Origin of the sequence: Marinomonas phycocola, assembly GCF_047525455.1 — a bacterium.
In the GTDB taxonomy this organism is placed as follows: domain Bacteria; phylum Pseudomonadota; class Gammaproteobacteria; order Pseudomonadales; family Marinomonadaceae; genus Marinomonas.
Genome location: NZ_JBLIXL010000008.1, coordinates 1 through 57671, shown reverse-complemented (window position 1 = coordinate 57671; position 57671 = coordinate 1). Strand labels below are relative to the sequence as shown.

The 57671-nt window shown below is 40.0% G+C and carries 54 protein-coding genes and 1 pseudogene (1 of these 55 running past the window's edge); 39 read left to right on the top strand and 16 right to left on the bottom strand.

Annotation, left to right across the window (positions count from 1 at the left end):
- The 7 genes from ACMUMJ_RS08015 to acpS form a co-directional block, all read left to right on the top strand.
- Positions 1-321: the 3' portion of a riboflavin synthase subunit alpha gene (locus ACMUMJ_RS08015; protein WP_414678298.1), read on the top strand. The gene continues 318 nt to the left of window position 1, outside the view; the window shows 321 of its 639 coding nt (coding positions 319-639); the start codon falls outside the window, past its left edge; it ends in the stop codon at positions 319-321.
- 267 nt (positions 322-588) lie between these two features.
- The gene (lepA, locus tag ACMUMJ_RS08010) at positions 589-2394 is read left to right on the top strand and encodes a translation elongation factor 4 (protein ID WP_414678297.1); all 1806 of its coding nucleotides are present in this window, start codon (positions 589-591) and stop codon (positions 2392-2394) included.
- A gap of 73 nt (positions 2395-2467) precedes the next feature.
- Positions 2468-3292 carry a signal peptidase I gene (lepB, locus tag ACMUMJ_RS08005; RefSeq protein ID WP_414678296.1) on the top strand — a complete coding sequence of 275 codons (825 nt, stop codon included), beginning with the start codon at positions 2468-2470 and terminating at the stop codon, positions 3290-3292.
- A 15-nt stretch (positions 3293-3307) separates the two neighbouring features.
- Entirely contained in the window at positions 3308-3994 is a 687-nt protein-coding gene (gene rnc, locus ACMUMJ_RS08000; RefSeq protein WP_414678295.1) for a ribonuclease III, read from the top strand.
- 55 nt (positions 3995-4049) lie between these two features.
- Positions 4050-4958 carry a GTPase Era gene (era, locus tag ACMUMJ_RS07995; RefSeq protein ID WP_414678387.1) on the top strand — a complete coding sequence of 303 codons (909 nt, stop codon included), beginning with the start codon at positions 4050-4052 and terminating at the stop codon, positions 4956-4958.
- Between the two features lie 9 nt (positions 4959-4967).
- Positions 4968-5717: a DNA repair protein RecO gene (gene recO / locus ACMUMJ_RS07990; RefSeq protein WP_414678294.1), complete on the top strand. Its 750-nt coding sequence runs from the start codon at positions 4968-4970 to the stop codon at positions 5715-5717.
- Positions 5714-6097 (top strand): holo-ACP synthase, encoded by a 384-nt coding sequence (gene acpS / locus ACMUMJ_RS07985; RefSeq protein WP_414678293.1) that lies wholly within the window; start codon positions 5714-5716, stop codon positions 6095-6097. The genes recO and acpS overlap by 4 nt, the downstream gene beginning before the upstream one ends.
- On the opposite strand, the gene ACMUMJ_RS07980 is transcribed toward acpS, so the two are convergent.
- A complete protein-coding gene (locus ACMUMJ_RS07980) occupies positions 6045-8834 on the bottom strand; it encodes a response regulator (RefSeq protein WP_414678292.1) in 2790 nt (929 codons plus the stop codon). The two genes, acpS and ACMUMJ_RS07980, sit on opposite strands and share 53 nt — an antisense overlap.
- A gap of 13 nt (positions 8835-8847) precedes the next feature.
- On the bottom strand, positions 8848-9072 hold the full coding sequence (locus ACMUMJ_RS07975) for a hypothetical protein (RefSeq protein ID WP_414678291.1): 225 nt from the start codon (positions 9070-9072) through the stop codon (positions 8848-8850).
- Positions 9073-9211: 139 nt separating this feature from the next.
- Here ACMUMJ_RS07975 and cysM point away from each other — a divergent pair, with 139 nt between their 5' ends.
- The 10 genes from cysM to ACMUMJ_RS07925 all read left to right on the top strand — a co-directional run bounded on the left by cysM (position 9212) and on the right by ACMUMJ_RS07925 (position 20863).
- A complete protein-coding gene (gene cysM, locus ACMUMJ_RS07970; protein ID WP_527195817.1) occupies positions 9212-10105 on the top strand; it encodes a cysteine synthase CysM in 894 nt (297 codons plus the stop codon).
- 92 nt (positions 10106-10197) lie between these two features.
- A complete protein-coding gene (rlmD, locus tag ACMUMJ_RS07965) occupies positions 10198-11526 on the top strand; it encodes a 23S rRNA (uracil(1939)-C(5))-methyltransferase RlmD (protein ID WP_414678290.1) in 1329 nt (442 codons plus the stop codon).
- A gap of 4 nt (positions 11527-11530) precedes the next feature.
- Positions 11531-13777: a GTP diphosphokinase gene (relA, locus tag ACMUMJ_RS07960; protein ID WP_414678289.1), complete on the top strand. Its 2247-nt coding sequence runs from the start codon at positions 11531-11533 to the stop codon at positions 13775-13777.
- On the top strand, positions 13774-14595 hold the full coding sequence (mazG, locus tag ACMUMJ_RS07955; protein ID WP_414678288.1) for a nucleoside triphosphate pyrophosphohydrolase: 822 nt from the start codon (positions 13774-13776) through the stop codon (positions 14593-14595). Before relA ends, mazG begins: the two co-directional genes overlap by 4 nt.
- 125 nt (positions 14596-14720) lie before the next feature.
- Complete coding sequence (gene ppc, locus ACMUMJ_RS07950; RefSeq protein ID WP_414678287.1) at positions 14721-17378, top strand: phosphoenolpyruvate carboxylase; 2658 nt, start codon at positions 14721-14723, stop codon at positions 17376-17378.
- Positions 17379-17609: 231 nt separating this feature from the next.
- Positions 17610-18269, top strand: coding sequence for an adenylate kinase (gene adk, locus ACMUMJ_RS07945; protein ID WP_414678286.1), 660 nt, complete (start codon positions 17610-17612; stop codon positions 18267-18269).
- A 4-nt stretch (positions 18270-18273) separates the two neighbouring features.
- Positions 18274-18981 carry a tRNA (adenosine(37)-N6)-threonylcarbamoyltransferase complex dimerization subunit type 1 TsaB gene (gene tsaB, locus ACMUMJ_RS07940; protein ID WP_414678285.1) on the top strand — a complete coding sequence of 236 codons (708 nt, stop codon included), beginning with the start codon at positions 18274-18276 and terminating at the stop codon, positions 18979-18981.
- 3 nt (positions 18982-18984) lie between these two features.
- Positions 18985-19791, top strand: coding sequence for an undecaprenyl-diphosphate phosphatase (locus ACMUMJ_RS07935; RefSeq protein WP_414678284.1), 807 nt, complete (start codon positions 18985-18987; stop codon positions 19789-19791).
- A gap of 9 nt (positions 19792-19800) precedes the next feature.
- A complete protein-coding gene (locus tag ACMUMJ_RS07930) occupies positions 19801-20088 on the top strand; it encodes a hypothetical protein (protein ID WP_414678283.1) in 288 nt (95 codons plus the stop codon).
- Positions 20081-20863, top strand: a complete 783-nt coding sequence (locus ACMUMJ_RS07925) for a class I SAM-dependent methyltransferase (protein ID WP_414678282.1) — start codon at positions 20081-20083, stop codon at positions 20861-20863. Before ACMUMJ_RS07930 ends, ACMUMJ_RS07925 begins: the two co-directional genes overlap by 8 nt.
- 18 nt (positions 20864-20881) lie before the next feature.
- Here ACMUMJ_RS07925 and ACMUMJ_RS07920 read toward each other — a convergent pair whose 3' ends face one another.
- Positions 20882-21094, bottom strand: coding sequence for a SlyX family protein (locus tag ACMUMJ_RS07920; RefSeq protein ID WP_414678281.1), 213 nt, complete (start codon positions 21092-21094; stop codon positions 20882-20884).
- A 249-nt stretch (positions 21095-21343) separates the two neighbouring features.
- On the opposite strand from ACMUMJ_RS07920, the gene ACMUMJ_RS07915 reads away from it, so the two are divergent.
- The 3 genes from ACMUMJ_RS07915 (at position 21344) to ACMUMJ_RS07905 (ending at position 24940) form a co-directional block, all read left to right on the top strand.
- Positions 21344-21820, top strand: a complete 477-nt coding sequence (locus ACMUMJ_RS07915) for a cold-shock protein (protein ID WP_414678280.1) — start codon at positions 21344-21346, stop codon at positions 21818-21820.
- Positions 21821-21849: 29 nt separating this feature from the next.
- Complete coding sequence (gene tpx / locus ACMUMJ_RS07910) at positions 21850-22350, top strand: thiol peroxidase (protein ID WP_414678279.1); 501 nt, start codon at positions 21850-21852, stop codon at positions 22348-22350.
- Positions 22351-22573: 223 nt separating this feature from the next.
- Positions 22574-24940 carry a putative bifunctional diguanylate cyclase/phosphodiesterase gene (locus ACMUMJ_RS07905; RefSeq protein ID WP_414678278.1) on the top strand — a complete coding sequence of 789 codons (2367 nt, stop codon included), beginning with the start codon at positions 22574-22576 and terminating at the stop codon, positions 24938-24940.
- Positions 24941-25092: 152 nt separating this feature from the next.
- Here ACMUMJ_RS07905 and ACMUMJ_RS07900 read toward each other — a convergent pair whose 3' ends face one another.
- The 3 genes from ACMUMJ_RS07900 to dapE are packed head-to-tail and all read right to left on the bottom strand — an operon-like array spanning position 25093 to position 26896.
- On the bottom strand, positions 25093-25467 hold the full coding sequence (locus ACMUMJ_RS07900; RefSeq protein WP_414678277.1) for a hypothetical protein: 375 nt from the start codon (positions 25465-25467) through the stop codon (positions 25093-25095).
- Between the two features lie 3 nt (positions 25468-25470).
- Positions 25471-25749 (bottom strand): hypothetical protein, encoded by a 279-nt coding sequence (locus ACMUMJ_RS07895; protein WP_414678276.1) that lies wholly within the window; start codon positions 25747-25749, stop codon positions 25471-25473.
- A 4-nt stretch (positions 25750-25753) separates the two neighbouring features.
- Positions 25754-26896, bottom strand: a complete 1143-nt coding sequence (gene dapE / locus ACMUMJ_RS07890; RefSeq protein WP_414678275.1) for a succinyl-diaminopimelate desuccinylase — start codon at positions 26894-26896, stop codon at positions 25754-25756.
- A gap of 62 nt (positions 26897-26958) precedes the next feature.
- Between dapE and ACMUMJ_RS07885 the strand changes: the two genes are divergently transcribed.
- A complete protein-coding gene (locus ACMUMJ_RS07885) occupies positions 26959-27195 on the top strand; it encodes a hypothetical protein (RefSeq protein ID WP_414678274.1) in 237 nt (78 codons plus the stop codon).
- A gap of 1 nt (position 27196) precedes the next feature.
- Here ACMUMJ_RS07885 and ACMUMJ_RS07880 read toward each other — a convergent pair whose 3' ends face one another.
- From ACMUMJ_RS07880 to map, 5 genes are all read right to left on the bottom strand, one after another.
- The gene (locus tag ACMUMJ_RS07880; protein ID WP_414678273.1) at positions 27197-27541 is read right to left on the bottom strand and encodes an ArsC family reductase; all 345 of its coding nucleotides are present in this window, start codon (positions 27539-27541) and stop codon (positions 27197-27199) included.
- Between the two features lie 91 nt (positions 27542-27632).
- Positions 27633-28667, bottom strand: coding sequence for a 2,3,4,5-tetrahydropyridine-2,6-dicarboxylate N-succinyltransferase (dapD, locus tag ACMUMJ_RS07875; protein ID WP_414678272.1), 1035 nt, complete (start codon positions 28665-28667; stop codon positions 27633-27635).
- A 35-nt stretch (positions 28668-28702) separates the two neighbouring features.
- Positions 28703-29899 carry a succinyldiaminopimelate transaminase gene (gene dapC / locus ACMUMJ_RS07870; protein ID WP_414678271.1) on the bottom strand — a complete coding sequence of 399 codons (1197 nt, stop codon included), beginning with the start codon at positions 29897-29899 and terminating at the stop codon, positions 28703-28705.
- Between the two features lie 7 nt (positions 29900-29906).
- A complete protein-coding gene (gene glnD, locus ACMUMJ_RS07865) occupies positions 29907-32600 on the bottom strand; it encodes a [protein-PII] uridylyltransferase (protein WP_414678270.1) in 2694 nt (897 codons plus the stop codon).
- 94 nt (positions 32601-32694) lie between these two features.
- Complete coding sequence (gene map / locus ACMUMJ_RS07860; RefSeq protein ID WP_414678269.1) at positions 32695-33546, bottom strand: type I methionyl aminopeptidase; 852 nt, start codon at positions 33544-33546, stop codon at positions 32695-32697.
- A gap of 323 nt (positions 33547-33869) precedes the next feature.
- On the opposite strand from map, the gene rpsB reads away from it, so the two are divergent.
- From rpsB to tilS, 18 genes are all read left to right on the top strand, one after another.
- Positions 33870-34613, top strand: a complete 744-nt coding sequence (gene rpsB / locus ACMUMJ_RS07855) for a 30S ribosomal protein S2 (RefSeq protein ID WP_414678268.1) — start codon at positions 33870-33872, stop codon at positions 34611-34613.
- A gap of 82 nt (positions 34614-34695) precedes the next feature.
- Entirely contained in the window at positions 34696-35556 is an 861-nt protein-coding gene (gene tsf / locus ACMUMJ_RS07850) for a translation elongation factor Ts (RefSeq protein WP_414678267.1), read from the top strand.
- Positions 35557-35679: 123 nt separating this feature from the next.
- The gene (gene pyrH, locus ACMUMJ_RS07845) at positions 35680-36402 is read left to right on the top strand and encodes a UMP kinase (RefSeq protein ID WP_414678266.1); all 723 of its coding nucleotides are present in this window, start codon (positions 35680-35682) and stop codon (positions 36400-36402) included.
- 7 nt (positions 36403-36409) lie between these two features.
- Positions 36410-36967 (top strand): ribosome recycling factor, encoded by a 558-nt coding sequence (gene frr, locus ACMUMJ_RS07840; protein ID WP_414678265.1) that lies wholly within the window; start codon positions 36410-36412, stop codon positions 36965-36967.
- 55 nt (positions 36968-37022) lie between these two features.
- Entirely contained in the window at positions 37023-37754 is a 732-nt protein-coding gene (gene uppS / locus ACMUMJ_RS07835; RefSeq protein ID WP_414678264.1) for a polyprenyl diphosphate synthase, read from the top strand.
- Between the two features lie 2 nt (positions 37755-37756).
- Positions 37757-38560 carry a phosphatidate cytidylyltransferase gene (locus ACMUMJ_RS07830; RefSeq protein WP_414678263.1) on the top strand — a complete coding sequence of 268 codons (804 nt, stop codon included), beginning with the start codon at positions 37757-37759 and terminating at the stop codon, positions 38558-38560.
- On the top strand, positions 38551-39735 hold the full coding sequence (gene ispC / locus ACMUMJ_RS07825; RefSeq protein ID WP_414678262.1) for a 1-deoxy-D-xylulose-5-phosphate reductoisomerase: 1185 nt from the start codon (positions 38551-38553) through the stop codon (positions 39733-39735). The genes ACMUMJ_RS07830 and ispC overlap by 10 nt, the downstream gene beginning before the upstream one ends.
- Positions 39732-41078: an RIP metalloprotease RseP gene (rseP, locus tag ACMUMJ_RS07820; RefSeq protein ID WP_414678261.1), complete on the top strand. Its 1347-nt coding sequence runs from the start codon at positions 39732-39734 to the stop codon at positions 41076-41078. Before ispC ends, rseP begins: the two co-directional genes overlap by 4 nt.
- Positions 41079-41089: 11 nt before the next feature.
- Positions 41090-43405 (top strand): outer membrane protein assembly factor BamA, encoded by a 2316-nt coding sequence (gene bamA, locus ACMUMJ_RS07815; protein ID WP_414678260.1) that lies wholly within the window; start codon positions 41090-41092, stop codon positions 43403-43405.
- A gap of 9 nt (positions 43406-43414) precedes the next feature.
- Entirely contained in the window at positions 43415-43909 is a 495-nt protein-coding gene (locus ACMUMJ_RS07810) for an OmpH/Skp family outer membrane protein (protein WP_414678259.1), read from the top strand.
- A gap of 2 nt (positions 43910-43911) precedes the next feature.
- Entirely contained in the window at positions 43912-44934 is a 1023-nt protein-coding gene (gene lpxD, locus ACMUMJ_RS07805) for a UDP-3-O-(3-hydroxymyristoyl)glucosamine N-acyltransferase (protein ID WP_414678258.1), read from the top strand.
- A 14-nt stretch (positions 44935-44948) separates the two neighbouring features.
- A complete protein-coding gene (gene fabZ / locus ACMUMJ_RS07800; protein WP_414678257.1) occupies positions 44949-45386 on the top strand; it encodes a 3-hydroxyacyl-ACP dehydratase FabZ in 438 nt (145 codons plus the stop codon).
- Positions 45386-46174, top strand: coding sequence for an acyl-ACP--UDP-N-acetylglucosamine O-acyltransferase (gene lpxA, locus ACMUMJ_RS07795; protein WP_414678256.1), 789 nt, complete (start codon positions 45386-45388; stop codon positions 46172-46174). The genes fabZ and lpxA overlap by 1 nt, the downstream gene beginning before the upstream one ends.
- An 81-nt stretch (positions 46175-46255) precedes the next feature.
- On the top strand, positions 46256-47428 hold the full coding sequence (gene lpxB / locus ACMUMJ_RS07790; protein ID WP_414678255.1) for a lipid-A-disaccharide synthase: 1173 nt from the start codon (positions 46256-46258) through the stop codon (positions 47426-47428).
- Positions 47428-48027, top strand: coding sequence for a ribonuclease HII (gene rnhB, locus ACMUMJ_RS07785; RefSeq protein WP_414678254.1), 600 nt, complete (start codon positions 47428-47430; stop codon positions 48025-48027). The genes lpxB and rnhB overlap by 1 nt, the downstream gene beginning before the upstream one ends.
- Positions 48028-48031: 4 nt before the next feature.
- Positions 48032-51505: a DNA polymerase III subunit alpha gene (gene dnaE / locus ACMUMJ_RS07780; protein ID WP_414678253.1), complete on the top strand. Its 3474-nt coding sequence runs from the start codon at positions 48032-48034 to the stop codon at positions 51503-51505.
- 116 nt (positions 51506-51621) lie between these two features.
- A complete protein-coding gene (gene accA, locus ACMUMJ_RS07775; RefSeq protein WP_414678252.1) occupies positions 51622-52569 on the top strand; it encodes an acetyl-CoA carboxylase carboxyl transferase subunit alpha in 948 nt (315 codons plus the stop codon).
- A gap of 95 nt (positions 52570-52664) precedes the next feature.
- Complete coding sequence (tilS, locus tag ACMUMJ_RS07770; RefSeq protein WP_414678251.1) at positions 52665-53966, top strand: tRNA lysidine(34) synthetase TilS; 1302 nt, start codon at positions 52665-52667, stop codon at positions 53964-53966.
- Positions 53967-54025: 59 nt separating this feature from the next.
- On the opposite strand, the gene ACMUMJ_RS07765 is transcribed toward tilS, so the two are convergent.
- The 5 genes and pseudogenes from ACMUMJ_RS07765 to ACMUMJ_RS07745 all read right to left on the bottom strand — a co-directional run.
- Positions 54026-54211: a hypothetical protein gene (locus tag ACMUMJ_RS07765; RefSeq protein ID WP_414678249.1), complete on the bottom strand. Its 186-nt coding sequence runs from the start codon at positions 54209-54211 to the stop codon at positions 54026-54028.
- Positions 54212-54251: 40 nt separating this feature from the next.
- On the bottom strand, positions 54252-55427 hold the full coding sequence (locus ACMUMJ_RS07760; protein ID WP_414678248.1) for an MFS transporter: 1176 nt from the start codon (positions 55425-55427) through the stop codon (positions 54252-54254).
- 196 nt (positions 55428-55623) lie between these two features.
- Positions 55624-56496, bottom strand: a complete 873-nt coding sequence (gene dapA, locus ACMUMJ_RS07755) for a 4-hydroxy-tetrahydrodipicolinate synthase (RefSeq protein ID WP_414678247.1) — start codon at positions 56494-56496, stop codon at positions 55624-55626.
- Positions 56497-57094: 598 nt separating this feature from the next.
- Entirely contained in the window at positions 57095-57214 is a 120-nt protein-coding gene (locus tag ACMUMJ_RS07750; RefSeq protein WP_414678246.1) for a hypothetical protein, read from the bottom strand.
- A 317-nt stretch (positions 57215-57531) separates the two neighbouring features.
- Positions 57532-57671: pseudogene (locus tag ACMUMJ_RS07745) on the bottom strand (IS110 family transposase); the annotation flags it as partial.

The following is a 57671-nucleotide window of genomic DNA, read 5'->3' as shown; positions in this document are numbered from 1 at the left end:
GTCGATGTGTGTGATATTCAGCAACAAGGAGAAAGCTTTCACATACGTTTTTCTGTAGATGTAAGTGGGCTTACGAATGTGGATGCTCGAAGGTATTTGTTTGATAAAGGCTATGTTGGCTTAAATGGTGCGAGTTTGACTATTTGTGATATCGGTGATGACTGGATCGAAGTATCATTGATTCCTGAAACACTAAAAGCAACAACGTTTGGTCGGCTTCGTTTAGGTGATAAAGTAAATTTAGAAATTGACAGCCATACTCAGGCCACGGTTGATACAGTCGAAAGGGTGTTGAAGCAACGAGCGGTCATCTTGTCTTAATTAGACTTTATACATGTTGAATGCAAGTAGATTGATCATGGTGCCTATAATCGTTGAAAAGAGCATATAAATAGCGAATTATTTGCTCTTTGCTTGCATTTATAGTGTGAATAAAAATGGAGTCCTTACTGCATTTTCTGTAGAATGCACGTCAAAATTTCATCCTGAGAACCTGTGAGTAAATTCCTTAATTTAGTTAAGTGAATAGATAGTGGATTTATCAACAGGTGCTTGAAAATAACGATTTTTATCTATTGTGAGTAAGAAGTGTCGGAAAATAATTTAAAGCACATACGCAATTTTTCAATTATTGCCCATATTGACCATGGAAAATCGACATTAGCTGATCGATTTATTCAACATTGTGAAGGGTTAACAGCGCGTGAAATGAATAACCAAGTGCTTGATTCAATGGACATTGAGCGAGAACGTGGTATCACGATAAAAGCACAAAGTGTTACTTTGAATTATACCGCGAAAGATGGCGAAACCTACTTGTTGAACTTTATTGATACGCCTGGACATGTGGATTTTTCTTACGAAGTCTCTCGTTCCCTTGCTGCATGTGAAGGCGCTTTGTTGGTTGTCGATGCCGCACAAGGTGTTGAAGCTCAATCGGTAGCAAACTGTTATACCGCGCTTGAGCAAGGTCTAGAGGTTATGCCCGTATTAAATAAAATCGATTTACCACAAGCTGAACCAGAGCGTGTGTCAAAAGAAATTGAAGACATTATTGGTATTGATGCGGAAGATGCGGTTACCTGTTCTGCAAAAACAGGCTTAGGTGTTGAAGACGTCTTAGAGCGTATGGTGAAAGAAATTCCACCGCCAGAAGGGGATATTGAAGCGCCTCTACAAGCATTGATCATTGACTCTTGGTTTGATAACTATTTAGGTGTGGTTTCTCTTGTTCGTATTACACAAGGGACATTACGTAAAAAAGATAAAATCTTCATCAAGTCTACCAAGCAAGCCCATCCTGTTGATATGGTTGGCATCTTTACTCCAAAGCGCACCGAAACTGGTGTCTTGCGTGCGGGAGAGGTAGGTTATGTTGTTGCTGGTATTAAAGATATTCATGGTGCACCTGTGGGTGATACGATCACGCATCTATCAACAAAAGATGTTGATCAGCTTGAAGGTTTTAAGAAGGTTAAGCCTCAGGTATATGCTGGATTATTTCCGGTGAGTTCTGATGATTATGAGGATTTCCGAGATGCTTTGAGCAAACTTACGCTTAACGATGCATCTTTATTTTTTGAACCTGAAAGCTCGGATGCCTTAGGCTTTGGCTTCCGTTGTGGCTTCCTTGGCATGTTGCACATGGAAATCATCCAAGAGCGTTTAGAGCGTGAATATGGCATGGACCTTATTACTACGGCTCCAACTGTGGTGTATGAAGTTGAATTGATGGATGGTTCTATTATCAATGTAGATAGCCCTTCAAAAATGCCTGATCCTGGTCGAATTCGTGAAATGCGTGAACCTCTTGTTGTTGCGAATATCCTTGTCCCTCAAGAATACCTTGGCAATGTCATTACTCTGTGTGTTGAAAAACGTGGCATTCAGCAAGATATGCAATTCATCGGTAATCAAGTATCTATCCGTTATGAATTGCCTATGAATGAAGTTGTATTAGACTTTTTTGATAAGCTGAAATCATGCAGTCGTGGCTTTGCATCATTGGATTACAGTTTCAGCCGTTTTGAAGCTGCACCGCTAGTGCGTTTGGATATTTTGATTAATGGTGAAAGAGTCGATGCTCTTGCTTTGATAATGCATAAGGACAATGTGTTGTATAAAGGCCGTCTGCTGTGCGAAAAAATGAAAGAGGTGATTCCTCGACAAATGTTTGATGTCGCGATTCAAGCGGCAATGGGTGCGAAAGTGATTGCTCGTACAACAGTGAAAGCATTACGGAAAAATGTTATCGCCAAGTGTTATGGCGGTGATGTAAGCCGTAAGAAAAAGCTTTTGCAGAAGCAAAAAGAAGGTAAAAAACGTATGAAGCAGGTGGGTAATGTTGAAGTTCCTCAGTCTGCTTTTCTTGCGATTCTGAAAGTAGATAGCTAAAGCCTAAATACGATACCCTTTTAACCCTTTGAGTACCTATTATGGGTGTCTTTTGGAGATTTTTGGAGAAAAAATGAACCTTGATTTTGAGTTGATTCTCGCTATTGCTTTTTTTGTCACTGGTGCTGTTTGGGTTTACGACAGGGTGGTGTTTTTACCTAAGCGTAAGCAGTTGTTGAGTGATTTAACACCAGAAGCATGCAGCGCTTTGCCACAGACAGTTAAAGACGGTTTTGGTGATACACCAAAATGGGTGGTCGAGGTGAAATCCTACTTTGTTATTATTGCTGTAATTTTTGGCTTCAGGTCTTTTATTGTTGAACCATTTCAAATTCCATCAAGTTCCATGTTGCCAACTCTTGAGGTTGGTGATTTTATTTTGGTTAATAAATTTGATTATGGTGTGCGTTTACCTGTTTTAAATACGGTGCTTATTCCGACCTCAGAGCCTGAACGTGGTGATGCTATTGTATTTAAATACCCTCAGCAGCCCAATTTAAGCTATATTAAGCGTTTAATTGGTCTGCCAGGAGACGTGGTGAGTTACCGCAATAAGCGTTTGATGATAAACGGAAAGCCTGTTGATGAAACGTTACTTGCGGAGCTGAGCGTTTCTTTGAATCCGAGTAAAGAGCCTGTAAGTGTGCATGAAGTGAAAATGGGCGGAGCAAGTTATCAGGTTTATAAAAGTTATCAAAATAACCCATTGGAAGGGGATTGGATCGTCCCTAAAGGTCAATATTTTGTGATGGGCGACAATAGAGACAACAGTTCCGATAGTCGAGTGTGGGGTTTTGTTCCTGAAGAAAACTTAAAGGGACGTGCATTTTTTGTTTGGTTACACTGGAATGATTTCTTCAGTCTGCCTAATTTTAAAAATAATGGTTTGATTGAATAAAAAATTGGAGATATTTTGAGTGCACTGTATTTAAAACTTTGTCAGAAAATTGGGTATTTTTTTGCTGACTTAGGTTTGCTGGAACTGGCGTTAACCCATCGAAGTTATGGTGGTAAAAATAATGAGCGCCTTGAGTTTTTAGGTGATTCAATTTTGAATTACGTTATTGCGGAGGATTTGTTTCACCGATTTCCTAAAGCGAAAGAAGGTGAATTGAGCCGTTTACGGGCGTCTTTGGTTAAGGGTGATACGTTGGCTGAATTAGCAAGAGAATTTAAGCTTGGCGAGTATCTGAAGTTGGGTGCGGGAGAGCTTAAAAGTGGAGGGTTTCGAAGAGACTCGATACTGGCTGATGCTGTAGAAGGTATTATTGGTGGCATGTATTTGGACGCTGGGATGGATGTCTGTCGTGAGCACATTCTTAATTGGTATAAAGAACGTTTAGATGCAACGTCTTTGAAGGTGGTTACTAAAGATTCAAAAACACGCTTGCAAGAATACTTACAAGCAAAAAAGCATGCCTTACCACAATACGATGTTGTACAAATTGTAGGTGAGCCTCATGATCAAACGTTCTTTGTTCATTGTAGGATTGAAATTCTTCCTGAAGCAATTGAAGGAAAAGGCAACAGCCGACGTATTGCAGAACAAAAAGCGGCCACGAAAGCCTTAAATATTTTGGAGCAAGTTAAGAGTGAATGATTCAAAACAAGACAATTCTGCTGATGACTTTGATCTTGAGGCTTCATTAGCTGATTTGCGCTCAGATGAGTCGGCAGACATAACGCATTGCGGTTATGTCGCGATCGTAGGTAGGCCAAATGTCGGTAAATCTACTTTAATGAATCATATATTGGGTCAGAAACTGAGTATTACTTCTCGTAAACCTCAGACTACGCGGCAGCAGATCTTAGGAGTAAAAACCGAAGGTCATGTGCAGGCTATTTATGTCGATACTCCTGGGTTGCATTTAGGTTCTACAAAAGCGATGAACCGTTTTATGAACAAAACGGCTTCTGATGCAATGGTGGATGTGGATGCCGTTTTATTTTTAATTGATGCTGAGCGTTGGACAGATGAAGATCAATCGGTTTTAGAAAAAGTTAAGCATGTACGTTGTCCAGTTTTTTTGATCGTTAATAAGGTTGATAAAATGGATGAAAAAGATGCTTTGCTGCCAAAACTCTCTCGCTATGCTGATATGATGGATTTTGCTCAAATTGTTCCGATCTCTGCGCTGAAGGGTAAAAACCTTGATCGTCTTGAGCGATTGGTTGAAGGTGTTTTACCAGAAGGTAATCAATTTTATCCTGAAGACCAGATTACTGACAGAAGCTCTCGCTTTTTGGCGTCTGAAATTGTACGAGAGAAAATTACTCGTCAATTAGGGCAAGAGGTTCCTTATGAAGTCGCCGTTCAAATCGAAGAGTTTGCATATGAGGGTGAAACACTTCATATCAGTGCGCTTATTTTGGTTGAACGCAATGGGCAAAAGCGCATTATTATTGGTGATCGAGGGGAGAAAATTAAGTTGATTGGGAAAGAGGCTCGTATTGATATGGAAAACATGTTTGAGTCTAAAGTGATGCTTAATTTATGGATTAAAATTCGATCCGGCTGGTCAGATGATGAACGTGCTCTAGCAAGTTTAGGGTATCAGGAATAGTTCTAGAGAATGCGAGTTATCGCGTATGTTATTCACACCCGTCCTTTTCAGGAGAATAAAGTTCTATTGGATTTATTCTCATTCGAGTTTGGTTTGCTTCGTGGTGTTTATCGCTTATCTAAAAAGGGGGGTCGGGTTATGCCGAGCCCCTTTGTTCGTTATGAAGTTGAGTTAAAAGGGCAATCAGAACTCAAAACGATTTTAGCAATCGAGTCGTTTCAATCTCCAATACGTCTTGATGGGGTTCAGCTCTATGCTGGTTTATATGTTCATGAGCTACTGAGTCGGCTTGTTACTAGCTCAGTACCGGTTCCTGATTTATTCATACTGTATGAATGGCTGCTCCAAAGTGTTCACTTAGGCGCACCAATAGCACCTCTACTGCGTCGCTTTGAAGTTGGGTTGTTTCAAGAGCTTGGTATGGCAATAAACATGTCATATACAGGATCAGGTGAGGAACTACAGACATCACAGCTGTATTCGTTTGATTTTAAATTTGGTTTAAGACCTTTTCTAGGAAACAAGCCAAAACAACTCCCTGTTATGTTTATTGATGGTTTGCTGGCAAAAAAATACATGTCTGGTGAGTGGGCTGATAAAGATGTGTTGGTCATGTCAAAAGAGTTGCATCGCAATTGGCTAGATTATCTATTGAGTGGCAAAGCGGTAGAGGCTCGACGCTTACTTCCAAATCAAGTGTACGGTGGAGAAAGGCTTTACGGTATTCCTAAATTTTCTATTAAAGAGGTGATCGAATGATAGTAGGTATCGGGACGGATTTAGTTGAAATAGAAAGGGTTAAATTAACAATTGAGCGCCTTGGAGATCGTTTTTTGAAAAGAGTGTTGACAGAAAATGAAATAGAGCACTATGCGCGCATTCGTCACATTGAAAAGTCTTGTGCTTTTGTTGCAAAGCGTTTTGCGGCTAAGGAAGCGGCATCTAAAGCGATAGGCACTGGAATCGGCCGAGGAATCAGCTTTCAGCATTTTGAGGTAGTGAATTTAGAAAGTGGGCAGCCGACATTAAAGGTTGATTCTGTTGTCCAGGCTCGATTGCCTGATGGTACTACGTGGCACTTAAGTCTCACTGATGAGAAGAGCTATGCTCAAGCGTTTGTAATTGTTGAGGCCATTTAATATATACTTTGGCATCTAATAAGTTGTCAATGGCATGGATGAAGTCGGTTAATACGTCTTCAACGTCCTCCAGTCCTAACTCTTTTAAGTGTGTTTCAGTGTAATTAGCGTGCTTTGTAAGCTCTGGCGTTCCACAATATTTTGAAGCACCATGAATACGGTGAACGGTGTGAATGAGCTTCTGCAATTCCCGTTCATTGAAGTGATGCTGTACTAGCTTTTTTTCGGATTCTAAAGAGTCAATAAGCATCGTAAACATTTCATATGCAATTTCCACTTTGTTGTTCACAATAGAGAGTGATAAGTCCAAGTCGAAAATCTGATGGAAATCAAAAGGTACGTCTTCTTTTTTTGTGCCTTTACACCAATGATGAATGGTATCCAATAAGGTGCTTTCACTCACTGGTTTTGTTAAATAGGTGTTCATTCCTGCTTCTATAATTTGATGTTTTTCAGAATTGAGGGCGTGCGCAGTGAGGGCGATAATCGGCGTTTCTTTGTATTGGGCTCTTCGTCTTAATTCTTTGGTTGTTTCCATGCCATCAAGTCCTGGCATCTGGATGTCCATTAAGATGAGGTCGAAAGAATTCTTTGCTGACATTTCAAGAGCTTGCTGGCCACTGTAGGCAAGGATAACGTCTAAGCCATTTGGTTTTAGCCAGTGTTCCACCAATTGAAGGTTTGTTGAATTGTCATCAACGGCGAGTATTTTTAAACCTTGCAGGGTTCGTTTTTGAGAAGAAATAGGTTGATCAGCACAGGACAGTTGACTTAGCGCTTGATGAAGTCGCTTGTAACTGATGGGTTTTAAAAGAATGTCGCTAGCCAAGTTTTGTAGTTCTGGCAGTTGGGGGATTTTACTTGGCGGTTGAGCCATTAAAATACAAGGAATGCTATAGGTGTTACGTACAAAATACGTTAATTCATAAGCGTCAGATAATTCATTTATCTCTTGATCTGTGCTCAGCAAGAGCGCGTCAAACTTATCATGGTCTAATGAGGTCTTGAGTCGGGTAATAATTTGCTCAATTGAGGAGCAATAAACACACTCGACACCGATTTCAGATAAAGCGGCTTCTATATATTGTCTGTATGTATCAATGGGTTCAAATAAAATAATGCGTTTTTTGAGTTTGATTAGAGGCGATACTTCCTTTTGAGATAAGTGAAGATTGATTGAAAACCTAAAGTTTGAACCGTTTCCAAGCTCACTGGTGACTGAGATTTTGCCTTTCATTTGTTCCACAAGTTTTTTTGTTATGACCAGCCCTAGACCTGTGCCTCCAAACTGGCGCGTTGTGCTTGTGTCTGCTTGGGAGAATGGTTTGAAAAGCCGGTTTAGTTTATTCTCAGCGATGCCCATACCGCTGTCAATGATTTGAAAAACAAGTGTCATTTTGTTTTTTTCGAGAGCTGAAAGGGTGACTTTTGCTTGTACAAAACCGTTTTCAGTAAACTTGATAGCGTTGCCTATTAGATTGGTTAATATTTGTCTGATGCGTATAGGATCTCCTACAATCCATTCTGGTACGTTATTATTTATGTCTGGAATTAAGGCTATTTGTTTACGGCCTGCAAGCAGGTTTGCACTTAAAATCTGAAAAACGTCGTCTATTAAGTCTCTGATGTTTATGTCGGTCTGTTCTAAATTAAGTTTTCCTGCTTCAATTTTTGAAAAATCTAAAATGTCACCGATAATAGCTAATAGATTATTAGTAGATTGTTCTATTGTATTAACATAAGTACGTTGTTGATTGTCTAGAGTGTCTTTTTGGAGAATTTTGGTGTAGCCCAATATCGCGTTTAATGGTGTTCGAACCTCGTGACTAATATTGGCTAAAAATTGCGATTTTAGGCGATTGGATTCGGTTGCTTCTTTGTTGGCGATATGAAGTTGAGCACTTTTTTCTTCGATACTGTCCATGTTTCTTCTAATATCTTCAGTAGCTTGCTCAATGCTTAGTTGTATTTCTTCTCGATAGTTTTCCAGTTTTTCAGTGATGTTTATGATGTTGGTGCTGATTTTATTGAATGATGGAGGGACTTCTAATGACTTAGCTTGAAGGAAATTACCTACTGAAAGTTGTTGGATTGTATTTTCAATTTTATAAAATGGGGTGAGAAAATGTTGAATCAGTTTGAGGAGTAGTATGGTGTAAAGAACGTTAAAAATTAGAATGATAATAAGCAAAACCGAGACTATCTGCTGTTTTTTTAGTTTGTTCTTATGTTTGCTGGCTTTAATTTTTACCCATCCAGAGATCTGCTCTTGATTTGTAGGGGTAATATAATCCGTCATACTATTTGTAGAGGATATGAACTCAATGCTGTTTGAATAAATAGGTTGAATGATGATGAGTTGCTCATTCGTTTCAAGAAATTGAGTGTTTTTGGAGAATAGCTCGGTCTGTTGTGGTGCTGTTTTGCTTCCAAGTTCTGCGATAATTCTTTGTTTTGTATCGTAGACGTGAATAGAGGTTGTAATGGGTCTTTCTAAGACAGTTTTCATCAATCTAGATAGGACATCCTTGTCTGAAAATACAATAGCGTATTCACTGGTTGCTGAAAATGAGATACTAATTTGTTCGAGTTGGTCGCTGAGCAAGCTGTCTAAATCACTAAATCTTTGCTCAATATAAACAACAGCAAAGACTATAGATATTAGTGCTACAGGAAAAAATGCAGTAAAAAAAGCCCTTGTTTGATGAGAAGCAGAGCGCTTACTAAATGTATTCATCTTTCCTTTGTGCTTAATAGCATACTAAGTTACCTTTGCCTTTTCTACGATCGCATTCTCTTTCATAATTATCGCAAGCAAGTGCTTTTGTACGAGAGGGATTGCTAATTGATGTGCATTCCCTCCACTTAGAGCGTAGATCGGAGTTTGGAATTTGTTCTGAAGGATTGCTGAATATATCACATGCCGTCAGCCCAACAGCAAGAATTAAAATGCCTGTTACGTTGATGAATTTCATAAAAATTCCCTTGATTTAAGTTTATCAACTAAGTTTATAACAGATTTGTATTGTATTAATTATTGTAAGTGCTTTCTAATAGCAGTTAACAACTACGTTAAGTTTCAATCCATTATCATAAATTGTCAATGAAGTTATTATGAATCAATATCCTACTATCGAATCTTTAATTGGTTATACCCCATTAATTCGCCTGCAAAGGCTTAATGAAAACACAAGTAATACTATTCTATTAAAGCTCGAAGGGCAAAACCCAGCAGGATCAGTGAAAGATCGCCCTGCACTTAATATGATAGTACAAGCTGAACTAAGAGGAGAAATTTCTCCTGGTGATAGCTTGATAGAAGCAACGAGCGGTAACACTGGCATTGCTTTAGCCATGGCGGCGGCGATTAAAGGTTACAAAATGCACCTCATTATGCCTGATAACATGAGTCAAGAAAGAAAATCTGCGATGTCTGCTTACGGAGCCATTTTACATTTAGTTTCTAAAGACGAAGGGATGGAAGGTGCTCGTGATTTAGCGTTAAAAATGCAAGATGACGGTATTGGGCGTGTGTTGAATCAGTTTGCCAATGAAGATAACCCGAATGCTCATTACGTATCCACTGGGCCTGAGATTTGGGAACAAACTAAAGGGGAAATAACGCATTTTGTTAGTTCAATGGGGACGACAGGAACGATAATGGGAGTCTCCCATTATTTAAAAGAAAAGAATGCAGACATTGAAATTGTGGGGCTTCAACCGCAAGAAGGGTCGAGCATTCCAGGAATTCGTCGCTGGCCAAAAGAATACATGCCAACCATTTTTGATGCGTCCAGAGTGGACCGAGTAATGGATGTTGCTCAAACTGATGCGGAAGTTATTATGCGTCGTTTGGCTACCGAAGAAGGGATTTTTTGCGGCGTCTCTTCTGGTGGATCTGTGTCTGCGGCATTGAAATTATCTGAAACAATAAATAACGCAACGATTGTCGTTATTATTTGCGATAGAGGAGATCGCTATCTTTCGACAGGCGTATTTGAAGGGTAATGTAGAACAGTTTGTCTGGTTCTCTATGTGTCTAAGATTAGATAAGTTAAAATGCATTTTTTGATTATCAAATATAACACTGAGAGAGCCAATTGAAACGCAAACAAAACCGCCGTTCTACAGCAAAAATGGATCTATCTAGTCCCATTGAAGAGTATGTTATCGGTGGGCTAACTCACGATGCAAAAGGCGTCGCTCGTGTCAATGGCAAAGTCGTCTTTATCGAAGGCGCTTTACCAACAGAAGTTGTTTCTGCTCAGATTGTGAAATCTGGTAGGCGATTTGATGAGGCGAAATTGGTGTCCGTATTAACTGTCTCGGATGATAGAGTCACTCCAGAGTGTTCTCACTTTGGTCAGTGTGGTGGCTGTAGTTTCCAGCATTTATCTTATCAACAACAAGTTGTAGCGAAACACTCTTGGCTTAGTAATCAATTAAGACGCATTTACACTCAAGATGATATTTCAATTCTAAGTGGTAATGAGTTTGGTTATCGTAGGCGTGCTCGTTTGTCTGTAAAGGCAAAGGGCAGTTCTATTGAACTGGGGTTTCGTAAGTCCTCCTCCTCTGCGATTGTAGATATTAAACAATGCCCTGTACTGACGAACTCTTTAGAATGTTTAATCGCGCCTCTGAATCAGTTTGTTAAATCGTGCTCTGACGCTTCAAAAATAGGCCATATTGAATTACTTGAAGATGATTTAGGTGTTAGTGTTGTCGTTCGACTAACGGGTGCAATACACCTAATGGCAAAAGAAGGCTTGCAAGAGCTGGCTGAACATCATAAGTTTTCTTTATTCTGGCAAGAATCAAATGAAGATAGATTGACACTTCATCCTCTTTGTTTAAGGCAATACCAAGTTAGTGATACGGTTATAAATTTTCATCCCCAAGACTTTATTCAAGTAAATGCTGCGATGAATCAAAAGATGGTGGATCAAGCGGTTTCTTGGATTGATCTTTCAGGTAAAGACATTGTGCTTGATCTTTTTTGTGGTGCAGGGAATTTTTCTTTTGTTTTTGCAAAAATCGCTGAAAGAGTCATTGGTGTCGAATTGTTACCAAGCATGGTTGAAAATGCACAACGTAATCAGCGTTTAAATGAATTAGATAATGTGAATTTTATTGCTGCTGATTTAACGAAAATGGAATCTGCTGCATTAATTACTGCGGATATTACAAAAATATTTTTAGATCCGCCTAGGTCTGGAGCCATGGAGTTTTTGCCTAATATAATTAAATTGGCTCCAGAGAAAATTTTGTATGTTTCTTGCAGTGTTTCCACTTTAGTAAGAGACGCAGAATTTTTAGTCGCAAATGGATATCAGGTAGAGAAAGTGTCTTTGATGGAAATGTTCCCTCAAACGGCCCATGTTGAAACGATGATGTTATTGCAAAAAAGCAAAAAGAATAAAAGGTAAAGAGATGGTTACAGTTCGTAAAGACCACCCTATTTTAGATGATGGGTCTGTCGATATTGATCTTTGGATGGATCAATTCGGAGACGATATTGATACTGGCTCCCGTATTCCATTAAGAATGGCGTGTGAAATTGCTAGACAAGCAGAACAGAAATCAGATAAACCTTCCTATTGGGGTGCTCAAGCCAGTACTTTTCAAGCAGGCTTGGAGATGGTTGAAATTTTATCTGGCTTTAGAGCTGATCAAGATTCTTTAGTTGCTGCCGCTTTATATCGAGTAGTAAGAGAGGATCAGCTACCTATTCAAAAAGTGGTTGATACTTTTGGGCGTAAAGTAGCCTCTCTTATCGAGGGTGTTATCAGGATGGGAGAAGTCTCCAAAAACCTGACGGCGGACACCGCGGTTGAAGTTCTTGGCAGTCATGAAAACCAACTTGAGTCATTAAGGAAAATGCTGGTCTCAATTATTGATGATGTGCGAGTTGTATTAATCAAATTGGCAGAACGAGCTTGTGCGATTAAAGAAGCTAAGCACCAAGATGAGGCTCGAAAGGTGGCCGTTGCACTGGAAGTGCAAAGTGTGTATGCCCCGTTAGCTCATAGGTTGGGTATTGGTCATATCAAGTGGGAGCTTGAGGATTTATCATTTCGATATTTATTCCCTGAAGATTACAAACGTATAGCAACGTTGCTTGATGAAAAAAGATTGGATAGACAATACTTTATTGATGACGTTATTGATTTATTGAAAAAGAGACTTTCTGAAATCAATATAGATGCGGATTTGATGGGGCGAGCTAAGCATATCTACAGTATTTGGCGCAAAATGAAGCGCAAAAATATTAGCTTCGATGAAGTGTATGATGTGAGGGCAGTACGAATTCTTGTTGATGAAACAATGGAGTGCTATAGCGTTTTAGGTATTGTACATAACCTATGGAAGCCCATTCCTCATGAGTTTGATGATTATGTCAGCAACCCAAAATCTAATGGTTACCAATCACTTCATACAGCCGTAGTAGGCCCTCAAGGTCGTGTGTTAGAAATTCAGATTCGTACTCATACAATGCATGAAGATGCTGAATTAGGTGTTTGTGCGCATTGGAAGTATAAAGGGACGGACTTATCCTCTAACAGTTCAAGTTATGAAGAAAAATTGGCGTGGCTACGGACTATTTTAGATTTTCATGAGGTTCAAGGTGATCATGATACTTTGGCTGAGCAAATACGTAGCGATATTGAGCAGGATCGTATTTATGTGTTTACTCCAGAAGGTCACGTCGTTGATTTACCGATGAATGCAACGCCTGTTGATTTTGCTTATCGAGTTCATACTGAGATCGGTCATCGCTGTCGAGGAGCTAAAGTGAATGGCAAAATCATTTCTTTAGTCACGAGCCTGAAAACGGGTGATAAAGTTGAAATATTGACGGCGAAAGAAGGACAGCCTAGTCGAGATTGGTTGCACCCTTCTCTTGGGTACGTTCAAACGAGCCGTGCTCGCGCAAAAATTCAAAACTGGTTTCGTAAAGAAACGAAAGAGCAAAGTATTCCAGCTGGAAAGCAGATTTTAGAGAAGCAGTTAAAGCGTTTAGGCATTAACAATTCCGATATTGATTTTGATCGAGTTGCGCAAAAATGTAACTTTACTGTGTCTGATGATGTTTTTTCGGCTCTAGGCTCAGGTGACATTCGGTTAACGCGAGTTTTGCATGTAATTGAAGACATTTACGGGTTGGATGGTAAGGAAAAAGAGCGAAGCATTCGACTTAAAAAGAGTTCTGGTAGAAGTTTTCATAACGATGTAAAAATTCAAGGTGTAGGCCGATTGTTAACCAATATGGCACGCTGTTGTTCTCCTGTTCCTGGAGATCATATTGTTGGATACATTACTCTTGGGCGTGGCGTGTCTATACATCGACAAGATTGTTTGAATGCAATACAGCATACGTTGGATGAGCCGGAAAGAATTGTAGAGGTCAGTTGGGGGGAGGAAGTTGAAAACCTTTTTCCTGTTGGTATCCAAGTGGAAGCATACGATCGAACTGGGCTATTAAGTGATATAACAAGTTTGTTAGCGAATGAAAAAACAAATTTATTATCAATGAATACACTCTCCGCTAAAGAGAGTCATTCTGCATCCATTCGTTTTACTATTGAGATTGATCAACTAAGTGCGCTCAGTCGATTACTACATAGAATTAACCAACTTCCAAATGTAATTAATGTGTTTAGGGAGAGAGACTATTGAGTTCTTCTCTTGACCAAATGCTGCATTTAATGCGCTGTTTGAGAGACCCTGAATATGGTTGTCCTTGGGATCAGCGTCAGGTCTTTTCAAGCATTGTTCCTCATACAATTGAGGAAGCTTATGAGGTTGCTGATGCTATTTCACGTGATGACATGATTAATTTGAAGGAAGAGCTTGGTGATTTACTCTTTCAAATTGTTTTTTATAGTCAATTGGCAAATGAAAAAAACGAATTTGATTTTGTAGATGTTGTAGACGGTCTAAAGCAAAAAATGCTTCGTAGGCATCCACATGTTTTTCCGGATGGGAGTCTTAATAGTTTTGGCCAAACGCCATCATCCAGCATGAATGAAGAAGAATTAAAACGACAGTGGGGAGAAATTAAAGCCAAGGAAAAAGCGTTATCTGGTAAAATTTCTCCGTTCAGTCTTCTTGATAATGTTTCTAGTGGTCTGCCGCCTGTTTTACAAGCAACGAAAATTCAAGAAAAGGTTGCATCGGTTGGTTTTGATTGGAAGGATGTTGCTCCCGTTTTTGATAAAATTCGTGAAGAGATAAATGAACTTGAAGAAGCTGTGCAAGAGTTCGATCAAGAGCAGATGGCCGCTGAGTTTGGTGATGTCCTCTTTGCTATGATTAACTTAGGTCGCCACCTTGAGCTGAATCCTGACGCGTCTTTAAACATGACAAATTTGAAGTTCCGTCGTCGTTTTGCTTTTGTTGAATCGTGTGCTCGTAGCCAAGGTAAAGGCATTGAATCGTACTCATTGGATCAACTGAATGATTTCTGGAATCAGGCAAAGCAGCAGGGGCTATAAAGAGATAAGCTTGAAAAAGGAAATTGTCTAGATGTTTATCTCTGTAAATCATCCTGATATATTTCCTCGAAGTAAAGAAAGAAATAAAGAAGCTGTAGAGTGCGCTTTATCATTAAAAGCGTGTGATGGTATTTGGATTAGGAGAGGGTAAATTGAGCGATCGTCAGGCGTCCTTACGCGAAAATGTCAGATTGTTAGGTGACTGTCTCGGTGAGACAATGAGTAATCATCTCGGTGAGGCATTTTTAGAAAAAGTTGAAAACATTCGTATCTTATCCAAAGATGGTCGTCAATCTGGTGATCCAACGGCTCTTATTGAAGCGCTGGAAGCATTAGCTGATGAGGACATTGTTCCTGTAGCAAGAGCGTTCAATCAATTTCTTAATTTATCTAATATTGCAGAACAATATCATAGAGTCCACCGACGTCGAACGAACGAAAGTTTGGGGGTTTATCAAAATCCGATTGGCGATTTATTGAAACGCTTTAAGAATAAGTCGTATACCACGCAGCAAATAATGGATTCGCTTGGAAGTCAATCTATTGATCTGGTGTTAACAGCCCACCCTACGGAAGTTGTACGTCGTTCGCTTATTCGTAAGTACGATAATATCTCTACAGAGCTTGAGTCCCTTGATAAAGATAATATTTTGCCACTTGAAGAAACGGTCCACATTAGGCGATTAAACGAAATCATCACTCAGGCATGGCACACAGATGAAATACGTGAACAACGGCCAACGCCTGTTGATGAGGCGAAATGGGGGTTTGCAGTAATAGAGCAATCTCTGTGGCATGCTGTTCCGCGTTTTTTTAGACAACTCGAAGAACAGTTTGGAAAAGTGCTTGATGTTGACTCGATTCCTCTCGATATGGCTCCTATTCGGTTTGCTACTTGGATGGGAGGAGATCGGGATGGAAACCCAAATGTTACTCATAAAGTAACGGAAGAAGTAACATTGCTCGCTCGTTGGATGGCGGCAGATTTGTATATAAAAGATTTAAATGTATTGCGCTCTGAATTTTCAATGACTCAATGTAATGAAGCATTGAGGGCAAGGGTTGGAGAAAGTACTCAACCTTATCGAGAGATATTGCGTGATTTAGAAAATAAGATGATTGCGACTCGTGCTTGGGCAAAGGCAAAATTAGATGGAGAAAAATCGTCAACTGAAAATATTTTATTAGACAATAATCAGTTGCTTGATGATTTAATGCTTTGCTATCAGTCCCTTATGGATTGTGGGATGAAGGTGATTGCAAATGGTTCTTTATTGGATCTTATCCGCTGCGCTGCGACATTCGGTGTGACGTTAGTTAAATTAGATGTAAGGCAAGATGCTTCTTGCCATATTGAAGCCTTATCTGCTATTACTCGCTTTTATGGCGTAGGAGATTATGCAGAATGGGATGAAGCATCGAGACAAGCGTTTTTATTAACGGAGTTAAATTCGAAGCGGCCTTTACTTCCATTGGAATGGTCTCCTTCAGAAAGTGTCTGCGAAGTTATTGATACCTTTAAAATGATTGCAAAGGGAAGATCAAACTCATTCGGATCGTATGTGATTTCCATGGCAAGCGCTCCTTCTGATGTACTTGCTGTGGCATTGTTGTTGAAAGAAAGTGGCGTCAGCTTCCCAATGAAAATTGTTCCTTTATTTGAAACGCTTGCTGATTTGGATAATGCCGAGCCCATTATCGAACAGCTGTTTTCGATGCCGTGGTATAAAGCCTATATTAATGGTAAGCAAGAAGTAATGATTGGTTATTCGGACTCTGCCAAAGACGCGGGACAAATTGCTGCAACATGGGGTCAGTACCGAGCGCAAGAAGCTCTAACAAAGTTATGCAAAAAACATAATGTACACCTTACTCTTTTCCATGGCCGAGGTGGTACGGTTGGCCGTGGTGGTGGACCAGCTCATGTTGCGATATTATCTCAGCCTCCAGGTTCAGTGAATGGTAGTATCCGTGTTACTGAGCAAGGTGAGATGATACGTTTCAAATTCGGTATTCCAGATATTGCAGTTCGTTCATTAGAGTTGTATTGTTCGGCCGTAATGGAAGCCAGTTTAAGTCCCGCTGAATCGCCAAAAGAAGAATGGCGGGCCATTATGGATGAGATGGCTGAAATCGGTATGAATCAGTATCGAGGCATTGTTCGTGGGCATGAAGATTTTGTTCCATATTTTAGGGCTATTACGCCGGAGCAAGAGTTGGCCAAGCTGCCATTGGGCTCCAGACCTGCACGGCGAAAAATGGATGGTGGTGTTGAAAGTTTAAGAGCCATTCCTTGGATATTTGCTTGGATGCAAATTCGTTTGATGTTGCCAGCATGGTTAGGTGCTGAAAGTGCTTTGTCTCAAGCTATTGAGTCGGGGCATTTAGAAAACTTACAGGAAATGCATAGGGAGTGGCCTTTTTTTGGTTCGTACTTAGATATGCTTGATATGGTATTAGCAAAAGCAGAACCTGAAATATCGGAATACTATGAGAAGAGACTGGTATCAGAGGAGCTTACTAGTTTAGGGTTGTTGCTTCGTAGGAAGTTGAAGCAAGTGGGTGAGTGCGTTAAAGAGTTAAAACAGCAAGATCGTTTGATTGAAGACAACAAAACGATTCGACAATCAATTGATGTGCGTAATCCTTATATTGACCCCTTGCATTATTTGCAAGCGGAATTACTCTATCGAAGCCGTAGATCCCCAGAAAATAAAGCGGTGAATAAGGCGCTAATGATTACGATGGCTGGAATCGCTAGCGGAATGCAAAACACAGGATAACGTATTCTAGTTATCTTAACTGTACAAAAAACGTATTTAGTCCGTCGGAAATGATGAATATTTCCTTATAGATTTGCATATTTAATGGTTGCATGGGTATCCTACGCGACCATTATTTTTGTTATGAATTAATTTTTCTATTACAAGGCAGAATATTAAGTAACTTGTAGCCTATAAGATAAGAGAAAAATTTGAACCAATTTCGAATTAAACTATTGTTGGAGAAAGTACATGCGAGTAATTTTGCTAGGCGCACCAGGTGCAGGTAAAGGCACACAAGCTCAATTTATTACTGAAGAATTTGGTATTCCACAAATCTCTACCGGTGATATGTTAAGAGCCGCAGTTAAAGCGGGTACTGAATTGGGTTTAAAGGCAAAAGCTGTAATGGATGCAGGACAATTAGTTTCTGATGATCTTATTATTGGCTTGGTTAAAGAGCGCCTACTTGCTGATGACTGCCAAAATGGCGCTTTATTTGATGGTTTTCCAAGAACTATCCCTCAAGCTGATGCATTAAAAGACGCTGGGGTGTCTATTGATTATGTTGTCGAAATTGATGTTGCTGATGAGGAGATTGTTCAACGTTTAAGCGGTCGCCGCGTTCATGAAGCATCTGGACGTATTTACCATACAACGTATAATCCTCCAAAAGTGGAAGGTAAAGACGATTTAACAGGTGATGATTTGGTACAACGAGTTGATGATAAAGAAGAAACGGTGAGGCATCGTCTATCTGTCTATCATGATCAAACTGCGCCTCTAGTTGGCTACTACACTGATTGGGCTGCAGCATCTCCTGCTGAATCACCTAAATATGTGAAGATTAATGGTGTGGGAGATTTAAATGAAATTAAGCAAGGTCTTTTAAGTTCACTAAAGGCATCTTAATTCGATGAGTGTCATTTTATCTATAGATACATCAACGCCATCATGTTCTGTGGCGTTGAATATTAATGGGGTTCTATTGGAAGATTTTCGATTGGCCCCGAGAATGCATAACGATTTGATTTTACCTATGGTCGATCAGCTGCTAAGTCAGGCCGAATTGTCTTTAGGTGACATTGATGCGATTGCATTTGGACGTGGTCCTGGGTCGTTTACTGGGTTGCGTATTTCTGCTGGCGTTGTACAAGGGTTAGCATACGGTGCTGATCTTCCTGTTATACCTGTTTCGACACTTGAAGCAATGGCGTTAGAAGCGTATAGAAAATACAATCGCAACTTTTGGTTGTCGGCTTTAGATGCCCGAATGGGTGAAATCTATGTTGGCGGTTTTTCAATATCAGAACCTAATGGGTCTGTTGTCGTGGAAACGTTACTATCAGAAAGGGTCGCCAAGCCAGACAGTTTTGGGGTGATTGATGAGCCTTATAATGGTGTTGGATCTGGCTGGTGCTATCAAAATATTTTAACCCAACAAATGATATCTCCTTCTGAATTTGTAGATGAAGACGTTTCTCCTAGGGCTCTATACATTGGAGAATTGGCAAAAGAGTTGTTTGATAAAGGGGCAGTGGTATCATCCTACGATGCGATGCCAACTTACCTTAGAGATGAGATATCATGGGAAAAGCAGCCTCTTAAAATTGGTAAACGTTAGTCAATGCTCTGGTTTCATATTGTCTTCCTATCATTAATCCAAGGAGTTACTGAGTTTCTACCTATATCAAGCTCAGCTCACCTTCTTTTACCTTCCAAATTACTTGACTGGCCTGATCAAGGTCTGGCTTTTGATGTTGCAGTTCATGTTGGTTCTTTAGTCGCAGTGAGTTGGTATTTTAGAAAAGATATTATTCGACTTGTAATGGCATGGTTTGATGCAATTACAACATCGACCTCCTCAAAGGACAGTCAGCTAGCTTGGTGGGTTATTATTGCAACCATTCCAGCCGTATTAGTTGGCCTTGTTTTTAATGACTTTATTGAAGAAAACTTTCGCTCTATTAACGTGATTGCTTATACAACGATAATTTTTGGTATTCTATTGTGGTGTGCGGATGCGTTTTTCACAAATAAGAAAAAAGAATATGATTTAACCCTACCGAATGTTGTGTGGATTGGAATCGCTCAAGCTGTCGCACTGATTCCAGGAACGTCTAGGTCTGGTGTGACTATGACGGTGACAAGGGCGTTAGGTGTCAGTCGAGAGGCATCTGCGCGCTTTTCTTTTTTATTATCGATCCCTTTAATACTGGCTGCTGGCTCTTATAAATTTCTTGAATTGCTTTCGCTTAATGTCGAAATTGAATGGGGTATTATTGCATCAGGGGTGTTTCTGTCTTTCATTAGTGCCTATGCGTGTATTTATTTTTTCTTGAAATGGTTGAATACTATAGGGTTTACACCTTTTTTATTTTATAGACTGTTCCTTGGTGTTGCTTTACTCTGTATTAGTTATTTGAATGTGTAGGCTGAAAGGATGAATATAGGTTCTCAATTACCTGTCATTAGTAATAGTCCAAGCTCTAGGTCTTCTGTTTCACAGAAAACTCAAATGAGTGTTACAGAGAATAGAGGTCTAGTCGCCTCTCCAAGCAACCAATCTCATTTTGAATCGGTATTCTCTACGAGTGGACGTGCATCTTTTAGTCGAATTGATAATATCGATCGCTTAACTCAAGACGCTCTAAATATGTATTCTCAAAATCAATCTTTAGGGGTGGATAACCCTAGAGATTATTTAGTCGGTGTTGATGTTTATGTCTAACGCTTTGTCGGTTGCATACTTTGATTTTTATTATAAAAGTGAAGCAGAGAAATTAGCTCAAGAATTGAAGCTACCCTGTTTCCAAATAACGACTCCTTTAAAAAAGCATACAGAATACTCTTATTTGCTATTAATTACAGATGGAGGGCTTTCTATTGCAAAAACTGGAAAATCAGCACCTAACCCTATCTGTGTTGACTTTGTTAATGGTGCAGTAGCTCACCGTAGGGTATTTGGTGGTGGTAAGGGGCAAGATATTGCAAAAGCCATAGGTCTAAATAAACGCTCAGGTCTACGAGTACTTGATGGTACCGCTGGTTTGGGGAGAGATGCATTTGTTTTTGCTTCTCTTGGGTGTGATGTGACTTTGCTAGAACGAGTTCCATTCGTAAGGGCGTTGTTAAAAGATGGATTGTCTCGTGCTTCCTTATCAGAAGAAATTGCAAACATTATGCAAAGAATGACGTTTCTTGAAGGCGATATTCTGAAGCAAACGGAAGAGTCATATGATGTCGTGTACTTAGATCCTATGTACCCACACCTTGAAAAATCAGCCGCCGTAAAAAAAGAAATGGTTTTTTTTCGAGATTTAATTGGCTTTGATGAAGATGCGGATCACTTGTTACCTTATGCAAAAAAAGTGGCGATTTATCGAGTTGTTGTAAAACGGCCTAAAGGCGCCCCCTTTCTAAATAATGAATCTCCCACGTATCAGATAGAAGGAAAATCAGGCCGCTTTGATGTTTATGTCAATAAAACATTGGATGATTCGTAGTGGTGGAGCCAGAGGAAATTAATAATGAGGAGGTGCTTCATTCTCATTAACATTGGGTTGTGAACGGTAAGATTCGACAAGTTTGATCATTAGGGCAAATTTTTCTTCCAACAACATGATCTCTCTTTGTTGCTTCGAAAGTGCGATGTTTAACGTTTCTATCATATCTTCCTGATACTGTAGTTTAAACTCGAGGTCATTCATGCGTGTATTGCTTTCTGTGGTATTCATATATGCCGTCTGTGTGTTAATCTTAAATTATAAGCCGTTTCTTATTAGTGTTTATTACACGTTTTTAAATGTATAAAGTATTACACTATGTTCTAGGAAACGAATAGTGCTTGTATTTTAATCTTAAGTATAGTTGTTGGGTACTTTTTTATACTTGTACTTAAGCTATTTTTATACTATGACAATCCGTTATCCAGTGATCGGGTAGGTTTGTTTTATTACTAATGTTTTTATATAAAGAGATTTTTTATGACTGAACACCATGACGTTGATCGTAAAACTAACAAAGCATCGTTATTTTCTGTTCGAGCTTTGATTGCTAGCTTTATCATTGCTCTAGTTGCCCCTTTATTGATGGCCGCTGTATTAGGTGAAGAGTTAGGGTCGAATTTTCTAGTCTACTTTGCTTTTACCTTTGTATCAGCTTATTTAGGTTCCTTATTAAGCCAAAGCCCTGTGGCTGTTGAAACAAAAGTGAGCTATGTAGATGCAGATGAGGAGGATGAAAATGATGATAGGGAAGAAGGGACCGTTAAATGGTTTAACTCATCAAAAGGTTTTGGTTTTTTAACTCGAGACAATGGAGAAGACGTTTTTGTGCATTATCGTGCAATTAGAGGCCGTGGTCGTCGTTTTCTTATTGAAGGTCAGTTAGTTCGCTTTTATGTCACTGAAGGTGAGAAAGGCAAGCAAGCTGAGAATGTTTCGATTATGAGAAATGCTTAATTATTTAACAATAAATTGATGAGGTTTGTATGGCAACGGTGACGCTTCAAGGCACTGCTTTTGAAACAATGGGTGAACTTCCTGCAGTAGGTACTAAAGCCCCAAATTTTGAGCTAGTTAAAGTGGATCTTTCTACTGTGACTTTGGAGGATTATAAAGGCAAAAAAATTGTACTCAATATATTTCCTTCTATTGATACTCCTACATGTGCAATGTCTGTGCGTCAATTCAATAAAGACGCTGCGTCGTTTGATGGTGTTGCTATCATATGTGTTTCTGCAGATTTACCTTTTGCTATTAGTCGCTTTTGTGGGGCTGAAGGTATTGAAAATGTAGAGGCGGTATCTTCTTTTAGAAGTGACTTTGGAAAAGATTACAGTGTAGGGTTTTCAACGGGCCCTTTAGTTGGATTGTTATCTCGATCTGTAGTTGTTATTGATGAAAGCGGTATGGTTTCGTATGTTGAGCAAGTTGCTGAAACAGCTGATGAGCCAAATTATGCAACAGTACTCGCACATCTTTCATCTTAATTCAGGCGAGTTAAATGCCTAAAAGTATATATATACCAATAAATGGATGTCGTCTTGATTCATTTATTGGTATTGTTAACTATATTGTATCAAAGCAGCGCGTCTCTTGTTTTTAACTTAGTGACGATATTTAAAGGTGCTATATGTTTCGTAGAAAATGTTTGAAATGTTTTCTTTTGTGCTTTTTTATTCAGCTAGAGATGTAGCGCTGGTGTTCAATAAAATGCAAAAAACATTATCAATAAAAATTGCAGGTAAGCTCGCTATAATGTTGTTGTGTGCTTTATTTATTGCCACATTAGGTTCGTATATGTATGCGGATCAGCGAGCAACAGATGAATATGAAAGTCGTTTGATTGTATTGGATGAAGAGCTAAAAGTGTATGCCGATTTAATTTCTGAGCCTGTTTGGGGGTTTGATTATAAGACGGTTAAAAGCATTTTATCCATTCTGATAAGTCAGGCTGATGTCATCAATATTATTGTTTTAGATGATAATAATCAAAAAATACTCGATTTACCTACATTAAACAGCCATCACGAAGTGCTGATCAGTTACTCCATTCCTGTGGTTTTTTCTGCCCCAAATGTAACTAAGCATATTGGCCGTTTGATTGTCGATATTGGTAATCATTCACTTATAGAAAAAAGAAAAGACACTCTTTTTGATTTGATTTCACTGTCTATAGGTGTTTTCTTTCTTTTATCCATTGCCTCTTGGTTATTTGTAAAATATGTAGTATCGAGGCCTTTAAATGCAATTCTATTTGCGATTAGTGAATCAAGAGGAGATGATCACTTTTGTGACATTGACCATGTTGCAAATGATGAGTTTGGTATTGTTATTGGAGAATACAATAACCTACAAAAGCGCTTGCAAATACAGCATCAAAATTTAAAAGAAAGTGGTGAAAGGATTACTACGCTTTACAATACAACACCTTCTATTATGTTTAGTTTATCCCTTGATGGGGATATTATAGAAGCTAATGATTATTTTACAGATTATTTCAAACTTTCCAGAAACAGAGCAATTAATCAAAAGTTCTTAAATTTTGTCGACTCTAATGAATTTGATATACACAAAGATGTTTTACATCCTTTGTTGGTTGATAATGAAGTGCACGAAATATTTGTCCTAATAAAAGTCGATGGAGAAAGTCGTCCAGTTTTGCTGGATGCACGACTGCACATTGAAAATAATACTCAAAAAGTGTTAGCTGTAATGACAGATATATCTGGTTTGGTCGCCACTCAGAAAGAGTTAGACCGACAAGCAACACATGACTTATTGACGGGTTTGTTAAACCGATTTGGATTTCAAAATAAAGTTGAAAAAATCTTAAGAAACAGTGCCAAATCAGATGCATATGCCTTAATAATAATTGATCTTGATCATTTTAAGTCCATTAATGATATTTTTGGTCACCAAATTGGTGACTCCATTATTCAGATTCTGTCTAAGCGTATTATTAACTACCTTCCTGTCGGCAGCGTCTCTGCAAGACTGGGAGGGGATGAATTTGCTGTGTTGATAAAAGATCAATCTGCCGGTGTTCCGAATAATATTGATATTTCTAATGTTTGTAACAACATTCTAGAGTGTCTTTCTTTGCCTATTTTAATTGAAGAAAGAACAATGAATTTATCTGGCTCTTTAGGTGTTTCTTACTATCCCAAAGATGCTTCTTCTGTAAATGAATTATTGAGAAATGCTGATATAGCGATGTATCGTGCAAAGCAGATGGGAAGAGGGACGGAATACGTCTTCGAACAGGCTTTACAGCATGAAATAACAGAAAAAGCTCGTTATGAAGCGATATTAAGACGAGCGTTAGAAGCCGATACAGTGCTTGTTTATTATCAGCCTATTATAGATTTAAATTTAGATGGGGTTGTTGGTGCAGAAGCACTGGTTAGATTGAAGGACCCGGATACTGGAGATATCATCTTTCCAGATCTCTTTATTTCTATTGCCGAAGATACAGGTCTAATAATTCAACTTGGCAAGAAGGTGTTAGAAAAAGCCGTAGAGGACACACAGCTTTTACGAGATAAGTTTAAGGAAGACTTTTATATTAGTGTGAACTTCTCTAATCGCCAATTCCAACAGGGAAATTTGGTTGAAACAGTGAAAGACGTATTGTATCAATCTCAATTACCTGCTCACCTGTTATTGGTTGAGTTGACAGAAAGTTTGCTTATTCAAAATAATTCTCAAAGCCATAGTGTATTGAAATCATTGCATGATTTAGGCTGTAAGTTAGCGATTGATGACTTTGGAACCGGCTATTCTGCTTTGAGTTATTTGAATCAATTCCCTATAGATATATTGAAGATAGATCGGTCTTTTATCTCTAAGTGCGAATCAAATGCCACTGATCAGTCTCTTGTTGCTGCCATTCTTAATATGAGTAAAGGGTTGAATATGAAAGTTGTGGCAGAAGGTATTGAAAATGAGTATCAAAGAGAGTTCTTAATTTCTAAAGAATGCCATTTGGGACAAGGTTATTTCTTTAGTCGCCCAGTTCCTTTTGATAAGTTTGATCAATATGTAGAAAACTATGGGGTTTCTCACGCTACTGCTTAAATAAAAGCATGAACCTGAGTAAGCATGAGAGGTTAGCTCTAAAGTGCTAATCTAATTATTGCAATGATTTTATATTTGCCTTGTTGTTCTTATCTCTTGGATTTAAGAGCGCTGTTTTCTATGGAATGGCTTGTGTTAGCGATTTATAGGGCTCATTTCCAAATAAACGGGCCTTCTTTGTGCTGATTTATTATCCACCATTGATCAGGGTCAGAGTTGTCTTCTTCCTCCCAGCCGCTGTGAATGCAGCGAACTTCGCACCCCAATGCTAGAAATGCGTCTTTTGCACATTCAATGTCATTCAACCACTGTGTATTGGGTGAATTAAACCATACTGATGTGAACCTTTTTCCAGCGGCTTCCTCCAATATAACAATTTCTATTTCGTGAGACTGGTTATGAACGGTTAAATACACACATTTTTCTTTTTTCTTAGGGGCTTCGGCAATGATAAATAGGGATTTTAACCAGTCTAAAATAGATTCTGTTTTACAGGAGAGAAGGTAAATTTCAATATCAGGTTGCATGGCTTATTTTTTACTCTTGCTGTTGATCATAGTGTAAATGCGTAAGACACTCATGGATAAATATCCAATGAGTGTCCATACAGCGCCAATGGAAGCGATCACTACCCCAAAAAGAGCTAATACCTCCTGTTGGTGGGATGGGGTAATAACTCTATCGGACATGATTAATATAAGACTACCGAATACAAACAATAGTGCGCCTTGGATAATTCTGGCAAGTGCTTGCTTTGGGTTGTTTCCAAGCTTCATAGCTAGAGTATGCAGTCGGTTTTCTTTTTTCATGATGTTATTTCTTCGCAAAAAGGTTAGTAAGAATGCCTTCATAGACGAGAGACAGTTTGTTTAAGCTTTCAGCATCAACGTGTTCGTTTATTTGGTGTATCGTTGCGTTGACTGGACCTAATTCAACCACTTGAGTACCCATCTTAGCAATAAATCGACCGTCTGACGTGCCACCACTGGTAGAAAGTTCAGGTGTTATATTTAGTTCGGTTTGAACTGATTTAACGATTGCGTCGACTAACTCCCCTGGCCTTGTTAAAAATGGTAATCCGTTGTACGTCCATTTAATGTCGTAATTCAATTGGTGTTTTTCAAGAATGGCAATGACTCTTTCTTTTAATATGTCGAAGTTTAGTTCGGATGAGAAACGAAAATTGAATTGTGTGTTTAATGTTCCTGGAACGATGTTTGTAGCCCCAGTTCCTGATTGGATGTTAGATATTTGAAAGCTAGTAGGGGGGAAGAAGTCGTTTCCATTATCCCAGTGTGTATTGGCTAATTCGTCCAATGCTGGTGCTACTAAATGGATTGGGTTCATTGCTAAGTGAGGGTACGCGACATGGCCTTGTTTACCGTGGATGGTTAAATCTCCACTGAATGAACCACGGCGACCATTTTTTATAATGTCCCCTAGTTGTTTTGTACTTGATGGCTCTCCAACAATGCACCAATCAACGATTTCTTTTCTTTCTATAAGTTCATCGACTACTCTTGTTGTTCCGTCAATAAAAGGGCCTTCTTCATCGCTGGTGATTAGAAAAGAGATCTGTCCGTCATGATCTGGGTGTTTATTAACAAAATTTTCAACTGCAATGATCATGGAGGCAAGGCTGCCTTTCATGTCCGCTGCACCGCGACCATATAAAATTCCGTTAATGATTTCAGGCTTAAACGGAGGGACATTCCATTGATCTAGAGGGCCCGTTGGAACAACATCTGTGTGTCCCGCAAAGCAAAGGTTTGGTCCTAATGAGCCTTTTTTTGCATAAAAGTTTTTGACATCGCCAAATGGCATTTTTTCAACAGTAAAACCAATGGCTTCTAGACGATTAATCATCAATTCTTGGCAGCCGGCATCTTCTGGTGTAACCGAAGGTCGAGACATAAGATCTATAGCGAGTTCTAAAGTAGGGGATGTCATGGTCATTCTTTACCTTTTTTGCCTATTTGGTTATCTTAGTTAACTCCAACCATAGTAGGGCAGTGAATATGAAAATCGGATTTGTGGGTGTAATGTGTATTGTTTTATTTGGTTGTGCTTCCTCTCCTAGTGAGCGAATAACTCAGAGAGAACGGTATTATCTGCCATTGGTTCAATCTGATGTTAAGCAAAAGTCTTCGCAAAATATTCGGGTACAGCAGATGTCTGATAGGCCGAAATACAGCTCACCAGTTCGATCAGGTAAGCCTGTTAATCATGCAACCTATTCACCGGTCGTTCAGTAACCTAAGAGAACAGTTGGCGGTATTCTTCTGCTTTAAATCCAAGGGTTATTTCATTTTCTTTTATTAATAGTGGGCGCTTAATCATTGATGGTGTATTTAGAAGTGTTTCTACCGCGAGTTCGTTAGACATGGTGTTTTTTGATGCGTCATCAAGTTTTCTCCATGTAGTGCCTCTTTTGTTGATGAGTGCTTCCCAGCCGAGTGTGTCTATCCATTGACGTAGAAGGGGTTCATTTAATGCGCCTTTCTTATAATCATTGAATTGATACTGAATCTGAGAATCATCTAGCCATTTAAATGCTTTTTTCATGGTATCACAATTCTTAATGCCATAGATCTGGATCATTTTTGACAAGTGCTCCTTTGAAATAAAGTAGGCCAATAGTTCTGTGTTAAAGAGCTATTGACCTATGTTTGATGTCTTTTTTATATAAAGATTAGTTTGCGTGTAGTGCCGAATTTAGTGCAATGGCGGACTTATTCGTTTTACATTCGATTGCGCCAGTAGCTGAATTGCGACGGAACAGTAAATCAGACTGGCCAGAAAGCTCGCGCGCTTTTACAGTGGTCACAACGTCATTGTTTTCATCAAGCACAGCTACTTTTGAACCTGCTGTAATATAAAGGCCTGATTCGACAATGCAGCGATCTCCAAGGCCAATGCCTATGCCTGCATTTGCGCCAATTAGGCACTCATCGCCAACGGCAATAACGATGTCGCCACCACCAGAAAGGGTTCCCATTGTTGAGCAACCGCCGCCTAGATCTGAACCGTGTCCAACAACAACGCCTGCTGAAATTCGGCCTTCAACCATGCTTGCGCCTAATGTTCCTGCATTAAAGTTTACGAATCCTTCGTGCATTACTGTGGTGCCTTCTCCTAGGTGTGCGCCTAGGCGAATACGTGCGGCATCGCCAATGCGCACACCCGTTGGTACAACAAAATTCACCATTTTAGGGAATTTGTCGACACTGAATACTTCGATTGTTTTGCCTTCCATACGAGCGTTTAGCTGACGGTCTGCTAATTCTCGTACGTCAATTGGGCCTTCATTTGTCCATGCTGTGTTTACTAGAAGGCCGAACATGCCAGTTAAATCCGTTTCATGGGGTTTAACAAGTCTATGAGAAATTAATTGAAGCTTTAAATACACATCTGCGGGTGATGTTGGGGCTGAATCTTCAGCCAGTACACACAAAACAATGGGCTGAGTTGATGACTTTAATTTAGAGGCGAGTTCGGCTTGCTCTATGTTACCTGCTTTTAATAGCCCCATATGCAAACGGTTTAAATCACTTTCATCTAAAATAAGTGTTTCATTTCCGTTTGTATAATTAGTATTTTCAGTTAGAGCGCTGAATGTTTCAGCTTCTAAATTAATGGCTGGATTAGGGTAGAAAACTTCTAACCATTCGCCTTCTTTATTTTGTGTGCCAATACCGAGACCAAAAGAAAAGATGTTAGTTGTCATTGATATCTCCAAAATGTATGTGAATAAAATTGAGTTTATATAGCATTATTGATGACGAAGTTTTTTATGCGTTGAGCGGCTTCGATGCATTGCTCTTCCTCCGCAACTAGCGCCATCCGAACGTGATTATTTCCAGGGTTAAAGTCATTCACTGTGCGAGCTAAGTAACGCCCAGGAAGTACTAATACGGATTCTTGTTGATAAAGCTTGCGACAAAATTCTTCATCATCCATTTTAGTTTTTGGCCACAAATAGAATGCCGCTTCAGGGTGAGAAATCGACATGATGGGTGAAAGTATCTCTAGTGCTGCTTTGAACTTTCTTCTGTATAGGTCCCTGTTCTTTAAAACGTGGTCTTCATCTTGCCATGCAAGAATGGATGCTTTTTGATGGTGAGGTGGCATAGCGCAACCTTGATAAGTTCTATAGAGTAGAAAGGCTTTTAAAATGTCTGAATCGCCTGCTACAAATCCAGAGCGTAGTCCTGGTAGGTTGGACCTTTTTGAAAGGGAGTGAAACACTAAGCAATTCTTATAGGTTGGGTTACCAAGAATTTGACATGCTTCCAATAGACCTAACGGTTTTTTATCTTCATCAAAATAGATTTCTGAATAGCATTCATCTGCAATTAAAGTGAAATTAAAATCTAAGGCCTTTTTTAGTAAAAAAGTATAATCATCTAATGTGGTGACGTTGCCAGCTGGGTTGTTAGGTGAGCAAACAAACACAATTTTGCTCTTTGCCCATACAGAATCTGGAACGTCATGATAATTTATTTGGTAGTTGTTATCGGCATCGCAATTTAAGAAGTGGAGTTGAGCTCCAGATAAAATGCCTGCGCCTTCATATATTTGATAAAAAGGATTTGGGCTAACGATGATGTCGTCGCCCTTACTGTTAATCAGTGTTTGTGTAATTGCAAATAAAGCTTCTCTGGTGCCTGTTACAGGGAGAACTTGTGTTTTGGGGTCCAGTTGATTTAAAGAAAAGCGGCTTTTGCACCACTGAGCGATAGACTCACTTAATGCCGGATCACCTTTTGTTAGAGGGTATTTACTTACGCCATTAACGTTTTGAGTTAAGCAATCAAGAACGAACTGAGGTGCTGCATGTTGCGGCTCTCCAATGGTTAATTTTATAAGCTCTTTTTCCGAATTTGGTTTTATATCGGTTAGTAAGTCAGCCAATTTTTCAAAAGGATAAGGGTGTAACGATTGAATGTATGGGTTCATGTTGTTCTCATTTGTTGACTTGTGAGAATTGATCGATTTTTTCTTTTAACTGAGTGCAAATGATATTAATTCGGTTGGGTTCTAGAATTAAATTGCCATCGTGCTCTGTAATATAGAAGGTGTCTTCAACTCTTTCTCCAAGTGTAGCGATTTTTGCTTTATGCAGCATTATATTATGCGTCATAAAGAATTGCCCTATCATAGCTAATAAACCGGGACGGTCTGGCGCGATAACTTCGAGTGCAGACCACACTTCTTCTGGCTCACTGATTAATCTTACATTTGATGGAATGTTAAAGATTTTTAAAATTCTTGGTGTATATCTTTGAATTAAACTCTCAAATAAAGAGGGTGATTTCAGTTGTTGAATCAATGTTTCTCTAATCAGTTCAATTCGTTCTTGGTCTAGGTATAGGTTTGGTGCATGATCATTGTCATCCATTACGACAAAGGTGTCTAAGCTGTATTTTGTACTCGATGTGCTTATTTTGGCATCTAGGATGGTTAGGTCTAGCTGTTCTAGTGTTGCAGCGATAACGGCAAACAAATGCTCAGTAAGAGGAGTGTAAACAAAAATCTTGCTGGCTCCTGAGAAGTTTCTCCCACCAAGAGGGCTGATTGCGACCAGAGGTTTTTCGCTTGGAGAGTGCTTCAAAATCGCTTCTGTGTTCCATGCAATTTCATCACCGCTAGAGCGAATAAAGTATTCTTCCTCTATATTCTCCCAGATTTTTTCGGCGTCATTAATATCAACGTGACGCTCAATGAGGAGTTCAAGTGCACGCTGTTTGTGTTCGTCGCTCAGCATGTCAGCATCAATAGGGGAGTCTAGCCCTCTTCTTAAGGCGCGTTTTGTTTCAAGGTAGAGTTGGCGCATTAGAGACGCTCGCCAGCTATTCCACATAGTTGGGTTGGTTGCATTGATGTCAGCGACAGTGAGTATAAACAGATAGTCTAGATGTTCTTGGTCTTTAACAAAGCTGGCGAATTCCCAGATAACTTCAGGATCTGATATGTCTTTACGTTGGGCAATAACAGACATCTTTAGGTGATGTAGTACGAGCCAAACAACTAACTTTGTGTCTTGTTTGTTTAACCCGTGTCGAATGCAGAACGCTTCTGCATCAGCGCAACCTAGAATTGAGTGGTCACCGCCTCTGCCTTTTGCAATATCATGATAAAGGCCTGCAATATACAGAAGCTCTACTTTGGATATGTGTCTAATGGCTTGAGATGAAATAGGGAATTGCTGCTTGGCGTCTGGTAATAATAATTTTCTTAGGTTTTCGACTAAATGAAGGGTGTGCGCGTCCACTGTATATATGTGAAATAAGTCATGCTGCATTTGCCCAATGATTGCACCAAATTCAGGCAAGTAGCGCCCTAGTAAGCCAATGTGTTTCATAGAGCGTAGCAATGCGGTTAAATGTCGAGGGCTGGATACTATGTCCATGAAAAGCGCGGTGTTGCTTGGTGCGCTTCTAAAATCATCATCAATTCTGTCTAGATTGTCTCGCAATGCGCGCATAGTACTTGCACGTATGCCTTTATTTTCTTCTAAGGTGCCTAAAATAACGTAGATTTCAAGCATCGAAGATGGGTTAGTCGAGAAAATATTTGGGTCGCGAATTTCCAGTTGACCGTTTAAAGTCTGGAATCGTTCATTAATGATTGTGATGTTTTCTTTTTCATTTAAGTTCAAAAATGACTCTTCGAAATGTTGCAGTAGTAAGTCGTTCAATTGTTGTATGGCTGCGACACTTTGGTAGTAGCCTTGCATAAATCGTTCTACGTTGCGTTTTAAATCGTCGCTGTTAAAACCAAAGAGGTGTGCGAGTGTTCTTTGGTGATCAAATAAAAGGCGATCTTCTTTTCTGCCTGTGATTGTGTGTAAAGCCCATCTAATACGCCAAAGGTTGCCGACAGCACCTTTTATTTGTAGATATTCGTCATCGGAGAGGAAAGATTGTTGAACTAATGCGCTGAGCCTGTTTGTTCCAAGAAGTCTTTTTGCAACCCAGTCAATGACTTGTACGTCACGTAGACCGCCAGGGCACTCTTTGAGGTTCGGCTCTAAATTGTAGGCCGTGTTTTGATATTTTGCGTGTCGTTGTACCTGTTCTTCAAGCTTACTCTGATAAAAGGAATGTGCATCCCACATTTTGTTTGTATCAATGAGTGGCTTTAGCATCTTTAGTAGATAATTGTGATCATTTAGAGGGCGAGCTTCTAGTAAGTTTGTAATGATGGTGATGTCTTTGTTGGCTAAAGCAACGCATTCGTCAATGGTTCTAACACTGTGACCAATGTCTAAATTAATATCCCATAAAAAAGTGATGAATGACTCAAGAGGGGTATGTAGGGAAGCATCTTTCTCTTTGAGTAGGATAAGAACATCAACGTCTGAATTGGGATGAAGTTCTCCACGACCATAGCCACCCACAGCAATAAGGCTGATATTGTTCTTATTGTCTAGGCCGTTAGCTTTCCAAATGGCTTTCAGTATTTCGTCAATCAGTGACGCAAAACCTTTCACTAGTTTTTCAATTGGATACAAAGAGTTAAATAAATTATTGTATGCGACTGTTTTTGATTCAATAATTTGTTTGTATCGACTTGTTGTGCAAAGAGGATTAGATAATTCTATTGTCTCTTCTAGGGTCAACAATGGAGGTGTGTCTGGAAAAGCAGGAAAATCCATGCAGAAACCTCTGAATAAGTTAAGGTGTAGTCGCGTGTTTTTTCAACGAAATGATGCGCCTATATTTGGCGCATCATGGGTTTCGATTAATGTTTTAAAATGTTTCTTCCGGTCGTCTTGTTAGTACTTCGACACCATCAGCGGTAACCAATAAAGAGTGCTCATATTGTGCTGACATGCGACCGTCTTTTGTTTTGGCTATCCAGTTATCGGCGCCGGAATGTTTGACTTGTTTTTTACCTGCATTGATCATTGGCTCAATTGTCAATGTCATTCCTTCTTCTAAGATATAGCCAGTTCCTGCTTTTCCATAATGAGGAACTTGAGGCTCTCCGTGGAATGTTGTGCCCAAGCCATGGCCACAATATTCTTCAACGACGGAATAATTGTTTTTGTGGGCGTGTGCAGAAATCGCGGCACCAATGTCTCCAATACGCGTGCCTGGCTTCACTAAGGCAATGGCTAAATAGAGGCATTCTTGAGTGATTTTGCAAAGGCGCTTTAAATGAGGGGCGGGTTCGCCAGCAAAGAACATTTTGCTAGTATCGCCATAATACCCATCTTTGATGACAGTAATATCGATATTAACCGCATCGCCTTTTTTTAATGATTTTTTTGCAGGAATTCCATGGCAAATTACGTCATTTACCGATGTGCAAATCGACTTAGGAAAGCCGTGGTAATTCAGAGGAGCTGGAATGCATCCTTGTTCCTTTACCATATAATTATGAGCAATAATGTCTAATTGATCTGTGGTTACGCCGGGGACAACGTACTCTTCTATCATTAATAAAACATCTGCCGCTAGTTTTCCAGCTAGACGCATTCCTTCAATGTCTGAGATGTCAGAAAAGCGTGTTGCAGGGGGTTTTGGCGTCCATTTGGGTACGTCCACACGTCCATCTTTAGTCAGGTCGTTGATTTTTTCTAAGATATCGTTGCTCATAATTGTTTAATAAATAGATTCAAAAATAAAGATGAGAGCCATTCTACATGAGTTGGAAAAGAGAGTCCTCCTTATTAAATAGAAAAAATGCACATGGAATCGATATATTGATTCTAGTGCTTTTGATTTGAGTGGTTTTATGGTATAAAACGCCCGCTTTATGAAGAATGAAAATGTTCTGGCTAAAAGCAACATTCATTATATTAACGATCTTGCCACTGTTGAGTAAGGCTTCTAGGGTGCCAATGGTTATTTTAAACCTTGTCTGGCTGGAGTCTTTAGTTGGTAAGCGATAACAACCCAAATACTTAAAGGATAGTAAAATGCCTACAGTTTCTATGCGCGACCTATTATTGGTTGGATCTCACTTTGGTCACCAAACTCGTTACTGGAACCCAAAAATGAAGCCGTTCATTTTTGGTGCTCGTAACAAGATCCATATCATTAACTTGGAGCACACTGTTCCAGCTCTTAACGATGCTCTAGCATTAGTTAAAAAAATGGCTGAGAACAAAAATAAAGTATTGTTTGTTGGTACTAAGCGTGCAGCATCTAAGACGATTAAAGAGCAAGCTGCTCGTTCTTCTATGCCATACGTTAACCACCGTTGGTTAGGTGGTATGTTGACTAACTACAAAACAATTCGTGCTTCTATCAAGCGTTTGCGTGAACTTGAAGGTCAAGTAAGCGATGGTACATTTGAAAAGTTAACTAAAAAAGAAGCATTGATGCGTACTCGTGAGCTTGGAAAACTAGAGCTTTCTATGGGTGGTATCAAGGATATGGGTGGCTTACCTGATATTCTTTTTGTTGTTGATGTTGATCATGAGCGAATTGCGATCAAAGAAGCAAATAAATTAGGCATTCCAGTAATTGGTATCGTTGATACCAATAGTAACCCAGATGGTATTGATTATATCATCCCTGCAAACGATGATGCGATTCGTGCTGTACAGTTGTATGTTACTGCATTCGCAGATGCTGTTCTTGAAGGTCGCAATGAGGCGGCTGGTACAGCTGATGAGTTTGTTGAAGTAAACGAAGCTGCTGAAGTTGAAGCTAATTAATAGCTTTCACTAGTTTCGAAAGGGGGGGCATCGCCCCCTTTTTTTAAATTTGAATTCGTATTTGTATTTGAGAGGATTAGATATGGCCGCAGTATCTGCAGCATTAGTAAAAGAGCTACGTGAACGTACCAGTCTTGGCATGATGGAGTGTAAAAAAGCACTCGTTGCAGCTGGTGGTGATATCGAAGCAGCAATTGAAGAACTTCGTAAAACAAGTGGTATGAAAGCAGCTAAAAAAGCTGGTCGTACTGCGGCTGAGGGTGTTATGGTTTTGCGTATTGCAGAAGATAATTCCTACGGAGTTTTGGTTGAAGTTAATTCTGAAACAGATTTCGCAAGCCGTGATGCTGGTTTTATAGCATTCGCAGATAAAGTGGCTGATGTTGTTTTTGAAACTAAAGAAACAGATGTTGCCGTTTTGCTTGATGGTGAAATTGGTCAGTTGCGTGAAGCTCTAGTTCAAAAAATTGGAGAGAATATTTCTCCACGTCGTATTGAACTAGTCGCAGGCGGTTTGGTTGGTGGTTATTTACATGGAAACGGTCAAATTGCTGTACTGACTCAACTTGAAGGCGGCGACGCTGAATTGGCTAAAGATGTTTCTATGCATATTGCAGCAGTATCTCCTCACGTTGTTCGTGGTGATGATATGCCAGCAGATGTATTGACTAAAGAAGAAGAAATTATTCGTGCGCAGCCTGATATGGCTGGCAAACCAGCTGAAATCGTTAATAAAATGATTGTTGGACGTATGAAAAAATTCTTGGCTGAGAATAGCCTCGTGGAGCAGCCTTTCGTGAAGAACCCAGAAGTTAAAGTTGGGCAATTAGTGAAAGATGCGGGTGCTAACGTAACTTCTTTCGTTCGTATGGAAGTTGGTGAAGGTGTTGAAGTTGCAGAAGTTGATTTTGCAGCGGAAGTTGCCGCACAGCTTAAAGGCTAATCGTTAATCGATTCGTCTTATTAAAAAGGGGCAGTTTTACTGCCCCTTTTTATGATTAACTGTCTACCTGTCCGGTCAGATATTGGTCGCTAAAGTTAAATAATTCCCAGTCAGAGGTTAAAAATGCCTAAAGATAAAAGTGCACAATATAAAAGAATCCTATTGAAACTCAGTGGTGAAGCTTTGATGGGAGATGAAAAATTTGGTATTGACCCTAAAGTATTGAACCGTATAGCTCTTGAAATCGGTCAACTTAGAGGGATTGGTGTTGAAGTAGGTCTTGTTATCGGTGGTGGTAATCTTTTTCGCGGTCAGGCATTGAGTGAGGCTGGGATGGATCGTGTAACAGGTGATCATATGGGGATGCTAGCGACGGTAATGAACGCCCTGGCTATGCGAGACGCGCTTGAAAGAGCTAATATTGCCACGCGTGTAATGTCTGCAATCACGATGACAGGTATTGTAGAGCCTTACGACAGACGTCGGGCGATGAGGTTGATGACAGAGGGGGATGTACTAATCTTTTCTGCAGGTACAGGTAATCCGTTCTTTACAACCGATTCTGCGGCGTGTTTACGTGGTATTGAAATTGATGCAGACGTTGTTTTAAAAGCGACAAAAGTTGATGGTGTCTATTCAGCTGATCCAATGAAGGAAGCTGATGCTGTAAAATACGAAACTTTGAGTTATGATGAGGTCTTAGAAAAACAATTAGGAGTCATGGACTTAACTGCTATTTGTTTAACGAGAGATCATCATATGCCGATACGTGTATTTAATATGAATAAACCTGGTGCGTTGATTAACATCATGGTTGGTGGTGATGAAGGTACAGTGATTAAATGAGGTTGTTATGATTAACGAGATTCTTCAAGACGCAGAAAGTCGAATGACTAAAGCGGTAACATCAGTTGAAATTGCATTCAAGAAAATTCGCACGGGTCGAGCTCATCCGAGCATTCTTGATTCAGTGAAAGTGAATTACTATGGTTCTGAAACACCATTAAGCCAAGTGGCTAATATTGCGGTGGAAGACGCTCGTACTTTAGGTATTTCTCCATGGGAAAGTAATTTGATTCCTGAAATTGAAAAAGCCATTATGAAATCAGATTTAGGATTGAATCCATCAACAACAGGTGGATTGATTCGTATTCCTATGCCGGCTTTGACCGAAGAAACGCGTAAAAACTATATCAAACAGGCTAAAGCCGAAGCGGAAAATGGTCGTATTGCTATCCGTAATATCCGCCGTGATGCCAACGGTAATTTGAAAGATTTAGTAAAAGAAAAAGAAATATCTGAAGACGAAGATCGTCGAGGGCAAGATCAAGTCCAGAAGATGACAGATAAGTTTGTCGCGAGTATTGAAGAGCGTCTAACGCAGAAAGAAAAAGATCTAATGGAAATCTAACGTGAATGACGGGGAAGCTAGCCTCCCCGTCCTTTACATCTGATTAGGTAATAGTATGTCTCAAACTTCGGCGGACGAATCTGCCAAGCCCCTCCCTCCTGCTCATATTGCTATTATCATGGATGGCAATAATCGTTGGGCAAAGAAAAAACATCTACCTAGTGTAGCAGGTCATAAAGCTGGAGCGGTAGCCGTTCGCAAAGCAGTCGAAGCCGCTGCCGAGTCAGGTGTTAATGTACTCACTTTATTTGCTTTTTCAAGCGAAAATTGGCAGAGACCAAAAGTTGAAGTTGAAGGCTTGATGTCTCTTTTTATGCGTTCTTTAAAGAAAGAAGTGAAGCGATTAAAAGAGCACAATATCAGGTTGAGAGTGATTGGGGATTTGTCTCAATTCAGCCCTGCGTTGCAAAAGCAAATTCAACTTTCAGAGTCTGAAACTGCATATAACTCCGGCATGTCATTAGTGATAGCTGCAAATTATGGTGGCCGTTGGGACATTACTCAGGCGGCTAAAAATGTGTGCCAAGCGGTGCTGAATGGCGACATGTCGATTGATGATATTGATGAAGCGGGTATCGGAGAATACATTCAGTTAGCGGATTTACCTTGTCCTGACTTACTAATTAGAACATCTGGAGAAGAGCGATTGAGTAACTTTTTACTCTGGCAAACGGCGTACTCCGAATTTGTTTTTTTACCTGTCCTTTGGCCAGATTTTGATAAAGCCCACTTTAATGAAGCATTATCAATTTATCACGGTCGTCAACGTCGGTATGGTGGGCGTTAATTATGTTATTAGCAAGAATATTAAGCGCTATAGCAATGGCCGTCGTTTTTGTTTTTGGTTTATTTGCGTTAGATAAAATTGGCTTTATGTTTTTCCTTGGAGGTGTTGTTGTTGTTGGTGCATGGGAGTGGGCCCGATTATCGGATATTACCAGTCAAACGGGGCGGTTATCTTTTGCTGGCTTAACTGGGACCATGCTGTATGGTATCGATTTGTTCTCTTTACAAAACGTGCTTTTATATATCACGCCTATTTTATGGGCAGGGGCTTTTTTCTGGGTCGTGTGTTATCCAAAAATTTCTAGTTGGAAGCACCCATTAGTGAGGTTGTTTTTTGGCCTTTCTATTTTAATAACGACTTGGTCTGCTTTTATTGTACTAAAAGATCAGGTTAATTTTGTTACATGGATTCTTGTTTTAATGGGGCTGATTTGGGGGGCTGATACGGGGGCTTATTTCTGCGGTAGGCGTTTTGGCAAGAGAAAATTGGCCCGATATGTGAGCCCAGGAAAGTCATGGGAAGGCGTAATTGGAGGCGTTGTCTTGACTCAGTTTGGGGTACTGATATTCAGTTTCCTTCAGGACTTTTCGACTATTTCATGGCTCACGCTTGCTGTAATTGCTCTGATTACTGTGTTGGTTTCTGTTTTAGGTGATCTAACGGAAAGCCTTTTTAAGCGTCATACGGGTATTAAAGATTCAAGTCAGTTAATACCTGGGCATGGTGGTGTGCTGGATCGAGTGGACAGTTTGCTATCGGCTTCTCCTATTTTTGTATTATTGCTTGGGATTGTTGGATGGTTGTAAAACAGTCAATATGTTTATTGGGGGCAACAGGTTCTATTGGAGACAGTACCCTTGATATTCTTCGTCAGCACCCAGAAAGATTTTCATTGTTTGCTGTTGCGGCAAACACCAATGTAAAAAAAATGACTGAAATATGTCGAAATTTTTTGCCTAAAGTAGCTGTTATGGGAAGCCTTAAGGCTCGTGATGCACTAGCAAAGCAATGTGAAGGTTTGCCTATTCAATTTGAATGGGGTGAAGAGGCGATGTGTATGGTTGCTTCGTCTCCTGAGGTGGATCAAGTTATGGCGGCTATCATGGGCTTTGCTGGCTTGAAACCTACCTTGTCAGCCATTCGTGCAAAAAAACGTATTTTACTTGCGAATAAAGAATCTCTTGTTACCGCAGGAAGATTGTTTATGGATGAAGTGGCCAAACACAATGTCACTTTGATGCCAATTGACAGTGAGCACAATGCCATTTTTCAGTGTTTACCTCAGAATGCCTCTGGTTTTCAAAAACATCATGTCTCTAAATTGTTGTTAACCGCATCTGGTGGCCCTTTTAGACATTGGTCTTTAGAGGATATGCGGAGCGTCACTCCAGCAGAAGCATGTAATCACCCAAATTGGTCAATGGGGCAAAAAATTTCAATCGATTCTGCAAGCCTAATGAATAAAGGTTTAGAGTTGATCGAAGCCTGTTGGCTGTTTGATATGACTCCAGATGATATTGATGTTGTTGTCCATCCCCAAAGTATTATTCACTCGATGGTTTCTTATGATGACGGTTCTGTCATCGCTCAGATGGGGGTGCCTGATATGAAGGTTCCTATTGCGTATGGTATGTCTTGGCCCAGTCGAATTACCACTGAAGTGCCGCATTTAAACTTGATGGATGTTGCCCAACTTGACTTCTCTGCTCCAGATTTAATTCGCTTCCCTAATTTGAAATTAGCTGCTGATGCTTGGTATATGGGCGGTACAGCAATGGCGCACTTAAATGCAGCAAATGAAATAGCTGTTGACGCTTTTTTAAATAATCAGATTGGTTTTTTGGATATAGCCACTATAAATCAATATGTATTGGAACAGTTGCCAGCTGTCCCTGTTACCAGTTTGGAGGATGTGTTTGAGGGTGATAAACTGGCTCGAAATTTAGCTAAACGTATTATTCTGTCTGGGAAAAACTTGTGATCCAAACCATTTTATCTATTGCTGTTGCTTTAGGCGTCCTTATTACATTCCATGAATTTGGGCACTATTATATTGCCCGACGATGTGGTGTTAAGGTACTTCGTTTTTCTATCGGATTTGGTAAGCCTATTTATACCTATGTTAATAAAGATGGAACCGAGTTTTCTTTGGCTTTAATTCCTTTAGGTGGCTATGTTCGTATGCTAGACGAACGAGAAGGAGCGGTGGCTGAAAATGAAAGGCACCTAGCATTTAATCAAAAGAGTTTATTTCAACGCTTTTCAATTGTTGCAGCAGGCCCTATCGCCAATTTTATTTTAGCTGCTTTCTTTTATTTTTGTGTTGCTCTGATTGGCATCCAGTCTCTGAGCCCTGTTGTGGGCAGTGTTGTACCTGAATCTCCAGCTTCTTTTGTTAATCTCGGAGAAGGCGATGAAGTTGTTAACATTAATGGCCAAGATACTCGATCATGGGAAGAGGTGAATCTCGCTCTTGCGTCATTGATTGGGCACAGTGGTACAGTATCTCTTAAATATACGAATATTGAGACACAGCGTACTTATACTGATCAAATTGAACTTAGTGAGTGGTTGAAAGGTGGAGAGATATCAAACTTAATTCATTCTTTTGGGCTGATGCCTCGCAGAGTGGTCATTCCATCTAAAATAGATCGGGTGGTTGATGGTGGCGCGGCCTATCGTTCAGGGATTCTTGTAGGTGATTTAATTATTTCTGCAAACTCTCAGCCAATAGAGAATTGGCTAGATTTTGTAAATGTAGTTCAAATGAGCCCTAATATCGATATACAGTTACAGCTCATTAGACAAGATGAAATAATATCGCTAACACTACAGCCTGATGCAAAAGAAAGTGGAGAAGGTTTAGTAGGGTATGTTGGACTCGCTGTTAAGCCAATGACGCTCAGTCAAGATTGGTATAAAACGATTGAGTATTCTCTATGGGGCGCTGCCTATTACGGTATTGCGCAAACAGGGAAAATGATTGAGTTAACCTTTTCGTCGGTTATCAAAATGGTAAAGGGTCTGATATCAATCGACAATTTATCAGGGCCGATTACCATCGCTCAGGTCGCAAGCTCTTCTGCGGATTCGGGTGTACAGTCGTTTCTAACTTTTTTAGCGTATTTAAGTGTGAGTCTTGGTGTGTTGAATTTATTGCCTATTCCTATGCTTGATGGAGGTCATTTATTGTTTTTTAGTATTGAAGCTGTGCGGAGAAAACCAGTCTCTGAACGTGTTCAAATTTTTGCCTATAAAATAGGTGCATCCCTTTTATTTACATTAATGGCAGTTGCTGTTTTTAATGATATTGCGCGACTTTAGAGAGGTTGTTGGTGAAGTTTTTTATTGCGTTATTTTTGAGCGTATTAAGTGCACATAGCCTGTCAAAAAATATAGAAGATATTCGTGTTGATGGTTTAGTGAAAATGCTCCCTTCTAGAGCATTTGAGGTGATTGGCTTTGATCAGGGTCAAACTTATGATTCTGATCAAGTTCATCAAGCGATTAAAAAATTATTTGGAACTGGGTACTTCAGTGATATTGACGTTTTAGAAGACGATGGCATTTTAATCTTTAAAGTCGTCGAGCGTGCTTCTATTGGTGATTTGGTGATTGAAGGTAATGACCTGATCTCTTTGGAAGAATTGGAGAGAGGCCTTAAACTGTCGGGCCTTGAAGTGGGTGAAATATATCAGCCAAATTCACTTAACCAGATAGAGCAAGAGTTGCAAAGGCAATATTATGCATTGGGTCGATACAGTGCAAAAGTTGAATTGAATGTTACGCCCATGCTTCGTAATCGAGTGAAAGTGAATGTTGATATTTCTGAAGGTGCAACCGCAAAAATCGTTCATGTGAACCTCGTAGGTAATACCGCCTTTACCGATGAAGAAGCGACTCGTTTTTTTGAATCTAAAGAAACAGGCTACTTTAACCCTTTTAGCAGCGCGGATGAGTACGCAAAGCAAAAGATTCAAGGAGATCTTGAAAAGCTTAGAAGTTTTTATCTTGACCGTGGTTACTTAGATTTTAATTTGGTCTCCAGCCAAGTGAGTTTGTCCAGCGATAAGAAAAATGTCTATATCGTTATTAATGTAGATGAAGGCTCTCCTTATACGGTTGAAGAGATCGCCCTTAATGGCAGCTTAATTGTTCCTGAAGAAAAAATCCTTGAAAAAATAAAACAAGAATCGGGTGACTTATTCTCTCGAAAAGAAGTGACGGCAACAATGGATCGTATATCGACTTTGTTGGGCGACGAAGGTTATCTATTTACTAATGTTAATTTAATTCCTGAAAAGTTAGGGGGGAATAAATTAAAGATTACTTACCATATTACTCCAGGCCCTAAGGTTTATGTGAGACGTATTACATTTAGCGGTAATAATGAAACGACAGATGAAGTATTACGAAGGGAAGTAACTCAGTTTGAAGGGAGTTTAGCCAGTCATTCGAAAATTCAATCATCCAAGCGTCGTCTTGAACGATTGGGCTTTTTTGGAAAAGTTGATTTGAGAACGATTCCTGTTTCTGGTACAACAGATCAAGTCGATTTAAATATCACGGTTGAGGAGCAAGCGTCAGGCAGTATTCAAGCAAGCGTTGGTTACTCTGAAGAAAGCGGTACGGTATTAGGTTTTGGTATTGCTAAAAGAAATTTCTTAGGAACAGGGAATAAACTGTCTTTCAACGCCAGTCGTACAGACCGTTCACAAGAATACAATTTGTCTTATGACAACCCATATTTCACGGTTGACGGTGTAAGTCGTGGGTTTGATTTGTTTTATCAGGTTAGTGATCATGCTGACGATGATGTTGAAGATTACGATTTAGATACGATTGGTGCAAGTGTTCGTTTTGGTTACCCATTATCAGACACTCAGAGATTGAGTTTTGGTTTGACCGTAAAAGAAACAACAGTAAAGTTGGGCACGGATCCTTCGAATGAAACGTCTCAATATGTTAATGATAATGGTGATGCTTATGATGACTTTATTGCCAATCTAACATGGACTGATAATGATTTAATTGGTGGCGTACTTCCGACTGACGGGTATTCAACGAAATTGAGCTTTAACCTTGCCTTACCCTCAGGTGATCAAGAATACGGTAAAGTGGATTTAACCAGTCAGAAGTATTGGAATATTAATGAATCCAATTTGTGGTTAATAAGGTTGAAAGGCCGATTAGGCTATGGCTTTGGCTATGGAGATACTGAACAACTTCCTTTCTTCGAAAACTACTTTGCAGGTGGTAGTTCTACCGTCAGAGGGTTTGAGTCTGCATCCCTAGGGCCTAAAAATTCTTATCCTGACGACAGTACTGAGCAGCCATCTGCTATCGGTGGTAATATTTTGATAGCGGCAACGGCGGAATTTATTTTCCCATTACCTATGGTTGAAGATCATAAATCTGTAAGAACATCGTTATTTTTTGACGCGGGAAATGTGTTTACGGATCAGTGTTTATCCAGCAATAATCAATGTAATGAAGGTGTCGATATTAATGAGATACGTTACAGTGTTGGTCTTAATTGGACGTGGATTACGCCTATCGCACCTCTGTCATTCAATTTTGCTAAATCTCTGAATTCTAAAACAGGCGATTCAACCGATTTCTTTCAATTTCAGTTAGGTACAACCTTTTAAGGGGAATAGATGAAAACATTTTTAGGGCTGTTTTTAGGTGCCGTATTGTCTTTGCCTAGTAATGCAACAGAGGTTGCGGTGATTGATTTTAGAGGCGCCCTATTGCAAAGTGAAAAAGGGCAGGCGGCTTCTGTAGAGCCTCGCCAACAAATTCGTAATATGGAGTCTCAACTTAATAACTCTAGATTGGCGTTAGACGCTTTTGCAAAAGAACTTAAAAAAGAGGAGTTAACACTGGCTCCAGAAGAGTATCAAAGACGCATACAAGAGCTGAACCAAAGAGATGCCGCTATCCGTAACATGGCGGCAAACATGCAGAGACAGGCGAAACAGATGGAACAGCAGTTGATCGATACCTTATCGTCCGATGCTGAAGTTATTTTGAAAGCTCTAATAGCTGAGAAAAAATTGGACTTGGTTTTAAATAGACAGCTTAGTTTGTATGCAAGTGGGGATGTTGATTTAACCGCTGAATTTATTAAAAGGTTAAATGAGGCTAAATAATAATGTCTTATACTTTGGCGCAATTGTCTGAATATGTGAATGGCACTTTGCAAGGTGATAAAACGAAGCAAATTGACGGTCTGGGCACTATCAATTCAGCAACGTCTAATCAATTGGCTTTTATCGCTAATCCAAAGTATTTATCGGCATTAGATACAACGTCAGCAGGTGCTGTATTGGTTAAAAATCGATTGCAAGCAAATCAAATAAAAAACGCCATTATTGTTTCTGATCCATATTTAGCGTTTGCTAAGTTATCGGCCTTATTTGATGTTTCTGCTCCTTCATGGTCCGGTATACATGCTCGTGCTGTTGTTTCTGAAAGTGCTTTTATTGGGCAAAATGTTGTTATTAGCCCGAACGCTGTAATTGAAGATAATGTTACGCTAGAAGATAACGTTGTGATTGGTGTGGGCTGTGTTATCGGCGCGAACGTCGTTATTGGCAGTGGAACTAAGCTAAATGCAAATGTTACTCTTTATCATGGTGTCCTGATTGGAGAGAACTGTATTATTCACAGTGGTGCAGTCATTGGTGCAGATGGTTTTGGGTTTGCCCCGACTCAAGGCAGTTGGCAAAAGATTCATCAGCTGGGATCTGTTCGAATTGGTAATAATGTTGAAATAGGTGCAAATACAACGATAGATCGTGGAGCAATCGAGGACACTCGTATAGGGAATGGTGTTATTATAGATAACCAAGTCCAAATTGCTCATAATGTTGTTGTTGGTAACCATACCGCGATTGCCGGTTGTGCTGCTATTGCGGGTAGCACAAAAATTGGTAACAATTGCACTATTGCTGGTGGCGTAGGCGTTATAGGTCATTTGAATATAGTTGATGGAGTGCACATTACCGCAATGAGTTTAGTTTCTAAGTCTATTTTAGTGTCAGGGTCTTACTCTTCTGGTACGGCTTTAGACTCAACCGATAAATGGAAACGCTCCGTTGCTCGTCTTAGACGAATTGATGAGATGGCAAAAACGGTTGCTCAATTGGAAAAACAAATAAACAAGTTAAATTAAAAGGTCGATGCTAAATGATGGATGTGAATGAAATTCGCCGATACTTACCTCATAGATATCCTTTCTTACTCGTGGATAGAGTAGTGGAGCTTAACTTAGGCGAATCGATAGTTGCATATAAGAATGTGACGATAAATGAACCTTATTTTAATGGTCATTTTCCAGATCATCCAGTAATGCCGGGAGTTTTGATTATTGAAGCGATGGCTCAAGCTGCAGGTGTTTTAGGTTTTAAAACGATGGATAAGACACCAGAAGATGGTTCTATTTATTACTTTGTAGGCTCCGATAAAACTCGATTCAAGCGGCCAGTTGTTCCTGGTGATTGCTTACAGTTAGAAGCTAAAATAGTCACTGAAAAACGAGGCATTTGGAAATTTGAATGTAGGGCAACGGTTGACGGCGAATTAGCCTGTTCCGCTACAATTTTGTGTGCTGATAGGAAAGTTTAGTGAGTATTCACCCTACGGCTTTAGTTGATTCAAGTGCTGAAATCGATGCAAACGTTGAAATAGGTGCGTTTTCGATTGTTGGACCAAATGTTAAAATTGGTTCTGGGACAGTAGTTAAATCTCATGTTGTGATTAATGGTCATACGACAATTGGTTGTGACAATGAAATTTATCAATTTTCTTCTGTTGGGGAGGCGAATCAGGATAAAAAATATAATGATGAGCCAACTCAACTTATTATAGGGGATCGTAATGTTATCCGGGAGAATGCCACGCTTCATCGTGGTACGATTCAAGATGATGGGGTCACTATGATTGGAAGCGGTAATTTATTTATGGCCAGTACACATATTGGTCATGACTGCATTGTGGGTGATGACAATATTATGGCGAATTACGCCGCTTTGGCAGGTCACGTTACGATTGGTGACTCGATTTTACTTGGTGGCTATACTGGCATTCACCAATTCTGCCGTATTGGATCATTCAGTATGTGTGGCATGGGCTCTATGGTGACTAAAGATGTACCTGAATATGTCATGGTTTCAGGTAATCCATCAAGTGCTCATGGAATGAATTTTGAAGGGATGAAGAGACGAGGAATGGATGCGGCTGTCATCAAAGCATTGAGAGACTCGTATAAACTCGTCTACCTCAAAGGTCTTAAATTAGACGATGCTCTTGTTGAGTTAGAGCAAGGGTTAGCGAAAGACTTTAAAGAAGTATTTTCTTTTGTTCAGTCGTTTAGGCTCTCGAAAAGAGGCGTTATTCGGCCGGGTAAAAAATAAAAAAACCCCAGTTTATCTGGGGTTTTTTTATGACAGTAATTCTCTATTGTTCTTAAATTTTATGAAAGAGTGTTTTGTTTTATGAGTGGTAATGCGTCAACCCCCCGTTTTGTTATTGTCGCTGGTGAAGCGTCAGGTGACATATTGGGGGCAAACTTAATTGCGTCCTTGAAAGAAAAATGCCCAAATGCGCTGTTTGAAGGCATCGGTGGTCCTTTGATGGAAGCTCAAGGTTTTCAGAGTATGGTTCCAATGGACAGGTTGTCTGTTATGGGATTGGTTGAAGTATTAGGGCGTCTCTTTGAATTATTAAAAATTCGTAAACGTGTTTATGAGCATTGTATTGAGAATCCTCCAGTTGTTTTTATTGGTATTGACTCCCCTGATTTTACTTTGCCCCTAGAACGTAAACTTAAAAATAAAAACATTCCTACCGTACATTATGTGAGTCCGTCTGTTTGGGCGTGGCGTCAAAAACGCATTTTCAAAATCAAAAAATCAGTAGATTTAATGTTGTCTCTTTTTCCTTTTGAAATGCCTATTTATCAACAACATAACATTCCTGTCGAATGCGTTGGCCATACACTTGCCGATGATATTCCTCTAAAGTGTGACCGTGAGTTGGCTAGAAAGCAGCTTGGAATGAACGTCGATAACGGCCCATTGTTTGCGGTTTTACCGGGATCAAGACGAGGAGAGGTAGAGCGTTTAGCGCCTTTGTTTATCTCTGCTATGGAGCAAATAGTAGAACAAGAACCTAATGCGCAATTTATTATTCCTGCAATAAATGAAGAGCGGAAAGAACAGATATCTGAATTGCTTTTATCGTCTCATGTCTCAGCGGTGATTGTTGATGGTCAATCAAGAGAGGTTATGATTGCATCGGATGCCATATTGCTTGCATCGGGAACGGCTGCGTTAGAGGCGATGCTGGTGAAAAGGCCAATGGTCGTTGCGTACCGTTTTACGCAATTAACCTATTCGATTATGTCTCGTATGATCAAAGTGCCTTATGTTTCTTTGCCTAATTTATTAGCCAATAAATTGTTAGTCCCAGAACTAATACAAGATGATGCAACACCCGAACGTTTGGCGCAGACCTTATTAAGTACATGGAAAGACTTTGAAGCGGATCAAAATATTCGAGACATTTATTTGGATCTACATTTAATGTTGAGAAAACAAGCTGGCGATACGGCTGCGAATGCTATTATTAAATTAATTGATAAAAAGAGCCATGAGGGTAGAGGTTAATGGAGCCGTTTGTAAGCGAAGTATACGAAGGGCAGCTATTTGCAGGAGCGGACGAAGCGGGTAGAGGCCCACTAGCAGGAAGTGTTGTTGCAGCTGCGGTGATTCTTGATCCCAATAATCTTATCTTAGGTCTGGCGGATTCAAAAAAACTGTCTGAGAAAAAACGTAATGCGTTAGCTGAAGAGATCAAAGAAAAAGCGTTATCTTACTGCATCTCTTTTGCCAGTGTGGCAGAAATAGATGAGTTAAATATATTGCATGCAAGCATGTTAGCGATGAGCAGAGCCATCAACGGTTTGTCTGTTGTACCTGAACATGCATTAATCGATGGTAATCGTGTGCCTTTAGATTTACCTTGTTCCGCTGAAGCGGTGATTAAAGGGGATGCAAGAGAGGCGTCTATATCCGCTGCGTCTATTTTAGCGAAAGTTCACCGAGACGCCGAAATTGTCGCTTTGGCTGAAACTTACCCCGGTTATGGCTTGGAAAAGCATAAAGGCTATCCTACAGCGCAACATTTATTAGCGCTTGAAACATTAGGTGTAACACCAATACATCGAAGTAGTTTTGCGCCCGTCAAAAAAATTCTACAAAGGTAAGTCTGTGAGTCGTTCATTTATCCATCTACGAGTGCATACCGAATTTTCTTTGGTTGATGGTCTGGTTAAAGTCAAAGGCTTGCTAGGCGATACTGAAAAACTGAATATGCCTGCGGTTGCCATTACCGATGAAAATAACTTATGTAGTTTTGTTCGTTTTTACAAAGGCGCGATGTCTTCTGGCATAAAGCCTATTTGTGGTGCCGATGTCATGGTTGCAGCCCATGGGGAGTTGGAGAGTAACTCGCGCTTTACTCTATTGGCCATGAACAATAGAGGTTATAAAAACATAATAGAAGTGATATCAAAAGGCTATCAACTTGGGCAGCATCAAGGGCGACCGATCATTCAAGCGTCTTGGTTAGAGCAATACAGCAGTGATGTTATCGCGATTTCTGGTGCTCAATATGGAGATGTTGGTCAATATCTAGACTCTGGTCAGATTGGTCTTGCTAAACAGCAATTACAACACTGGATGGCAGTTTACCCTAATCGCTTCTATATCGAACTACAAAGAACGGGTCGTAAGGGCGAAGAAGATTACATACATTCAGTAATCTCGTTGGCAGATGAGCTTGATTGTCCTGTAGTCGCCACGAACGACGTACGATTTTTAAAACGAGAAGATTTTGAAGCTCATGAAGCTAGGGTATGCATCAATGATGGTGTAACACTGGATGATCCGAGGCGACTAAAGCGTTATTCAGAAGAGCAGTATCTAAAGTCTCCAGAGGAAATGGAAGCGTTGTTTGAAGACATTCCAGAAGCGCTGGAAAATACCGTTGAAATAGCGAAACGGTGTAATGTGGATGTTCTGCTTGGGGAATATTTTTTACCTGATTTTCCTGTCCCTGATGGTATGACAATGGATGAGTATTTCCGTCATTTGTCTCATGACGGACTCAAGGTGCGTTTTGATTTCTTAGTTAAGAAGTACGGTCAAAGAATATCCGATCGAAAACAAGAGTACATTGATCGCTTAGACTTTGAGCTGGACATCATTTTACAAATGGGGTTCCCCGGCTACTTTCTTATCGTTATGGATTTCATACAATGGGCAAAAGATAACGACATTCCCGTAGGCCCAGGGCGTGGCTCGGGTGCTGGATCTTTGGTTGCCTATGTGCTCAACATCACCGATCTTGATCCCCTAGAATACGATCTTCTTTTCGAGCGATTCTTGAACCCAGAACGTGTGTCTATGCCCGATTTCGATATCGATTTTTGCATGGAAAATCGAGACAAAGTAATTGATTATGTGGCGCAAACATACGGTAGGGATGCGGTATCTCAGATTATTACCTTTGGTGCAATGGCGGCGAAAGCTGTAGTGCGGGACGTTGCTAGGGTGCAAGGCCGCCCTTACAGCTTGGGCGATAAACTTTCTAAGCTGATTCCGTTCGAAATTGGTATGACTCTCAAGAAGGCATTGGAAGCGGAGCCTGCATTACAAGAATTCATTGATTCCGATGAAGATGCAGCTGAAATAATGGACATGGCATTTTCATTAGAAGGCGTCGTGCGTAATTTCGGTAAACATGCTGGTGGGGTTGTAATCGCACCGACAAAGCTTACTGACTTTGCGCCTTTGTATTGTGAAGAAGACGGATCCGGTCTGGTGACACAATACGATAAAAATGATGTAGAAGAGGCAGGGTTAGTAAAGTTTGACTTCTTAGGTTTAAAAACATTAACCGTTGTGGATTGGGCCGTTAAAAACATTAATCAAATCAATGCGTATGATGGCAAGCCTGATTTAGACATCAGTTTAATCGACTTAGAAGAAAAAACCACATACGAACTGTTGCAAAGAGCAGAAACCACCGCGGTGTTTCAGTTAGAGTCGCGCGGCATGAAAGAGTTGATAAAAAAGCTATTGCCTTCACGCTTTGAAGATATTATCGCCTTGGTTGCCTTGTATCGTCCCGGACCTTTAGGCTCAGGAATGGTAGACGATTTTATCAACCGAAAGCACGGTCGGGCGGAGGTTGCGTTCCCTCATGCGGATTATCAGCACGATGATCTGATTCCTGTTCTTGAGCCGACGTACGGTATTATTTTATATCAAGAACAAGTAATGCAAATTGCACAAGTATTGGCTCGTTTTAGTCTGGGTGGGGCCGATCTATTACGTCGAGCAATGGGTAAGAAAAAGCCAGAAGTAATGGCTGAACAACGTTTGATCTTTATGGAGGGGGCGAGCAAGCACGGAGTTGATAAGGATCTAGCGGGTAACATATTTGATTTGATGGAGAAATTTGCTGGATATGGATTTAACAAATCCCATTCTGCGGCGTATGCATTGGTTTCTTATCAAACGGCTTGGTTAAAAAATCATTATCCAGCCCCATTTATGGCGGCGGTATTGTCAGCCGATATGCAAAACACAGACAAAATCGTTATATTCATTGAAGAATGCCGTGCAATGAAGTTGACACTCCAGCTGCCAAATGTAAACGAATCTATGTACAAGTTTACCGTCAACCCAAATAATGAAATTATCTATGGCCTAGGCGCTATTAAAGGTGTGGGTGAAGGTCCGATTGAAGCGATTGTTGAGGCTCGTAAGGATGGTGCATTTGAACATATCTTTGATTTTTGTGAACGAGTGGGCCGTAAAGTCAATAAGCGAGTAATGGAAGCGCTGGTTCTATCTGGTGCATTTGATACCATCGGCCCAAACAGAGCAACGTTATTTAATTGCATTCCAGACGCATTAAAACGCGCTGATCAAAGTGCTAAAAGCCAAGATGCTGGCATGATGGACCTATTCGGAATTGCCCTTGAAGAAAGTACAGACGATGCTTATGACGAAGCGGGCATCCAAATAGAATGGCCAAGTCGACAACGCTTAGATGGTGAAAAAGACACCTTAGGTTTGTATGTTACTGGTCATCCAATAGAGGATTATGAGCGAGAAATTAGACGTTTTGCTCGTGCTCGAATTGTCGACCTACAACCTAAACGCGAAGCGCAGATTATAGCCGGTTTGATTGTGGATTTACGTATCACGAAAAGTAAAAAAGGTGGCAATATTGCGTTTGTTACTTTGGATGATCGATCTGCTCGAATTGAAGTAACGATTTTCCCTGACTCTTATGAAGAGTATCGCCATGTGATTGTCAAAGATCAGGTGGTTGTCGTAGAGGGAGAAATCAGTGTTGATGAATTTAGAGGAGGGCAAAAAGTCATTGCCCGTAAAGTATTGGACTTCCCTCAAGCTAGAGTACGCTATGTAGAAGCCCTACGAATCAATTGGTTGAAAGATGATGTGACACCAAATGATGTACGTACTTTATCCCAATGCTTGCAACCTTATTTAGGAGAAGGGTGTGATGTTGTGGTCACATTGACGACAGAGCGAGCTCAAGGAGACATCAGACTGGGGGCAAATTGGAAAATCATGCCAGATGATCAATTAATCCACGAACTTCAGAAACATTACGGTAAACAAAATGTTCAGCTCGTGTATAATTAGTCAATTTTATCGTTATTCAGAATAAGAGCGCTACAGTATCGTAGCAGTAAGGATAGCAAGGGAAGTCAATATAGGCTTTTTTTGTTCTCGATGAACCATGCAGCAGTGTGTATATCATGAATTTAAATTATTTACCTTTTGAACAGCCAATTGCTGAACTTGAGCAAAAAATTGAAGAACTTCGATTAGTTGGCAATGACAATGAACTCAACATAGGGGATGAGATTAGTCGCCTAGAGGAAAAGAAAGTTGCGTTAACGCAAAGTCTTTTCAATAACTTAGGGGCTTGGGAGGTATCGCAACTTGCTCGTCACCCTAAACGTCCTTATACATTAGATTACATCGAACATGTATTTACAGACTTTGAAGAAATGCATGGCGATAGACATTATGCTGATGACCGAGCTATTGTTGGTGGTATTGCACGTTTAGACGGTCGTCCTGTGATGATAATTGGTCATCAGAAAGGACGTGAAGTAAAAGAAAAAGTGTTACGTAATTTTGGTATGCCACGTCCAGAAGGATATCGCAAAGCATTGCGTTTAATGGAAACCGCAGAACGCTTTAAAATGCCGATAGTGACATTAATTGATACCCCTGGAGCATATCCAGGTATTGGCGCAGAAGAGCGTGGGCAAAGTGAAGCCATCGCTTTCAATTTGGCAGCTATGTCTCGTTTAAAAACGCCAATTATATCGACAGTTATTGGTGAAGGCGGCTCTGGTGGTGCCTTGGCTATTGGTGTATGTGATGAACTAATGATGCTTCAATATGGTACTTATTCTGTTATCTCTCCAGAAGGATGTGCCTCTATACTTTGGAAAAGCGCTGATCGTGCTTCTGACGCTGCAAAAGCGATGGGCATTACTTCTGATCGATTAAAAGAAATTGGTATTGTTGACACGATTGTGCCTGAACCTATGGGTGGTGCGCACGTTTCTCATGAACAAATGGCACAAAACCTAAAAGAAAATATTTTAGCGTCACTTGAACGCATGTCTGAATACAGCATGGATGAACTGTTAGAGCGTCGTTATAACCGTCTAATGTCTTACGGTTTATAAAACAATGTGTTGAAAATAGCCTCCTTTTTGGGGGCTTTTTTGTTTTTAATGGCCTCTAATGTATCTTAATGTGTCTTGGAAAGAGTATTAATTGAATGTCTTTTGAATATCAAAAAGAGGATGTTACTTTTTTACAATCAGGGAGTGTTGAGACCATTGTCGTTGGACTAAGCGGTGGCGTTGACTCAGTTGTGTTGTTGCATTCTCTTATTCAATTAAAGTTAAAGAAGCGAGTGATTGCTGTACATGTCCATCATGGTTTAAGTATCAATGCCGATGATTGGTCAATACATTGTGAAACCTTGTGTAAAACAATTAATGTGCCTTTTTACAGTCATCGAGTTGAGCTGGATTTGTCCAAAGGCTCATTAGAGGAAAATGCGAGAGACGCGCGTTACAAAATATTTGAACGCTATGTTGATTCTCATAGTGTGCTTCTTTTAGGGCATCATATGGGAGATCAGGCCGAAACCGTTTTGTTTCGATTGCTGAGAGGCACGGGCGGACGAGGTCTGTCTGGCATTCCTCATTCTAGAGTATTTTCTGACGGCTTTTTATTACGCCCATTGATGCATCTATCGAAACAGGCGTTCTATAATTATGCCATGCAACATGGGCTAACATGGGTCGAAGATGAGTCAAATGACGACGTTCGTTTCAGCCGGAATAAAATCAGACACGATGTATTACCATTGCTGCGTGAATTATCACCTTCAATTGATGAGCATTTGTCCAATACGGCAAACCGTGTACAGGTCGATTATAAAATGCTGGATCACTTCTCATCTCATTTTATTCGACAAAGGCAGAATAAATGGGGCGGTTTACGGTTAACGGATTTACATGAACTGGCGATTGAAGAGCAAGTGTTTTGGTTGCAGAACTTTTTAAGAATGCATGACATTAACGCCACTTATGTTCAATTAAAAAATATGGCGCTAAGCTTGACTGCCACCGTAGGCCAACAGCCATTAATCGAACTATCAGGAAAGCGTCTTCAACGATTTAGAGAATGCTTGTATGTCTTGCCTCAAGATATTTCTGTTCAAGCGATCCAAATATCATCGGGAATGAAAGTTAACCGTGCGTTTGACTCTTTGATAGTAACCGCTGAAGGGCTATTAGAGTTAAGGCGCCGCCCCAATCAGATTGATTTATTAATGCCATCGGGTAATCATAGGTCATTGAAAAAATGGTTTAATGATCAACGAATTCCTGTGTGGTGGCGAGAGCATTTGCCTTATGTTTTTCAAAACGAACGTTTGGTTGCCATCGGGAATCTATGGATAGACCCTAATCATGCGGATGTAGAGGTGAGTTGGATACCCAATAATACATTGGCTTTTCCGTGTAAAGAAAAGGAAGAAGACAGAAAGTATTGTTCGTGGAAGGTGTAAATTCATGGAAGATATAAGAGAAAACAAAAAATAACCGATAAGAAATGAAACAAGATACTCTAATTAGAGTATCTTGCTGCATCAATAATTGACCATAAATGCACAATGGCACCAACAATCCACATGAAAAAGAGGATGATGGTTGCGCTCAGTGCGTAACAAGTCGCCGCAACAAGAAAAAATAACACTGCTTTAAAGATACGGCCTTGGACAAGTTGCCCTAGGCCAGAACCTTGCTTTGCCATGTTTGTTTCCGAGTGAATTTTTAGGGCTCTTAGTCTAAATCTAGTCGGACTTTATTGAAAGTGGTTTTCTCGTACTCATCCAAACACTGATCATAGCGACAACAATAAAGGGAATCATTAGTAAATTCAAAATTTCCCAGCCGTATATGTTCTGCCAATACCCTGCAAGCACACTGCCGATGGTTGCTCCCGTAAATACCATAAAATCGTTTAGACCTTGAACTTTTGCCTTATCCGCAGGTTGATAGGTTTTGGTCAGTAAGGTGGTTGCACCAATAAAGGTAAAGTTCCAACCAATCCCAAGGAAAAGCAAAGCTATCCAAAAGTGCCAATAGCTTCTGCCCAGTTGAGTTAACACAACACAAAGTATTAGCAGCAAGCAGCCAGATTGAATAATACTGGTGGTGCCAAATTTTTGAATTAATTTGCCTGTGAAGAAAGAAGGCGCGAACATCCCCAGTACATGCCATTGGATAACCGTCGCAGTGCTATCAAAGCGAAAGCCATGGCCGTGCATGGCAAGTGGTGTGGCCGTCATTACCAAGGTCATCACGCCATAGCCAATCACACCAGAGGTAATGGCGGCTATTAGTTCCGGTTGTTTTAACAAAGTGGAGTAGGATCTAGGTATGCCACTTTGCTCTTCTACTGTCGGCTGCTTCAGAGGTAAAGCCAGAATGAGTAAGGTAGTCAGAACATAGAGAACAAGCAGAGCTGCAAATGCGCCTAAATATTGGGTGTCAGGAAAAGTGAATTCAGCCCAGATTGCCATATTTGGCCCAAGCACCGCTGCAATGATGCCTGCACCCATGACCAAACTAATGGCTTGAGGTGTTTTGTCGCTCGGCGCATTTTCAATAGCGGCAAAACGGTATTGTTGACCAACACCGATGGACATGCCTAATAATAGGGTGGCAATACAAAACAAAGTAAAGTGGGCATTCTGTAGAGCGTAAAATGCCAGAGTTGCGCCAACAATACCAATCATATTCCCAATAAAGAAGCCTGCTTTCCTTCCTACTGCTTTCATCATAAATGCGGCAGGCAAGGTAATCCCCATCAGACCTAAAAACTGCGTAGCAATTGGAAGAGTCGCTAACGATAAGTCAGGAGCAAGTTTGTGCCCAATAAGAGCCGTTACTGAAACAAGTAAAATATTGCCTGTAATTAAAAGCGCTTGCCCTACAGCGAGCCCCCAAACCGTAATTCCTAACATTATTTTGATATCCTATAAAGATAAGGCTTAAATGATGTATGACTTAGTGTATATCAATATATCAAAAACAAATAAGGGGTAGGAGCATTTAAGGTGTTATTTGATCACGATAGTATGAATTGAATTCATCTCGCTTCTATGTCCCCTTAATTGATAGAAGCGAGGTGTATCCGTTTGATGTATTAGCTTAGGGCTGTTAGATAAGCTGCAAGGTTTGCATAGCCTGTTTGATTTTTGCTTTACTTTGCTCTCTCAAAGGCATTACAGGTAAACGGCACTCTTCCGAACATAAATTAAGCAATGACATACCGTATTTAACGCCTGCTGGGCTTGGCTCGCAAAATAGCGCACTGTGTAAAGCAAACAGCTGATCCTGTAGTGCTTGGGCCTGTACGAAATTGCCTTCTAAGCACAATGTTTGTACGTCCGCGACTTTTCTTGGTGCCATGTTGGATGTCACGGATATGCAACCGTGCCCACCGCCAACATTGTATGCCACGGTGGTTGGATCATCGCCGCTTAAAAAGCTAAATCCTTTATTGATCAGTGCCCGTTCTTGAATTGGGCGAGTCAGATCCCCCGTAGCGTCTTTCACACCGACAATTCTTGGAAGCTCGGCCAGTTTTGCTAATGTATCGACTTCAAGACAAACAATGGCACGAGGGGGGATATTGTAAACAATAATTGGTAATTCAGAGTTATCATGAACATAACGGTAATGCTCATACAAACCCGCTTGATTTGGTCGGTTGTAATAACCCGCTACGTGTAAGGTAGCGTTTGCGCCAGATTTTTGTGCGTGGTGTGAGTATTCAACGGCTTCAACGGGGTTATTTGAACCCGCCCCCGCAATAACAGGTACTCGACCGTTTGTTTCTTCTGCGGTGATTTCAATAACGCGTTTATGCTCTGCTTCTGATAAGGTGGGTGACTCCCCGGTGGTGCCTACAGGTACTAATCCATTAATGCCTTCTTCTATCTGCCAACGCACGATGCGTCTTAACGCATCTTCATCAAGTTGACCATTAATAAAAGGAGTAATTAAAGCTGTAATTGCGCCGCGGAACATAGGTCTGTCCTATTAAATTATGACGCCAATTAGGAAGGGGATAAAGAAAGCTCCTCACAACCCGTTGGCTGTCGAGGTTAAATATGATTACTTTAAACGAGCAGCCGTGATGCAAGGTTTATTCACCTTACACTTTTTTGCTAGCTGTTTATAAGAAAGTAAGTTCATGATTTTTTGATGTTTGTATTTTAAAAGTTGAATGTTAATCCTGCCTAATACAAGATTAAGAGTCAATTAAAAACTCAAAAATTGTTTCCCTCCGCTCTCTCTTCAAAGTGAAGAGTCGTAAGTTATGAGCATAGGTTGAAAAAGCCATAGGCGCCTTCCGACATTGTTAGACTCTCGACCATGACAATACCCTCAATCATCACAAAGTCGAATACTCACCTTCATCAAAGCCTTTGTCTTTTGCTTAATTGAATGTTTTTACTTTCCCTTCCTTTGTGTCTTCCAAGGTGGAGGAAAGGGCTAGATAAAATTCACTAGGCCGCTAGGCCAGATAAAGAGTTTGATTTAGTGACATCTTCTTGAAACATGTAAAGTAAAAATTAGCGGTGTTTTGTTGGCGTTTAAAACGTAAAAATTTCATATGATTTGATCAAGAAGGTTGTTTATGCCAGCAAAATGTCGACACAATTACAGGTGTATAAATTTGAGTTGTAGACACATCGTTATGACCGAGTAACTCTTGTGCTGTTCTTATGCCTTGGTCGGACATCAATAGATGGGTTGTGAACGAATGTTGAAAAGTATGGCAATCTACTCTTTTTTATAAAATAATGAAATGGACACTCCCTTCTATACTGATTATGTTAGTTTAAAAAGGAGAAAAACTATGAACACTATTCATTTTATTGGTATTGATTTAGCTAATTCTGTTTTTCAGTTATGCGTATTTGATTAGGCGGGTAAAAAGCTTATTAATAAAGTCTTACATAGTAAAGCAAGTGCTTCGATTTTTAAGTAATGTTCACTCTGTAAACTTTGCGGTGGCATAAAAAATATAACAAGTGACTATGGTGTCAATTCCTAATGTTAAACCATTTTAGGGTTCCACATGACACCATCTCTCACCATCGAATTTATGATCACTACGAGCTTTCTTATACAGGCAATAATGGCGACTTTTTTAGGTTTTCCAGCGGTAACCATTCGATGATAAATCTCTTTAAATT

Excerpts from the sequence above, each read along its gene's own strand:
- ppc (WP_414678287.1), top strand. The coding sequence starts at position 14,721 with ATGGTATTTGGATTAGGAGAGGGTAAATTGAGCGATCGTCAGGCGTCC.
- acpS (WP_414678293.1), top strand. The coding sequence starts at position 5,714 with ATGATAGTAGGTATCGGGACGGATTTAGTTGAAATAGAAAGGGTTAAA.
- tilS (WP_414678251.1), top strand. The coding sequence starts at position 52,665 with ATGTCTTTTGAATATCAAAAAGAGGATGTTACTTTTTTACAATCAGGG.
- tsaB (WP_414678285.1), top strand. The coding sequence starts at position 18,274 with ATGAGTGTCATTTTATCTATAGATACATCAACGCCATCATGTTCTGTG.
- dapD (WP_414678272.1), bottom strand. The coding sequence starts at position 28,667 with ATGACAACTAACATCTTTTCTTTTGGTCTCGGTATTGGCACACAAAAT.
- rnhB (WP_414678254.1), top strand. The coding sequence starts at position 47,428 with ATGGAGCCGTTTGTAAGCGAAGTATACGAAGGGCAGCTATTTGCAGGA.
- lpxD (WP_414678258.1), top strand. The coding sequence starts at position 43,912 with ATGTCTTATACTTTGGCGCAATTGTCTGAATATGTGAATGGCACTTTG.
- lpxB (WP_414678255.1), top strand. The coding sequence starts at position 46,256 with ATGAGTGGTAATGCGTCAACCCCCCGTTTTGTTATTGTCGCTGGTGAA.
- accA (WP_414678252.1), top strand. The coding sequence starts at position 51,622 with ATGAATTTAAATTATTTACCTTTTGAACAGCCAATTGCTGAACTTGAG.
- frr (WP_414678265.1), top strand. The coding sequence starts at position 36,410 with ATGATTAACGAGATTCTTCAAGACGCAGAAAGTCGAATGACTAAAGCG.
- tsf (WP_414678267.1), top strand. The coding sequence starts at position 34,696 with ATGGCCGCAGTATCTGCAGCATTAGTAAAAGAGCTACGTGAACGTACC.
- ACMUMJ_RS07765 (WP_414678249.1), bottom strand. The coding sequence starts at position 54,211 with ATGGCAAAGCAAGGTTCTGGCCTAGGGCAACTTGTCCAAGGCCGTATC.
- adk (WP_414678286.1), top strand. The coding sequence starts at position 17,610 with ATGCGAGTAATTTTGCTAGGCGCACCAGGTGCAGGTAAAGGCACACAA.
- ACMUMJ_RS07750 (WP_414678246.1), bottom strand. The coding sequence starts at position 57,214 with ATGTCCGACCAAGGCATAAGAACAGCACAAGAGTTACTCGGTCATAAC.
- dapE (WP_414678275.1), bottom strand. The coding sequence starts at position 26,896 with ATGACCATGACATCCCCTACTTTAGAACTCGCTATAGATCTTATGTCT.
- recO (WP_414678294.1), top strand. The coding sequence starts at position 4,968 with ATGCGAGTTATCGCGTATGTTATTCACACCCGTCCTTTTCAGGAGAAT.
- ACMUMJ_RS07830 (WP_414678263.1), top strand. The coding sequence starts at position 37,757 with ATGTTATTAGCAAGAATATTAAGCGCTATAGCAATGGCCGTCGTTTTT.
- ACMUMJ_RS07980 (WP_414678292.1), bottom strand. The coding sequence starts at position 8,834 with ATGAATACATTTAGTAAGCGCTCTGCTTCTCATCAAACAAGGGCTTTT.
- dapA (WP_414678247.1), bottom strand. The coding sequence starts at position 56,496 with ATGTTCCGCGGCGCAATTACAGCTTTAATTACTCCTTTTATTAATGGT.
- rpsB (WP_414678268.1), top strand. The coding sequence starts at position 33,870 with ATGCCTACAGTTTCTATGCGCGACCTATTATTGGTTGGATCTCACTTT.
- tpx (WP_414678279.1), top strand. The coding sequence starts at position 21,850 with ATGGCAACGGTGACGCTTCAAGGCACTGCTTTTGAAACAATGGGTGAA.
- ispC (WP_414678262.1), top strand. The coding sequence starts at position 38,551 with ATGGTTGTAAAACAGTCAATATGTTTATTGGGGGCAACAGGTTCTATT.
- ACMUMJ_RS07895 (WP_414678276.1), bottom strand. The coding sequence starts at position 25,749 with ATGAAAAAAGAAAACCGACTGCATACTCTAGCTATGAAGCTTGGAAAC.
- uppS (WP_414678264.1), top strand. The coding sequence starts at position 37,023 with ATGTCTCAAACTTCGGCGGACGAATCTGCCAAGCCCCTCCCTCCTGCT.
- dapC (WP_414678271.1), bottom strand. The coding sequence starts at position 29,899 with ATGAACCCATACATTCAATCGTTACACCCTTATCCTTTTGAAAAATTG.
- ACMUMJ_RS07975 (WP_414678291.1), bottom strand. The coding sequence starts at position 9,072 with ATGAAATTCATCAACGTAACAGGCATTTTAATTCTTGCTGTTGGGCTG.
- ACMUMJ_RS07760 (WP_414678248.1), bottom strand. The coding sequence starts at position 55,427 with ATGTTAGGAATTACGGTTTGGGGGCTCGCTGTAGGGCAAGCGCTTTTA.
- ACMUMJ_RS07920 (WP_414678281.1), bottom strand. The coding sequence starts at position 21,094 with ATGAATACCACAGAAAGCAATACACGCATGAATGACCTCGAGTTTAAA.
- ACMUMJ_RS07900 (WP_414678277.1), bottom strand. The coding sequence starts at position 25,467 with ATGCAACCTGATATTGAAATTTACCTTCTCTCCTGTAAAACAGAATCT.
- cysM (WP_527195817.1), top strand. The coding sequence starts at position 9,212 with ATGAATCAATATCCTACTATCGAATCTTTAATTGGTTATACCCCATTA.
- relA (WP_414678289.1), top strand. The coding sequence starts at position 11,531 with ATGGTTACAGTTCGTAAAGACCACCCTATTTTAGATGATGGGTCTGTC.
- ACMUMJ_RS07930 (WP_414678283.1), top strand. The coding sequence starts at position 19,801 with ATGAATATAGGTTCTCAATTACCTGTCATTAGTAATAGTCCAAGCTCT.
- fabZ (WP_414678257.1), top strand. The coding sequence starts at position 44,949 with ATGATGGATGTGAATGAAATTCGCCGATACTTACCTCATAGATATCCT.
- ACMUMJ_RS07885 (WP_414678274.1), top strand. The coding sequence starts at position 26,959 with ATGAAAATCGGATTTGTGGGTGTAATGTGTATTGTTTTATTTGGTTGT.
- ACMUMJ_RS07925 (WP_414678282.1), top strand. The coding sequence starts at position 20,081 with ATGTCTAACGCTTTGTCGGTTGCATACTTTGATTTTTATTATAAAAGT.
- ACMUMJ_RS07905 (WP_414678278.1), top strand. The coding sequence starts at position 22,574 with ATGCAAAAAACATTATCAATAAAAATTGCAGGTAAGCTCGCTATAATG.
- lepB (WP_414678296.1), top strand. The coding sequence starts at position 2,468 with ATGAACCTTGATTTTGAGTTGATTCTCGCTATTGCTTTTTTTGTCACT.
- glnD (WP_414678270.1), bottom strand. The coding sequence starts at position 32,600 with ATGGATTTTCCTGCTTTTCCAGACACACCTCCATTGTTGACCCTAGAA.
- ACMUMJ_RS07935 (WP_414678284.1), top strand. The coding sequence starts at position 18,985 with ATGCTCTGGTTTCATATTGTCTTCCTATCATTAATCCAAGGAGTTACT.
- pyrH (WP_414678266.1), top strand. The coding sequence starts at position 35,680 with ATGCCTAAAGATAAAAGTGCACAATATAAAAGAATCCTATTGAAACTC.
- ACMUMJ_RS07915 (WP_414678280.1), top strand. The coding sequence starts at position 21,344 with ATGACTGAACACCATGACGTTGATCGTAAAACTAACAAAGCATCGTTA.
- map (WP_414678269.1), bottom strand. The coding sequence starts at position 33,546 with ATGAGCAACGATATCTTAGAAAAAATCAACGACCTGACTAAAGATGGA.
- ACMUMJ_RS07810 (WP_414678259.1), top strand. The coding sequence starts at position 43,415 with ATGAAAACATTTTTAGGGCTGTTTTTAGGTGCCGTATTGTCTTTGCCT.
- ACMUMJ_RS07880 (WP_414678273.1), bottom strand. The coding sequence starts at position 27,541 with ATGATCCAGATCTATGGCATTAAGAATTGTGATACCATGAAAAAAGCA.